Here is a 57,671-nt window from a genome sequence, read left to right as displayed (position 1 = left end):
AAGTTGCAAATCAGAGCTATAAAGAGCGTTAGGCGTTGGCTCCCACCCCTGGTCGTGACAAATTTCCGCTTCGGCGCGTGCGCAACAAAATTCTTCGTGAGTATGAAGAATTTCTTTTTTTTTTCGAGTGCTTTTAAGCTGAACCATCCCTCCGAAATTTTTAATGTCTGGTCGAATTGGATCGGAATCAGGATCAATTCTTGAGACCAGAAGATGAACATGAGGATGCGGACGATCTCCATGTTCGACCCAAATGCAAGGATGATTCTTAAAACCAACGTTTTTGAGTAAAATATTGATAGCGTCTATTTTTTTCTCTTTAGTCGGAGTTTCGCCTGCTCGCCATGCGAGCATGTAATGACCAACCGCGTCACCCCTTCCTTTGTAAGATTTATCCAAAAGCTCTAATTCTTTACGGCCTTCGTCGAAAGAATTTCCAAAGGTATTAAGAGAACCTGACGCCAAAACGCGAACGTTTGTTTCAGATACTCCATTGGTTTTATCGAATTCGACGTCATCACATTGAGAGTCATTGGTCTTTTCTGAAATAAGATAAGCAGCCGAAGCTTTCGCACTTCGACGTGATTTGTCTTTTGTCTTAATTTTTTTGATTTTCATGATTAGACTCGATCGCCTCGCGAAGTGAAATCAAAGTCTCAAGAATTTCAGGAGCTAAATCACGATCATCTCGCATCATCAACTTGACCATGGCTCCGATCTTATTAAGAACGTTCACGGCAGATATTTCAATAGTAGATTTTATCTGTTTTCGTGTCGCTATTTCGCGCAGATAAGCACATATTGAAAGACCGGCTTTTTCAGCATTTAGCGTTATGGTTTGAAGATCGTTTTCGGAAACTTTTGTTCGCAATTGATATGGGTACTTTTGCATGACGCCCTCCGTTCAAATAAAGTTGATCATTTTAACTCAACATTAGAAAGCATTCTCAAGACACTTCACGTTCTGAATATGCTCTCGTTCAACACTAGCCGAGAACTTCCAAGCATCCTCAAGCACTCCAGGACAGTCTCAAGCAATGTCAAGCAAGTCCGAGCATTCCCAAGACATTCCCACGTACTTCCGAGAAAAATCCAAGCAAGTCCTAGCAAGGTGTCGTTCAAATGTCGTTCGAAAAAAGCATTTATTGCACAAATAATCGCTGCTGCGATCCAGGGGGCTTGGGGGGAACCCCCAACAAGTCGTCTCAAGGGCCATGAGCGCAGCGAGTGGGACTGGGACTGACTTGCCATTGCGATGTTTCATGAATAATAAATAACACAGTTAACCAGTACGTCAACTGCAAACTGACATTGTTACTACATTTCACAAAGTATTTTTACTGACTTTTGCTTGACAAGTGATATTATATTGATACAGTATTTACATTGCTTGCAATAAAATACTACGCAAGCTTACACAAAACAGGAGAAATTGAAATGAAGTCAAATTATGAGGCAAAAGTTCTAGAGCAAGCAGAATTTGCTTTGGATGCATTAATCCCTGGACATCAATCCATAGACAGATATATTGTAAAAAAATTAATTTCAAAAATTTGCTATTTAAGGTCAAAAGGCATTGATTACAGGACTATACACACTGCACTTTTAAAAAACAGCAAGTTTCATGTAAGTTACGGGTCGTTCATTTCTTATGTAAAACAGGAAATACTAAAAAACGATGAATTCTCCGCTTTTATGCCTAAACAATATGTTTCGGAACGAATTTGTGAGCGATAAAGTCAGGGATGGCAGGCCAAAGAAGAGAAACAATACGTAACCGCCGCGTCAGGAATGTAGATGTGACAAACAATGCTAAAAAGGCTGGCGCTTACCAGCCTTTCTTATTTCATCAACTCAATTAACTCTTTTCTCAATATATTCATTTTTTTATGTATTTCCAAAATTCTTGAATGTTTTCTGTGAACTGCTAAAAAATCTTCTTCAGTAGGCATTTCTAGTAAAACTTCTCTCAAATCATTAAGATTGATAGTCATAAGTCGGCTTCCAGCAGCTTTTGCTAACAAAACCTCCCGAATCTCTCGTTTCCTTATATAATAATAGAACCAAGTGCCATCCACGTTTTTTGGTCTAAGGATGCACAAGCTTTGACCACAAACTACGAATTCTTTATTTTGACCAATATACAGCCCGACTTGGCCCAAAGTCGATTCCGTGCCCCGAAATGAAAAAAGAATGTCTCCATCTCGAACTAAATATTTCTGCTGTTTTTTCTTCGGATCGATTTCAACCCACACATTTTCACTGACATCATCGACAAGCCCCGAAATTGTCCCAAAATCGGCTTGGACCACTTCCTGACACAAAACCCACCCATCACTCCCCGCAGCACGCTGACGGGGCAGTTGGCAGCGGATAACTTCCGCAATCTCACCAAGTGTTGTTTTCATGACCCTCCTTAAAATTTCTCTCAAAAAATATCAATGTACCTGCGCCCTAGATGTTGATTTTAAGGCAGTTGTGCTCTAAAACTGAATTCAGGGCGCTAATGCCCTAAAAAATGGCACTTCCCCCAAACACATCGAGGTATTCCCATGGCCGCCATCGGATTTTGCGTTAAAGCTCCGGAACGTATCAAAATCGAGCCAGCCGAGGACGCAATTGTCCGATTTGACAGCGGAGTGTCGATTTCCGAGCCGGAAGCATGTTACAATACGTTGATTTTGGGATCGACAGGCACGGGAAAAACGACAAGCGTGATTTTGCCTGCAATCGGAAACTTAATCGAAAAAGGCCACGCCGGATTAATCATTGATATTAAGGGAAATCTTACCGAGCAAGTGAAGATTTTGGCAAAAACCCGTGGAAGATTGGAAGATATTGTTGAACTCGGATCAAGCGCTAACGCTTTTAAAATTGATTTATTAAACGGACTTGAGATTAATGAAGTCCGTGAGCTATTAAGCATTATTACAACGTTCCAGTTTGGTAATTTGACACAAAATTTGGACTGGCACATGAAAGGAGTTAGTGTCGCGACGGAATGCATCGTTTTGTTGAAATATTTACATGAAAAACACGATACAATTCAACCAAATCTAAGATATTTAGTTGATATTCTGAACAACTGGCCTTTAGCGGCTCGCTTGTTCAACTATTTTAAGAAACATGTTTTTGACAGCAAAAACAAAGAACAAAGTGATTTTGTAAATAGAATTCAGTCTGATAATTTCAATCCACTTGTTTATGACAATAAAAAAAGTGGAAGTCATACTTATAACGAACAAACGACTTGGCGACTCACTGCTGTCAGAAATGGCCTGACAGAATTTCTTCAAAACTACGATATTGTTAAAAATTTCGCTTCAAACAAGAACTGTTTAAATATTGCTGATTTTATTTATGGACAAAAGAAAATTGTGGTTTTGAAATTTGACGGAACTTCGGGACAGGTTGGAGCTTGGCTGTCAAGATATATTCTGAGCACGTACTACAAAGCTGTTTTTGAAAATGGCTTGAAATTGGGAGCGGATGAGTACACTTTTTTCATTGGAGACGAGTTTCAAGAGTTTTGCAATTTTAATCCCGGAAATCGACTTAACGACAACGCGTTTGCAGCAAAATCCAGGGAATATAAGAATATCACAGTCGTCGGAACACAATCTATTTCTTCGCTGTCGAGTCGAGGTGCTAACGGCTCGGCTGTCATGGAATTTTTAAACAACATCAATAATCGGCTCTTTTTTTACTGCGATGATCCAATTACGCAAGATGTCACTAGAAGATATAACGAGACTGTTTTTTTAAACGAACTCAACCCTGGAAATTGTTTCGTTGTCAAATTTGATTCTAAAACACGTAGACACTTACAATATGTTGAAACTATGCAACAGGCTCACGATGCGTTAAAAAAGGAGCTGGCCGGCATTCCTGTGAGTGCCGAGAAAGAAATTGAAGAAGTTGACGAAGCTGCCAATTTGGAATCAATTCTTGAAACTTTAGAAGAAAATGATAAGGAAAAAGGAAAACAGATGACAACCTTGGAACCTCCGAAAGTTCCTGGGCGAATTGTTAGCAGAATGCGTTTTAATCAAGAAGATGATGATGAAGAACTTGAAGCAATGCAAAAAATGAAAGTTCCTGAAAATATGAGGAGAACAGTTGAAAGATTTCCGCATTTTTTCAAAACAGCCCAAAAGGGCGGAAGAGTGTCAATCCAAATTCCAAATGGATGGATCAACGCTTTCGAAAACGCTTTGACCGCTTTTGAAAGAACTGGATTAGAAATCGATATTTGCAACCTTCACGTTGGAAACGAGGGCGGACTGTGCCTCGGAATGAGCAATTCTGCAAACGTAAGCATTCTTGATGGGTTTTTAGAAACCACTTCGCAGTTATGTCCGATCTGTGGAAATGAATTAGAAAACAAGGCAAAGGTGTGCAAAAAATGCATGGAAGAATTTGAAATTTTTTCGCCCGGAAAATGAAAAGGGGGCCAGGAGGGCCAGGGCGGTCCCGAGATCGAAAATTTTGGTAAGTGAGAGCGGCGGGTTTTTGGGGACGGGGCGGGACCACTGCAAGACCGCCATCTACTTCTTCTGCGGCGGTCTGGACCTCTACCCAGTCAGCTCGCAGGTGGGGTTACCCACGGGAAACCCGGAAGAGCCATAAAATCAATGCTATCCGTCATGATTTGGAATCCTCAGACGTGTGCCGCGTTCTTCGGCTTCGTTGCTGGTCATGAAGGCGTTGGCGGATTTGAGGTCAGACTCAGCGCGTTCAAAGCCTGTCCAGTCGACTGCGAGTGAAAACCGTTGGGCGAAATCCAGCGTGCGAATGATCGGTTCAGCGCTGTTGCGGTTGGAAATCGCTTTAAGGGCGCTGAGATAGTTTTCACGGTAGACTGTGGGAACGAGAATGCGCTGCTCGCCTGCCGCAACTAGTTCCGCGTTCATCATGATGCGCGAGACGCGCCCGTTGCCGTCAGCAAAAGGGTGTACCTCGGAAACGAGAAACATCATGAAAACTGCACGTTGGAATGGCGTGGCAAGGGAGCGGCAGGCTTTGAACCCCTGATCGAGCGTTCCCCTCACGAGGTCGGGTGCGACGAACATGGTCATGCCCGCGCGGTTTGCCTCGGTTTTGTACTGGCCCGGCGCTTTGTCAGGGCGGGCTTGCATGATAGCGGCATGGCGACGCTTGAGAAGTCGCTCGAACTCGTCAAAGGATGTCGGGACTTGAACCATCTCGGTCATATCGGTGACAATGCGATAGGTGCTAATGATGTCGTGGGCATCTTGAGGGCGTGCCTTTGGGATTTTGCTTTCAAAGATGATGGCGGCGGCCTCATCGACGGCAAATTCGGTGCCTTCAATGAAGTTTGAGAAATAGGCTTCAAAAAAAGGAAGCGTCGCGCCGTCGTCAGGCAACGCAAGGCGTGTTTGTGGCGGTGTGCGATGAAGTTCCGTGCGGAGCATCTCGAACAGTTCGACGCGCAAAGGGTCGAAGGGGACACCCTTTTGCCGGGCGCGGGCGGCGGGCGTTTGAAGATGATCGTCTTGTGTGCTGAGAAGTGCGCCGACCATCCTATCAAGGTCAGTGAATTCCTTTTGCCGGTCGATCGTGGCCGCAATATGTCGCGCATCGTCGCGGAGACGGTTTAACGCGCCTTCGCCTGATTGGCGTAATATTTTGTCGAGGTGCTGTTCGATTTCTTTACGCGAAAGCGTACGCGAGACGGAGCCTCGGCTACGGCTGGCTGCAAAGTTGTCCAACAATGAACGCTCGGGCGAGGACAGACGCAAAACCCCCATGAACGGCAAGTCATTCGATTGAGCAGACGCTCCCTTTCGTGGCCGCAAAGTAAACCCAGGCAAAGAAACATCACTTTGCCCTTTCTGGGAAACAACAAATACGGAGCCGTCTTTCGCCGGGCCGCCCTCTAGGGCGGTGCGGTCGGCGATGATGGCATCAGGAAAGAATCCGGCTACGATTTGCCAGAGGTTTCGCCGTACGATGGTTTCGGGATCGCTTGTCAGGTCTCGGCTATAGAGCCGCGAGGCGAGTTTCCTGAGTTTACCGGCGCGGACGGATTTAGACGCCAGGTTCGTAGTCTCGGAGGTAGAGACAAACGTGTCGGGGAGATCGTCGAAAGATTTTTTTGTCATTAAGCACCGCGTGAGGGGCCGAAAGGCGATTTTTATTCTCTTAAGAATAATCCGAGGCGATTTTTTTCGCTATAGAAAAAAACATCAGTGACCCTGGGGCTTGGTTCCCCCCTAAGGGCTCCGCCCTCGCGCTCTACAAGGCCCTTCCGCCCAAAAAGACAGTTTTTCTTTCGCCAAGCGGCGCAAGAAAAATGCTTTTTGGGCCACCGCGAAGGGGGTGTGAAGCAGGAGTTAGCCGCCGGCCTGCGGCCGGCACCAAGGGTCGGGCTGTTGGAGCCAGCCTTCCGAGGCACCAGCCTCGGAAAAAGGCTAACAGCCGAACAGCCAAATCCGCCTTCGGGGAAGGGGGAGGTCAGCCGACAGCCGAACAGCCAAGGAGCCATCCCCGGGGACCCCTGCCCCGGGGATTCCCCGAGCCAACAGCCAACAGCCGGAAGACCGGCCTGGAATTTCAAGTAAATCGGTGGGATAAGGCGGTTTATGAACCCGAGCCCTTCGGCGACGGGTTCGGATTCAACAAATTCAATGGGTTATGTGGTTTTGGCTGTTCGCCTCCCTCCCCCTTCCCCGAGGGCTGGCTGTTGGCTGTTTTTACGGATCGGGACAGATGCCGGGTTTCGTGACAGCCCGTGACACCCCCTGTCACGGTTTTTGTCACTCTTAACATCAAGTATTTATTGGTTTTTCACCCTGCGTGACACCGTGACACCCTCTCCTTAATAGGGGTATGAAAATATTTTATTTATCTATCTGTCATAATTGATAATTCTAAAAAGTTCGCCCTCCCCCCGCGCGCGCATTTCTCCTTCTCCTCTTAGAAACCCCTGTCACGCTGTCACGCAACAAAAAAACCATGTTATTTCATATGCTTATGTGTGACAAAACCCGTGACAGGGGGTGTCACGGGTTGTCACGGTCCCTTCCTCCCCCACCCCTGACACGCTGTCACAAACAGAAAAGCCCCGGGCATACCGGGGCTTATGAGTGACCAAAAGCGTGACAGGTGGAGACACGCCGGTCACGGTATGCCATGGTATCAGTCGTCGTCGTCGTTGTCTTCGAACACGCCGATGATGCGATTTGTCCGTTTTTCGCATTCATCTAACACCTTCGTTGTCACAACGTGGTATCGCCGGCTATTACTACGCCCTTTTTCAATTCCAAGCGTTGCAAACGCCTCTAAAAGTCGGCTTTGATCGATTTTCAGCTTGGCTTTTTTGAACCAGCCTTCGAACACCTTTTTTTCGATTTTCCCTTCAAGCTGGCCAATTTCATGGATATGTTCCAGCAAAATTTCAGCGATGCGAGCGGCGTTAGTGTCGCCTGTTGCCGTTTTCGAATTTCCCTTTTTGTCAGGGATATATCGATACATTTTTTGGGCTTGGGCAAAAAAGTAGTCGCTCAAGGCAATGGCGTTGGTCATATCGCCGAACGTGATTTCGCCATCGGTCACGTCTCCGTCGCTGGCATGGCGCAAACAGTGCAGCAGCAGCGCCAGTCGCAAAGTTATGCCGCGCATTTTCATTGCAAATCCATGAATAGTCAAACCATACGTTTTTTTCATGATGGTATTGCTGAACGTATTGAATTCTTTCCGAGCCGCGTCATCGAGATCGATCGCAAGACCTCGCAAGCGACCGTCTTGATCTTCTTCCATAGCAAAGCCCAACATGACCCGAGTAATCCGGGTCAAATATTTTTCGACCCATTCCGAGATTTCCGGCATAGGCATAGGCGCAGGCGGTTGCGGCTGGCAATTAACGAACAAGAACCGCTCAGGCAATCCCTGGTGTAAATCATCATAAGTAAACACTTCAGGCAAGAGGTGCGGCTGAATACAACCGCAGATCGAAAAGGTAGCATTTTCGATATAAAGTTCGTTCGAAACACCATCTTTAGCTTTTCTGTTAACACAAATCGTCGCTCCATCCCAAGTTGATAAAAGACGGCGTTTCCCTTCGCTTGTGCCTTTTGCCGAATACCGATCTAATCCTGGAATAAAATTGTGAAATTCGTCAACGAGCCAGCATAACCCGCGAGGATTATCATAAAGAAGGTCCATGGCCGCTTCCATGGTCGTATCTGTTAAAACGTACTGAATATTTGGCGGACGTTTCGGCATTTCGTCTTTTTTCCCTGCATTGGGCGAACAATTCGGCGCTTCGCCTTTCTTGTCCTTGTTTCCTTCTTTGGAACTGCGCTTGCGAAATACGATCATGTCTTCTTCGTATTTGCGCCGATCCTCGCGATATTGCATTTTGGCAATCGCTTCCATTTTGGCGAGTTCGCTGAACACGAATTTCATTGTATGACTTTTACCCGTGCCGGTTTCAGCAGCAACGAGAAAATATAAGTTTCCTGGCTCTTGCCACGTTCTCGAATAACGCGCCGTTCTGGCTCGACCGATGCAAGAAGCACATAAGGAAAGGAAAAATGCACCGATCATATCTTGCGACACGCCTTTACTGGCAGCAATAGTCGCAATCGCTTCGCGCGCCTTTTCCGGGAAGACTTCCAGCGGCATTGGCGGCAATTTGCCGGCAAAATCATCATCGACGCCAAGGGGCGCGTCATCTTCCAGTTTTTGCGGGGCAAGTCCTCGGGCGGTTGGCGGAATATCGTCGTCCTCGGGATGGACTGCGCGAAGATGCGGCACTTTCATAGCCATATCGTTTCCCTTTCTCTTGACTTTTGCTCGGTTTTGGGCAACGAATGGCTCAACACGTTTGAGTGCCATTCGTTTTTCTTAGCCCCGGTTGCAGCCGGGGCTTTCCTTTTTCTTCACCATCTCAATAATTATTGTGAAATCAGATGCCTAACGCCCCCTTCCCGGCCTGGGCGGCGGCCTTGGTCTTGTTTTTCGAGCCAAAGGGCCGCCCCGGCCCCGGCCCCTTGCGCGGGGCTGGCGGCGTAGCAGGAGCGGGCGGGGTGGGGGCTAAAGCTCTGTCATTGAGCAGATAAGCGAGGACATCGGCTGTACGAAATCGCCAGTTCCGGCCGTCTGTGACACTGATACGGCTAAACGGCAGTGTACCGGCTTTGGCACGCAATCTAACTGTCTGTGCATGTACGCCCAGCGACGATGCAACCTGATCGACGCCAAGCGTAAGAGGAAGATTTTTGACGTTTAAAGCACGCCGCAACTCTTTAACAAGAAGCGCAGTCGCGGCAGGAATTGAAGCGGTATCGTCGTGCATAGCACCCTCGATGGGTGCCTGTGCGGGGGCGGGAGAATGCAAAAAGCCCCGGTAAAGCACAGGCCAAAACCCTTAACCCCCTTTTCAAGGGGTCATGGTTGGACCTGATGCTTTCCGAGGCTTGTTAGCTTGCTGCTACATGCAGCGTCATTTTCTCGTCATTATGCCGAGCTAACAATCTACTCAGTGGGTGGAGCAGCAGCTTGCAGTTTATCCCGTTAAGCGCCGTCGCTTAGCGGGTTTAATAAGATGTTTCTAATCCGCTGCACTCAGACTGCCACTTTACGTACAGTGGTGCGCCAGCATGCCCCCCGGGTCGGCGGGGTCATGTCTCTACCCACCTCCCCATTACAACACTAACCTAAACGTATCAAGTGGAATCTATTCGTCACCCTCTTTTTCTGTCAAATCGCTGAAATTCCAATACATTTTTTCAACACAGGCTTTGGTCAGGGTTGGGTCAAGGTCCGCATAACGCTCTGTCATTGCTAGACTTTGATGCCCCATTAGCTTCATGATTGTGTATAGCGATACACTTTGCATCGCCAACCAACTTGCGAACGTGTGCCGCAAGGCGTGGAAGTCGATTTTTTGCGCCGGATTTTTATATCTGCGAGGCACTTCGTTAAAACCTAACTTTTGGATAACGGTTTTATAAATTTGTGGAACAGAAACCCATTTTTCACCGCGAGCATTTTTAAACACTAGTTCATCTGGCTTTGGTTCTTCATGTAGGCGTTTTTTTCTCTCTGCCAACATTTCACGAATGATTGAAATATTAAGATGAATCCCGTAAGCCCGCCCGCCCTTGGGGTTTCGAGCGTAAGCCTGTTCTTTATTAGCTACTTCGCCCCAAGTTAATGAAGCAATATCACCAAAACGCAAACCGGAAAACAATGCCACAACGGCCATACCATAAGCATCATTTGCGCTTTGGCCTTTGATTGCCATTTTGTGCTGTTTGTAAAACTCTCGCCAGTTCCGAAGCGTTTCAAGCATAAGCTTTGCTTCTTCAGTATCTAAAAAGCAGGTTTTTTTATTGTTAATTCGAAGCCTATCTTTCTTGACCCCTTTGCCCGGAAACATCGGCAATTCCATGTTTCTTTTTACAGAATGGTACATTTTAGCATCGTTCCAAAGGGCTTGCAGCGTGACGTAAATATTTCTCTGTGTTTTTTGTGAAAGCCCTTCTTCCCTCGCTCTATCTAACATTTTGTTAACATCAATATAGGTCAATTCTTGAAGCGGAATGTTTCCGACAACCGGACGAATCCAATTTTCAAAAATGCCCGAAATTGATTTGTTATTATGCGCGGAACCATCTTTTTGTCTTTCCGGCCAATAAACATTGATCCAATAATTTTCGATTGTGTTTGATCGTGTAAATTCATCAGCGGCGAGCAGCCGTTTGCGCTCCTGCTCCTCCTTTATTTTATCTGCCTTTGCCTCTTCCTGGGCCACCCCTTCCATCTCTGCCCAGGTCTGGGGGCCTGCACCGAGTTTCCGGTTTTCGCGCAACTGACTGACAACGACAATAGCCCGTTCCTGGCTCATAGCTCCCAGATAGTCTGTGATCCGCGTCCCGTTGACCATCTGCCGGAACATCCAGGTTTTGCCATCCTGGCCGTAGTCACGGTAAAAAAGGGCCGAGACGCCGGCCAGCGGTTCCCATTTTTGGCTCATTTTGATAACTCCCGGGCTGGTGGCAGTGGTGGCAATTTGGTGGCAATCTTTATCCTAACCTTGACTAACCGTCACGCACCAAAATTGACCTAGACTAACCAAGGCTAACAATATGCCTGTCAGAACAACCACTTGCCAAAACGACTTCTAGGAATTACCTACATTTACGGGGTTTAGAAGTCAACTCATCGGGCTCATAACCCGAAGATCGTGGGTTCAAATCCCACCCCCGCAACCAGAAAGTTCAAGGGCTTACGAAGGTAACTTCGTAAGCCCTTTTTCTTTTTCCGCGCTATTCCCAACAGATACGGTCGAAGCCGCTGGCAGTGCTGCCACCGGGCGCGGTGCGGCCCCAGCGCTGGCACGACTCGATCCCAAGGCCAGGCCACGCGCCGGTCTTGGACGCGCTCAAGCACTACGAGAAATCAGATCAGGCAATGGGCCAAGGGCCACGCTCTTTTGTGGCCCCTGGCCCATTGCTTCAATCTACCTGACCAGCACCCCCACGCCACAGCGCCCTCCCTTCTGCCTCCCCTGCGGCCACAGCCCTGCAGACGTTCATATATCCCTGCTTTCCACCTTGGGGCGTAGGCGCAGCAGCCTCGCCCGGGGGCTTCCAGGCGCATCGGCCTTCGGATATATGGAAAGGGCATAGTCTAAGGGGGTCGAGGACGATGTCCACGCACCAGCAGGCCCAGGCGGGTGCGTCTTTCTTCGTGGCGAGAGGCAATATTCACCTGAATCTGCAGCTCCACGCTGACGTTTAATTTGGCGGCCCATCATCCGGCCGACAGCGCACGGCATCGATTTTCCAGCGCCCATTCTCGTAAAGCATCTCAAACACGGCGGCTCTCTGTGCTTCTCCGGGCCATATGTAGGAAATGACCGCCTTGGCGTCGTCGGAGGAATCGGCCCGGTACAAGTACGGCGTCTCGGCCTGATCTTGAGCGCAGGTCAAAGGATTGTAATCCAGACCGCAAATCTCTCCCTTGAGATATTTCCCTTTGCAGTTTTCCTTGACGGCCTTTTTCTCCATCTCGGCCATGACACTCAAGAAATGCTTGGTAAAATATCCGACGTACCCTTTGTCAGCTCTTGGCTTGTACCACGGGGTATGCAGCACAAAGTCCAACAGATTGGCGTCCTTTTCGGACGCGCGAAGCACCCGCTCCAGGGTCTTCTCGGCGTCGCTTGCAGCCAGGTGGTAGGCTGAGAGGTTTGGCTTGGGGCCGTCCCGGACTTGTCCAGATGCCATGGCAGCAAACGCGCCAAGACCAAGCAGGAGGAGTTGGAACACAACTATCAAACGGACGGATTTCATATACGCTTCCTTATTCCACACTGGGGTCTTTGACACGCAAAGGCATGAACAGCATTGCCCACCACTGTACTGTCATATTCAAAGCACCCCTTACTGATTTGGGCAAGTAAAAATTATGGACCCGGCGTCGCAATGAATTCCGATGGTGACGGATGGCACCCCCCTCAGCCAAGGCGGCACTTCCCAGGCTCTCCTTGATCGGCTATTTGGAAATATCCGACTGCTGGAGGAGCCGCATGAAAAAAAACTATTTCATTCTGGTATTGTACGTCACAGCACTCATCCTTGGCCCGTCCCCCTGGTTTCAAAACGCGCTGGCCCAGAAAATTGCCGCCAGCACGCGTTACGACACCACCAAAGAAAGGATCGGCGGCCTTCGCCTTGGCCTCTTGGAAAGTGACACCGTCGCCAGCATCCCCTGTTCCCCAAAAAAGCTCAAAGAAATCTATGAAGGCGCGACCGGCGACTCTGTACAGACATGGCAGTTCGCTGCGTGCGGTATCGTTCTGAAGATGAGCTCCCCAAAAAAGGGTGCACCGAAATCGATCGCGGCGATTACACTTACCAAGCCCGCCACTTTCGCTACAGGTCGGGGGATTCGCATCGGAAGCACGGAACAAGAGGTACTAGCCGCCTACGGTCGCTACCGTGACACCGATGGCGATACACAAAAGGGAAAATGATTCGTGGCCGGCTCTGTTTATGACGGGATTATCTTTGATTTCCAGAATGGCACAGTAGTCAGGATATTTCTCGGTGCAGCAGCGGAATAATGAATATTTTTAACGTCCCTTGTTGGTACCGGCGCGTACATATTGATTCCGAGAAAGGACACTCAATGAGATATCTCTTTGCAGCCGGCCGTGGCGGCCATTCCAGTCGGGGGCTGGCCGCCACCTGGAATCGACACGCAGTCTTGAGCAGAGAATCCGAAAACATGGAACGGGCTCTCACGATTTGACCAACCCGCCTTCTGCGCCTATTGTTGCGATACTGTTTCTTCGAACCTCTTTCCTGGCTGGAGGTTTTCTTGAAACTGGCCGTGGCTGGAAAAGGAGGCGTGGGCAAAACGACCCTTGCCGCCTGGATTGGCGATTACCTCGCCCGATGTGGCCGGGAAACCTGGCTCGTGGACGCCGACACGGCCCTCTCCCTTGGTTCGGCTCTCGGCCTTGCGCCGCAGAACATCCCCCCGCCCCTTGTCCTGGACGAAACCCTCATCCGGGAACGCGTGGGCAGCGGGTTCATCAATTTGAGCCCCGAGGTGGCCGACCTGCCGGAGCGCCTGCGGGTGCGCCTTGGCAACCTGAGTCTGCTCGTCATGGGTTCGGTGGCAGGAGCCGGCGGCGGCTGCGCCTGCGAAGCCAATGCCTTGCTCAAGGCGCTTTTGGCCCATCTGCTGCTGGATCGAACCCAAGACCTCATCGTTGACCTCGAAGCCGGCGTGGAGCATCTGGGACGGGGCACCGTGGCCGACGTCGATGGGCTGATCGTCGTGGCCGAACCGAGTTGGCGAAGCCTGGCCGTGGCCGCCCAGATCGCCGGTCTGGCGGCCGAACTGGGTCTGGTCCGCCAGGCCTTGGTCCTCAACCGTGCCCCGCAGGGGACGACGCTGCCGGACATCCCCGGCCTTCCTCCCCTGGCCGCTTCTTTCCCGCTGTTTTCGAGCTTGTCCGAGCGCCAACTCACTTCTCCGTCCGTTTTACAGCTGTCCCAGCGCGACAGCATCGACCAGGGCTGTCGCGCCGTCCTGAACGCTCTGGCCGACCCGGCGGCCTGCGACGCAGGGGGCGGGCCGGAACTTCAACCGCCGAGGTAGCTATGCGCTATGTTGTCGTCGGTCTGCACGCGGCCGGTCGCAGCGCCTGCCAGTGGCTTCGCAAGGCCAGTCCCGCCGCCGAAATTATCGGCGTGGACCCATCTCCCCTGCCCGTCTACTCCCGCCCGCTGATCAGCTACGTCCTGGCCGGCGAGATGGCCCCGCCCGGCATGGGCGTGGCGGACGACGATTTCTGGAATCGTCTCGGCGTCTCGGTCCTTGCGGACAAGGCCGTCGGCCTTGAGGCCGGCCATGGCCGGCTGCTTCTGAAGTCGGGCCAGGAACTGGCCTACGACCGTCTGCTTTTGGCCTGCGGCGCGCGGCCGCGCCCGGTTGAAACGGCTGGCGACGCGGCCGGCGAAGTCTGCTTTTTCAGAGGCCGGCGCGATCTGGACAAGGTTCTGGCCCGGGTGCGTCCGGGCGGGACGGCTGCGGTCCTCGGCGGCGGTCTGGTGGGCTTCAAACTCACCATGGGATTGCTCAAACGCGGCATGCAGGTGACCCTGATCGTGACCTCGCCCCGCCCCCTGTCGCTCAACGTCGACGCGTATGTGGGCCAGTGGGTGGGGGAACGCCTGCAAAACACGCCGGGCGTCACACTCTTGACCAGCACCTCGGTGACCTCCATCGACACCGGGACGGACAAGCCGCTGCGCCTCGCCCTGGACTCGGGCGCGGCCCTGGACGTGGATCTGGTCGCGGCCGGCAAGGGGGTGCTCCCCAATACGGGCTGGCTCGCCGACAGCGGCCTGGAGTGCGATTACGGCGTACTCGCGGACGCCTTCCTCAGGTCGTCCGACGAGCGGGTGTATGTTGCCGGCGATCTGGCCCAGGCCCCGGACATCGTGCATGGGGATCGGCGCACCAATGCCGTCTGGCCGGTGGCGGTGGAGCAAGGGCGTGTGGCCGCACTCAACATGGCCGGCCTTCGGGCAGAATACGCCGGGAGTCTGGCCATGAACGCCATCCCGGTTTTCGGCTCGCGCATGATCTCGGTGGGGCTGGTCAACCCCTCCCTGACCCGGGGCTGCGATTTTGTGGATGTCGGCACGCCGCGCGGCTCCTATCTCAAGCTGGTCTTTCGCGAGGAGCGTCTGGTCGGTGCGGTGGGACTGGACGCCCCCCCCCGGCTGGGGGAACTGGCCTTTGCCGTCAAACGCGGGCTGCGTCGTCGCGACATCCCGGCCGGCTGGCTGGCCAACGTCCAAAACGCCGCGCCGCTGGCCGCTCCGGGCGGCGCTCTGGTCGGAAACGCCCGTTTCGGTTGAGTTGCGGCCGCCGCCCGGCGGCCTGTCCGATCCGCAAGGAGGAACCATGCTCAAAAAAACCGTCATCGTCCGGCCCGAACTGTGCGTGGGCTGCATGCAGTGCATGATCCGATGCGCGCAGGCCCATTCCCAGTCCAAATCCCTGGCCTGCGCCATCCGCGAGGAAATCCTGGCCAAGCCGCGCATCCATCTTGGCGTGGGGCCGGAAAACAAACCCTTCCCCAACAAGTGCCGCCACTGCGAACCCGCCCCCTGCCAGGAAGCCTGCATGCCCTGGGCGATTCGCGACGATATTGCCCAGGGCCTTAAAATTGTGGACCCGACGCGGTGCATCGGTTGCGGCATGTGCGCCATGGCCTGCCCGTACTACGTCATTCGTTTTTACCAGGACGCGGGCGCTCCGGAACGGCCAAGCGTGGCCGTCAAATGCGACGGCTGCCATGAGCGCGTGGCGGCAGGGGCGATCCCGGCCTGCGTTGCCGCCTGCAAGACAGGGGCGCTCACGTTTGACGAGGTGAACCTGTATCTCAAGCAAGGCACGAACCGACTGGCCAACGCCGTGTACGGCGTCAAGGCCTGATCCTTCCGGAGGAACCATGGGCAAGAGAGATTTGAGCGAATACTCCATTTGCAAGGACGCCCAGGCGATGATCGCCAAAGCCCGGGAGGACGGCGTCGAGACGGTCTGGGACCGCCTGCGGGAACAAGAGCCCCACTGCGGCTTTTGCGAACTCGGCCTGTCGTGCCGCAACTGCATCATGGGCCCCTGCCGCATCGATCCTTTCGGCAACGGCCCGCAACGCGGGGTCTGCGGTGCCGACGCCGACGTGGTGGTGGCGCGCAACTTCGGGCGCATGGTGGCTGCCGGCGCGGCGGCCCATTCGGATCACGGCCGCGACCTGATCGAGACGCTCCTTGCCGTGGGCGAGGGAACAACCGCCGACTATGGCATCCGCGACGAGGCCAAGCTGCGTCGCATCGCCGAGGAGGTCGGCCTGGCGGTTGCCGGCAAGGACGCCAAGGCGGTGGCCCTGGAACTGGCCGAACAGTTTTTTAACGACTTCGGCTGCCGGCGCGGTTCGATTTCCTTTATCGACCGGGTTCCGGCCAAGCGGCGCGCGCTCTGGGAAAAAGTGGGCATCACCCCGCGCGGCATCGACCGGGACGTGGTCGAGATGCTGCACCGCACCCACATGGGCGTGGACAACGACGCCGTGAATATCTGCCTGCACGCCGCCCGGCTTTCCCTGGCCGACGGCTGGGGCGGGTCCATGATTGCCACCGAAGTCTCGGACATCTTGTTCGGGACGCCGACGCCCAGGACCTCCAAAGTCAATCTCGGCGTCCTCAAGGCCGACCAGGTGAACATCCTGGTCCATGGCCACAGCCCCATCGTCTCCGAAATGATCCTGGCCGCCGTCCATGCTCCCGCCCTGCTGGCCAAGGCCAAGGCGGCCGGTGCCCAGGGCATCAATCTGGCCGGCCTGTGCTGCACCGGCAACGAGCTGCTCATGCGCCAGGGCATTCCCATGGCCGGCAACCACCTCATGACCGAGCTGGCCCTGGTCACCGGAGCCGTGGAAGTGGTGGTTGTCGACTACCAGTGCATCATGCCAAGCCTTGTCACCGTGGCCGGCTGCTACCACAGCCGCATCGTCACCACCTCGCCCAAGGCCAAGTTCACCGGAGCGACGCATATCGAGTTCGATGTGCACAACGCCCGGCAAAAAGCCGTGGAGGTGGTGGAACTGGCCATCGAACGCTTCAAGGTCCGTGATGCGGGCAGGGTGGAAATCCCGGTCGAACCCGTGGAGGTCATGACCGGCTTTTCCAACGAAGCCGTGCTCGCCGCCCTGGGCGGCACCGCCGCGCCGTTGATCGAGGCCATCAAGGCCGGCAAGATTCGCGGCGCCGTCGGCATTGTCGGCTGCAACAACCCGAAGGTGAAGCAGGACTATCAGAATTCCAATCTGATCCGGGAGTGCATCAAGCGCGATCTGCTCGTTCTGGTCACCGGCTGCGTGACCGTGTCCGCCGGCAAACAGGGCCTTTTAATGCCGGCTGCCGCCGATCTGGCTGGTCCGGGCCTGTCCGAAGTCTGCAAGGCCCTGGGCATCCCGCCGGTCCTGCATGTGGGCAGTTGCGTGGACAACTCCCGAATCCTGCAGTTGTGCGGCATGCTGGCCACGGCCCTTGGCGTGGACATCTCGGATCTGCCGGTGGCTGCGGCTGCGCCGGAATGGTATTCGGAGAAAGCCGCCACCATTGGCCTCTACGCGGTGGCCAGTGGCATCTTCACCGTGCTCGGCCTGGCCCCGCCGATTCTTGGCAGCAAGGTCGTCACCGATCTGGCCGTTTCGGGGCTTGAAGGCGTTGTGGGGGCGAGCTTTGCCGTGGAAGGCGACCCGGTCAAGGCCGCCGAACTCATCGACGCCCGCATCCGGGTCAAGCGAACGGCCCTGGGGCTGACGCCCTGAGTCTTAGGCCCCTGCCCTGCCCGTGGGCGCTCTCCGGCGTCGCGGGCACTGCGAGCCCTGGCCGACCTCGGTGGGAAAACGCAGCGCTTAGTGAAACGCAACAACAACCTGTCGAACAAAAAAACAAGGGGTTGCAGCCTGCTCGCTGCAACCCCGTCCAATGCCGAAACCATCGCCCTGGCCGAAGCAAGAGCCGCTGCGGCGCACCGCTTCCTCCTCGAAGGTCAATGTGTCTCAAACCGCAGACAACGGGGCCCGGCAAAAGGGAAACGGCCCATCCCCAAAGAGACAGGCCGCCAGAATGCAGAATCTGAAAGATTGCGCCGGGGATAAGCCGGTTCCAGGTCCGCCATGCGGGATTCATGGGCGGCCATGGGGTCTTTAACGACGTGGCCAAGTCCCCGCAGCGTCTCGCTGTCCAGGGCAATACCGCCTGCTTTTTGGAGAATATGCCGCAGGAGCAAGCCCTTTTCTTTCCCTGACAGGGTACACGCTCAGCCCAGGCAGGCCGCCGTGCGATCCAGCAGATCAAGGACTACAGCGGTTGCCGCCTGGGCAGCCGGGGCGTCGCCGGCCCGGGCGGCCTGCTCCAGGGCATAGGCGGCCTGGCGCAGGGGCTCGGCAAAAAGCGTTGCGGCCACGCCCTTGAGCGAATGCGACAAGCCGGCCAGACGCGCCAGATCGCCGGCGGCCAGGGCAGCCTCCATATCGGCCCGGCGGCCAGGGCTTTCGCTGATAAAAACCAAAAAGATTTCCGCCAACAAATCCTGGTCGTCATCAAAGCGTTCGCGCAGGCGGGCCAAGTTGATGCAGTCCGAGGCAGCTTCGCTCATGAACCGTCTCCAGGCGAATGGCCGGCGTCAGGGTTGACAGGGGCCGCGTCGGCAAATGCCGGGCCGGCCAGGGCCGGGGGCAGGTGCAGCGTGATGGCGCAGCCGCCGCCGGGCTGGCCCGAAGCTTCCACCGCGCCGCCGAAATCGTCCACCACTTTTTTGACCATGGCCAGCCCCAGGCCGTATTCGCAGTGCTCGGCCTTGTAAAACGGGCTGAACATGTTCTCCAGGTTTTCACTCGACATGCGGCGGCCGCTATCGGCCACCCGCACCCGCACCCGGTCGGCGTCGCGACCGCTGGTGACCGTGACCAGCCCGCCGTCGGGCATGGCTTCCACGGCGTTTCGCAGCAGATTGATCAGGCATTGCTTTAAAAGGGCCGGATCAAAGGCCACGGCCGCCACCCCTGAAACCAGGGCCACGGCAATGCCCACCCCCCGCCCCTCGGCCTCGGGGCGAACAGCCAGAACCGCGTCGCCAACGGCCCGATTGGCGTCGGCGTCGGCTTCGCTCGACACCTTGCCCACCGGCCGGGCAAATTCCAGGAACTGCTTGAGCATGGCCTCCATGCGGGTGAGTTCCTCGACCACAATGGTGGCCCGCTCCCGGGCCGCCTCAGGCAGTTCCGTCATGTTGGCCAGACGCCGGGCAAAGCCGCTGGCCGCAAACATGGGGTTGCGCAGTTCGTGGGCCAGATACGAGGACAGCCGGCCCATGGTCTCGATGCGCTCGGCTTGGCGGGCGTTTATTTCGCCCAAAGTGCGGTCGGTGATATCGCGGCGAAAGACCGCCACATGGGCGATATGTCCGGCAAGGCCCGCCACGGGATAGGTGTAGGTGCGGTAATAGCGCAGGCGCCCGTCGGCCGAAACAGCGGTATGCAGGCGTTCGGCCTTTTTGCCCGTAGCCAGGGACACCCGGAAGGGACAGGCCACATCATTCGGGTCGCACAGCGGCGGATCGTCCGGCCCGGAGCGCAGCACCTCGCAGTGCCGACCGACCAGCTCGTCCTTGGATTTACCAAGACGGTTTAAGATGTTGCGGTTAAGATCCTCCACCAGGCCAGCGGCCGAGAGCAGGACGATGTCCTCCTGGACCTCGTCCAGGATGGTTTCGAGCAACAGCTTTTGGTGGTCCAGACGCCTGCGGCAGTGCGCCCCGGCCGACACGGCGTTACTGAGGGCACACAGGAAAAATGTGGCCGTGCTGTCCAGCAGCGACGCACCCTGCGGCAGTTCGGCGGCCATGGCCCGGGCCGTCCCCCCGCCGCGCAGATCCACCACCAGATTGATGTCCGGGTGGGCGGCAAACAGCGCGCTGGTGTCTGGATAGGCGGACACGCCGGCCAAAAGGGCCCCGGCCCGCCGCGGGTCGTCAAAGGCCAGATCGACTACGCCGGCCAGACGCATGGGCGGCAAAAACTCGCGAAATTCCTCGCCAGCCACTATCTTTAGGATGGTGTCGAAACCCGGCCCTGTTCCCACCACGCCGACGACGTACTCCCGGTCCCCGGCGTCAAGCTCGCAGTAGGTTTGCGGCGTCTCCCCCCTGTGCTGCGTCATGCCTGCGAGTCCTCCCGGTCAGCCCTCTTCGTGGTCCATGAGAATGGCATAAACCTCCTTCTGGGTCCATCCCGAAAGCCGCGCCGCCACCCGCCGGGCCGTCTCCTTGGGCCGGGAGCCGGCCGCCGCTTCCTCGGCCGCAATCGAGCGGGCCTCGGCCTCGCTCGACTTGCCCGCCTTGCCCGGCCCGACGACCACCGTCACTTCGCCCAAAAGCTCCAGGTCGCGGCCGGCGAAATCCGCCAACCGACCCGGCAAAAACTCCTCATAGGTCTTGGTCAGCTCCCGGCAAAGGACACACTCCCGGTCGCCGAGCACCTCAAGGGCCGCTTGCAAAATGGTCCCGATCCGGTTTTTGCGCTCAAAAAAAACGAGACTGGCCCCGGTAGCCCCGAACCGGGCGAAGGTGGCCCGGGCCTCGGAGGCCGAGCGCGGCAAAAAACCCAGAAAGGAAAACGGGTACGGGGCCACCCCGGCCGCCGACAGGGCCGCCAGGATGGCGGACGGGCCGGGCACAGGGGAGACGGCATAGCCGGCCTCCCGGGCGGCCCGCACCAGCCGGTAGCCGGGATCGGCCAAAAGCGGCGTGCCGGCATCGGACACCAATGCCACATCCGACCCTTCGCCAAGGATCGCCAGCACTTGCGGCAGGCGGGCTTCCTCGTTGTGCTCGTGAAAGCTTACAAGCCGCTTGGCCGAAATGCCAAGCGTTCGCAGCAAAAGCCCGGTGCGCCGGGTGTCCTCGGCCAAAACCACGCCGGCCGCAGCCAGCACCCCGGCCGCCCGGGGGGACATGTCGCCGCTGTTGCCAAGGGGCGTGGCCACAATAAAAAGCGTTGCCTGCGGGGAACTCTCCACCAAAGCCTCCTTTCCCTGCCCCATGGGTACAGCCGCCGGTCGGTCCCGGCAAGGCCCGACCATTGACATGACCGCACTTTGGCCTACTTTAATTCCGTTTCACGAACGTCCACGGCCTTGGCAAGCCCCCTGCAAAACGGGAGTTTCTGACCTTCGCCGTATGAATTTTCCGGCTGCGGCCGATGCCGTAGCCGAGACGGACACCCAACACCAACGCGAAACCCAAGGACACATCATGTCGCAACAGGTTGTCATCATCGGGGGCGTCGCCCTGGGACCCAAGGCCGCCTGCCGTTTCAAACGGCTGGAGCCGGAAAGCAACGTCATCATGCTGGACCGCAGCCCGCGCATCTCCTACGGCGGCTGCGGCATTCCCTACTACGTTTCCGGCGAGGTCAGCGAAATCACGGGCCTGCAATCCACGGCCTTCCACATGGTGCGCAATCCCGAATTCTTCCGCGATGTCAAAGACGTGGACGCCCGCAACGAGACCGAGGTGACAGCCATTGACCGCGCGGCCAAGACCGTTACGGCCAAGCATCTGCCCACCGGCCGGGAAGAAACCATCCCCTACGACAAGCTGGTCCTGGCCATGGGCAGCCGGCCGCGGCGCCTGCCCATCGCGGGCCTTGACCTGCCGGGCGTGCACACAGTGGACAGCCTGGAGGCGGCCGAATCCATCAAGGCGGCGGTGGCGGCCGGAAGTGTTGGCTCGGTGGCCATTATCGGCTCGGGCTTTATCGGCCTGGAGATGGCTGTGGCCTTTGCCGACATGTGGGGGCTGGAGGTGACGGTCATCGAACTGTTCGACCAGATCCTTCCCGGCGTCACCGGCCCGACCCTGTCCACCATGGCGCGCAAGCACATGGAGGAAAAGGGCGTGGCCTTCCGTTTATCCGAACAGGTGGCCCGCATCGAGGGCAACGGCAAGGTGGAACGGGTGGTCACGGACAAGGGTGTTGTCGAGGCCGACATGGTCATCGTCTCTGTCGGCGTCGTGCCCAATGCCGAGCTGGCCAAGGCGGCCGGCCTGGCCGTGTCCGAGCGGGGCGGCGTGCTGGTTAACGAACACATGCGCACCTCGGACCCCGACATCTATGCCGGCGGCGACTGCGTGGAAGTCAAAAATCTGGTCACCGGCCAGCCCATGTATCTGCCGCTGGGGTCCATGGCCAACCGGCAGGGCCGGGTCATCGGCGACAATCTGGCCGGCGGCGACGCGCGCTTTACGGGCGTGGTCGGCTCCTGGTGCGTCAAGCTCTTCGATCTGGGTGTGGCCGGCACGGGTCTGACCCTGGCCGGGGCAACGCGGGCCGGCTTTGACGCCGTGGCCACGCACATTACAGCCATTGACCGGGCGCATTTTTATCCCGAGCATGGTCTTATGTCCCTGGAGCTGGTGGCCGAGCGCGGCACCCGGCGCGTCCTTGGCCTGCAAGGGGTGAGCGTTATGGGCGACGCCCTTATCGGCAAGATCAACACCGTGGCCGCCATGCTGCCACAAAAGCCCACCGTGTCCGACATCTCCAACGTGGAAGTGGCCTACTCGCCGCCCTTTGCCGCAGCCATGGACATCTTAAACACCGTGGGCAATGCCGCCGACAACATCCTCACCGGCCAGAACAAGGGCATTTCGGTGACGGAATTCGCCAAACTTTGGGATGACGCCGACAGCAACGTGCAGGTCATCGACTGCCGGGAAAACCTGCAAGGCGCTCCGCTGGAGGCAAAGCATCCCGGCCGTTGGCACAACATCCCCCAGGGCCAGTTGCGCCACCGTTTGCAGGAAGTGCCCAAGGACAAACCGGTGTTCCTTATGTGCAACACCGGGGCACGCTCCTACGAAGCCCTGGTCACCCTGACCGACGCCGGCTTTACCCAGGTGGTCAGCGTCGAAGGCGGCATGGCTGCGGTCAACGCAGCCGGTGTCGACGTCTAGACGGCCTCCTCGCTGACTCGCTGTTTCTTGCGGGGATCGGCTGTTTGGCCGGTCCCCTTTTTTGTTGCGCCTGGCCGGGCGCAAAACGGGGAGGCGGGCTTTCGCTTTTTGCTCCCGAACCCGCGGCCCGAAGCTGCCGGACGCTGGCCCGACGCCGGCCCTGTCTGGCGAACCTTGCGCATTTGGCGTAGGAGTTTTCCCAGAATCGCCAACCCCAACCACGAGGCCGCCCATGCGCCACATTATCTGCTGCCTGTTTGCCGCCGCCCTCATTGCAGCCGCCCAGCCGGCCGTTGCCGAGGAAATCGACTGCGTCACCACCGAATGGAAGCTTGTCGGAGCCAACCACAAGGTCTGCGTCAGCGCCTTTGACGATCCCGACCTGCCCTGCGTCACCTGCTACATGAGCCAGGCTCGCACCGGCGGCGTGTCCGGGGCCGTGGGACTGGCCGAAGATCCTTCGGAATTTTCCCTCGATTGCCGCAAAACCTGCCCCGTCACCCTGCCGGAGAAGTTTCCCAAGAAAAAGAAGGTGTTCTCCGAAGGCACGTCCATCATTTTCAAGGACACCGAGGTCAACCGGCTCTACGATCCCAAGCGCAAGGCCATTGTCTATCTGGCCATAAGCCGCCGGATCGTCTCAGGTTCGCCCAAAAACTCCATTTCAACCGTCGTGACGCCCTAACCGCTTCGCTGCCATGCCGCCTTTTGAGACCATCCCCGTTGGCGTGGTGCTGGTTGGCGATGACGGAGAAGTGGCCGAGGCCGATGCCGAAGCCAGACGCCTGCTCGACCTCGACCTTTCCGGCGTCGTCTCACCGCGCTGGAGCCAGCTTGGCCTTTCGACGTCGGTCCACGAGCCGCCGGCCGGACGCGGGGCGCTGCTTTCGCGTCTGGGAGCCGGGGGCGATCTGCGCTGGTTCGTCCTGTCGCGCCGCCCGCTGCGGCTGGGCGGCGAGCCGCTCTACGTCTTTTCCGTAGCCGATGTTACCGCTCTGGTCGCCGATCTGGACAAGTATCGGGGATTTTTCACCAACGCCGTGGAGGGCATCTTCCAGTCCACCCCCGGCGGCCGTTTCCTCGATGTCAACCCGGCCCTGGCCGCCATCCTCGGCTACGACAACCCGGCCGACATGATCGCCGCCCTGTCGGATCTGCGGTCCGAACTCTACGTGGACCCGGCCGATCGCGACCGCTTCCTGGAGCGCCTGGGCAGGGATGGCTTTGTCACTGGCCTTGAAACCCGCTTTTACCGCAAGGACCGCTCGGTCAAATGGATTTCCCAGGCGGCCCGGATCGTGCACGACACCGCCGGCGCCGCCCTGTATATTGAAGGCCTCAACATCGACATCACGGCCCGAAAGCGGGCCGAGGAAGCCTACAACGACATTTTGGAGCGCTACCGTTCCATCGTCACCGGCAGCATCGACGGCGTCATCCTGTGCGCGGCCGCCGGGGCCATTGTCACGGCCAACCCGGAATCCGAGCGCATTTTTGGGCGCAGCGAAGCAGCCCTGGCCGACGCGGGCCTGGCTGATATCATAAACGACGCCGACGGCCGCCTGACTGCCGCCCTGGCCGCCCTGGCCGGAGCCGGCCGCTTCCGGGGCGAGTTGACCGGCCTTCGCCCCGGCGGGCAAACCGTGCCGCTGGAAGTCTCGGCCAGCGGCTTTCCCCACAAGGGCGGCCCCGACCACAGCGTCTGGATGGTGCGCGACGTGACCGACCGCAAACAGGCCGAAGGCGTGCTGCGGGAAAGCGAGGAAAAATTTCGCCGCACCTTTGACCAGTCGCCCATCGGGGCCAGCATCCTGTCCCTGGAGTACCGCTTCCTTCAGGTCAACGACGCCCTGTGCCGCATCACCGGCTACGCCGCCTCCGAATTACTCGGCAAGTCCATGCTCGAAATCACCCATCCCGAGGATGTGGCCGAAACCCTTGACTGGGCCGAACGGCTGCTGGCCGGGGAACTCGACCGCTACGAGATCGACAAGCGCTACCTGCGCCCGGGCGGCGAGACGGTCTGGGTCCATCTGTCGGTGCGCCTCATTCGCGATGTGGCCGGCCGGCCGCACTATTTCATGCCCATCGTCCAGGATGTCACCGAACGGGTGCGGGCCGAAGCCGCCACGCGCGCCCTTCTCACCGAAAAGGAAAGCCTGCGGCTCAACCTCGAAGCCATCTTCCGGGCCATTCCCGATGCCATCGTGGTTGTCGATACCAAAATGCGGGTCATAAAGACCAACCGGCCCCTGACCGACGTCTGTTTCGTCGGCGACATCCTGACCGGTCCGGGCGGGCAGCAGGTGGTGTCCGGTGCCTGCCGCCGGGGCTGCTTTGCGGCCCTGCGCTCGACACTGGCCACCCAGAAACCGGTCATCGAATACCGGGTGGAATGCCAGGGGCAAAACCCCGGCCGGGTGGTGGTCATCAATTCCATGCCCCTGTCCGGCGAGGCCGCAACCTTTGTCGGGGCGGTGCTCATTATCCGCGACATCACCCGGTTGGCCGATCTGGAAAAACGCCTGACCGATCTGCACAGCCACCGGGGGATTATCGGCAAATCCAAGCCCATGCGCGACATCTACCCCATGCTCGACCAGCTCGGCGAGGTGGACACCACCGTCCTTATTACCGGCGAATCCGGCACCGGCAAGGAGCTGGTGGCCGAGGCCGTCCACTTCGGCGGCCCACGGGCCAAAAAGCCCTTTATCCGGGTCAACTGTTCGGCCCTGTCCGATGAGTTGCTCGGCAGCGAACTGTTCGGGCATGTGCGCGGGGCCTTTACCGGAGCCATCCGCGACAAGGTGGGCCGGTTTGAGGCGGCCCAGGGTGGCACCATCCTTTTGGACGAAATCGGCGATGTCTCGCCGCGCCTCCAGCTCGGGCTTTTGCGCGTGCTGGAAACCAAGGAATTCGAGCGGGTGGGCGAGGCCAAAACGCGCAAGGCCGATGTGCGCGTCCTGGCTGCCACCAACGTGGATCTGCCCGAGCGCATCCGGGCGGGGCTGTTTCGGGCCGACCTCTACTACCGGCTCAAGGTGGTGGAGGTGCGCCTGCCGCCGCTGCGGGAACGGGTCGAAGACATTCCGCTGTTATCCGATCATTTCATGCGCCACTTTGCCGCCAACTTCGGCAAGACCATCACGCGTCTGTCCGAAGAGGTCATGGGCATCCTCATGGACTATCCCTGGCCGGGCAACGTGCGCGAACTCAAATACGCCATGGAACACGCCTGCGTGCTGTGCCCGGAGAGCGAAATCCTGGCCGCGCATCTGCCGCGCGAACTGCTGGCACCGCAGCCCCGGCCGACGGTCCCGCCGCCGCACCACCCCTGGCGCGGCGGCCTGACGCGCGACGCCATCGACGGCGCCCTGCGCCAGACCCAGGGCAACCGGGCCCAGGCCGCGCGGCTGCTCGGCGTGGACCGGCGCACCTTGTACCGCAACATGGCTCGCCTGGGCGTGGGTTGAGACCCTGCAAGCGGGGCACAGGCAGGTGGGGCAAACGCCCCACCTGCGCCCCATGTGTGGCACAAGTGCCACATATCAATGCCCCACCCGCAGCGGCCAGTGTCGCGCGGATTCTTTGCAACTCACTAAAATAAAACACCTTTAATTAAGATTTTACAGACCATCAAGCTGGCATGCTCTTTGCCATTAATTGCGCAAGAGGTCTGGCGCGATCACGCCAAATCCGGTACATCGGCGCAGGGCGAAACGGAACACGCGGGTTCCGTTTTTTTGGCGCACACCCCCACGGCCTTCCCGGCCAAACGCGGACGCACTGATTTTCGGTTGCGATTCCGCCAAGGAGCGTCTGCATGAGCGGCCACAAAGCGTTTTACAAGTCTCTCTATTTCTGGGTCATCACCGGCATTGTCGTCGGTATCGTCCTCGGCCTGGTGCCGGCCACCAAGGGCTTTGCCGAATCCATGCAGCCATTCGGCACGGCCTTTATCCGCATGGTCAAAATGATCATCGCACCCATCATCTTCTGCACCGTCGTCACCGGCATCGCCAAAATGGGCGATATGGGCAAGGTCGGCCGGGTGGGCATCAAATGCATGCTCTATTTCTGGACCATGACCCTGTTTGCCCTGGCCATCGGTCTGGTCGTGGTCAACCTCTATCAGCCCGGTGCCGGCATGGACGAATATGCCGCCAAGATGCAGGCCAACCAGAAGGAAATCGCCAAGGTCGAAGAATTCGCCGGCAAAGCGAAAAAGATGTCCACCGTGGACTTCCTCATGAACATCGTGCCCACCTCGGTGGTCGATGCCTTTGCCAAGGGTGAAATCCTCCAGGTGCTCTTTTTCTCCATCCTCTTCGGCGTCGGTCTGGCCAACCTCGGTGACAAGGCCAAAAACATCATCAAAATCATTGACGAGTTTGGACGAGGGCTCTTTAAGGTCGTCCACTACATCATGTATTTCGCGCCACTTGGCGCGTTCGGAGCCATGGCCTACGTGGTCTCCTCCCAGGGTCATGAAGCCCTGCTCAAGCTGCTCTACCTCATGCTCGGCGTCTACACGACCTGCATCATCTTCATCTTCGTCGTCCTGGCCGCCGTCTGCAAGTTCTCCGGCTTCTCCCTGTGGCGCTATCTCGTCTACATCAAAGAAGAAATCCTGCTCGTGCTGGGCACCTCCTCCTCCGAGGCGGCCCTGCCCCGCATGATGGCCAAGCTGGAAAACGCCGGGGCCGACAAGTCCGTGGTCGGCCTGTGTCTGCCCATGGGCTATTCGTTTAACCTCGACGGCACCTGCATCTACCTGACCATGGCCGCCGTGTTCCTGGCCCAGGCCACCAACACACCCCTGGACTTAAACCACCAGCTCTATCTGCTCTTCGTGCTGCTGCTCACGTCCAAGGGCGCGGCAGCCGTCACCGGCGGCGGCTTTATCACCCTGGCCGCCACCCTCCAGACGGTCGGCACCATCCCGGTGGCCTCGCTGACCCTGCTCCTTGGCGTTGACCGCTTCATGTCCGAAGCCCGGGCCATCACCAACCTGATCGGCAACGGCATCGCCACCATCGTCGTGGCCAAGTGGGAAGGGGCCATGGACATGAACAAGCTCCAGGCCGTTCTCTCCGGTGCCGACGACGAATACGCCGACGACCCCGAAGACATGCTCATCCTTGAAGAATCGGCCGAATCCGCCACTGTGGCCGCTTCCAGCAAATCGTAAACACCTGACGGAGGATAATCCATGTCCGTTCCAACCACGGCAACCCACGAGGGACTGCCCGTCGGCAAACTCTCGGCTTATCTCGACTGGGCGCAGATGCTCACCGGTGCGGCGCTGATCCTGTTCATGTGGAGCCACCTGATCCTCGTCTCCAGCATCCTGCTCGGACCCGGCGTCATGAACGGTCTGGCCTGGTTTTTCGAGGCCACCTACATGGCGCAAGTCGGCGGCCCGCTGATCTTTCTGTGCTTCCTCGTCCACTTCGTCCTGGCCGCCAGAAAGATTCCGTTTAATACCGCCCAGCAGCGCGTCATGCTGGCCAACGCCAAACGCCTGCGCCATCCTGACACCTGGCTGTGGATCGTCCAGGCCGTTACCGCCATGGGCATCCTCATCATGGGTGCCATCCACCTCTGGGTGGTCCTGACCAATCTGCCCATTACGGCCGAAAAGTCGGCCGCCCGCATCCAGACCGGCTTCTGGTTCGTTTTTTACCTCTTCCTGCTCCCCATGGTGGAACTCCACGTCGGCATCGGTTTTTACCGCATCCTGGTCAAATGGGGCTTCGTTGACCGGCCGGGCCGCTGGACCCTTAAAAAGAAAGAAAATCTGCTGACCGCCGTTTTCATCGGCATCGGCCTGCTGTCGCTGTTGCGTTACTACTTCCTGCCGCTCAAATAAGGGTGCTTCCATGAAAATAATCCAGACCGATCTCTTGTGCATCGGCGCAGGGCTGGCCGGCGAACGCGTGGCCATCGAGGCTGCCGACAACGGGTTCTCCGTCATCTGCCTGTCCATTGTCCCGGCCAGACGTTCCCACTCCTCGGCCGCCCAGGGCGGCATGCAGGCGGCCCTTGGCAACTCGGCCATGGGCGAGGGCGATTCCCCCGATGTCCACTTCGCCGACACCGTCAAAGGCTCCGACTGGGGCTGCGATCAGGAAGTGGCCCGGCTGTTCGTCGATGCCGCGCCCATCGCCATGCGCCAAATGGCCTTTTGGGGCGTGCCCTGGAACCGCGTCGTGCCCGGCGAGCAGACCTATTACAAGGGAGGCAAGCCCTTTACCGCCTTTGAAAAGCCCGAAAACGAAGGCCTTATCCACTCGCGCAACTTTGGTGGCACAGCCAAGTGGCGCACCTGCTACACCTCCGACGGCACCGGCCACTGTGTCCTTTATACGCTGGATAACCGCGCCGCCCAGATGGGTGTCAACGTGGTGGACAAGGTCGAGGCCATTGCGCTCATTCACGACGGCGACGTCTGCATGGGAGCCATTGCCCGGTGCCTTAAAACCGGCGAGTTGACCGCGTATCTGGCCCGGGCCACCCTGGTCGCCACCGGCGGCTTTGGCCGCATCTACCGCGAGTCCACCAACGCGGTCATCTGCGACGGCGGCGGCCTTATCACCGCCCTGGACACCGGCGTGGTGTCTCTTGGCAACATGGAAGCCGTGCAGTTTCACCCGACCGGCATCGTCCCCACCGACATCCTGGTCACCGAGGGCTGTCGCGGCGACGGCGGCACGCTCCTTGACAAAAACGAATACCGCTTCATGCCGGACTACGAGCCGGACAAGGCCGAACTGGCCTCGCGCGACGTCGTTTCCCGCCGCATGACCGAACATATGCGCAAGGGCCTGGGCGTCTCCTCCCCCTACGGCGACCATCTGTGGCTGGACATCCGCCATCTGGGCGAGCACCACATCCGCACCAAGCTGCGCGAAGTTGACGAGATCTGCCAGTCGTTTCTCGGCGTCGATCCCGTCCACCAGCTCATCCCCGTGCGCCCGACCCAGCACTATTCCATGGGCGGCGTGCGCACCAACAAGGATGGCGCGGCCTACGGCTTAAAGGGCCTGTTTTCCGCCGGCGAATCCGCCTGCTGGGACATGCACGGCTTTAACCGCTTAGGCGGCAACTCCCTGGCCGAGACCGTCGTTGCCGGCATGATCATCGGCGGCAAGATCGTCGAATTCTTAAAGGGCACCGAGACAACCTTCTCCACAGGTGCCGTGCGCGACGCCATGAACAAACAGACCTCGCGCATCGCCGATCTCGTGGCCTGCAAGCATGGCAGCGAAAACCCCTATGTCGTGCGCAACGCCATGTTCGACTCCATCATGAAGGGAGCCGGCATCTTCCGTAACGGCAAGGACCTCGAGAAGTGCGTGGCCGAACTCCAGGAAATCCTGGGCCGCGCCCGCAAAGTGGGCCTGCGCTCAAACGGCAAGGGAGCCAACCCCGAGCTGACCATGGCGCTTAAGATCGAAGGCATGGTCAAACTGGCCCTGTGCGTGGCTTACGGGGCGCTCAAGCGCACCGAGTCGCGCGGCGCGCACACCCGCGAGGACTTCCCCGAGCGCAACGACCGCGACTGGCTGACCCGCACCCTGGCCACCTGGACCGAAGGGGCCGATCTGCCGACGCTCAACTACGAGCCGGCCACCCACACCTTCGAGATGCCCCCCGGAGACCGCGGCTACGGCGGCGGTAAGATTATTTCAATGGATGCACCGAAGTAGCACTCGCATCGTTGAAAAGAGCCTCCGGCGGCCGGGGGGGATCATCCCCCCCGGACCCCCTGGAAGGGGGGGATTGGGGCAAAGCGGTGCGACCCTGTTGGCGCGCGCGAGCGAAAAGGAGAAGAAAATGGGCAGAACGCTGACTTTCAATATATTCCGGTACAATCCGTCCGATCCGGCCTCAGCGCCGCATATGGACAAATTCACGCTGGATGAGACCGAGCGCATGACGCTTTTTATTGCGCTCAACCGCATCCGGGAAGAACTCGACCCCACGCTGATGTTTGATTTCTGCTGCCGCGCCGGCATCTGCGGTGCCTGCGCCATGGTCATTAACGGCCGCCCGGGTCTGGCCTGCCACACCAAGACCAAGGAAATGCCCGACGAGATTACGCTGATGCCGCTGCCGGTCTTTAAGCTCGTGGGCGACCTGTCCGTTGATACCGGCGTCTGGTTTCGCACCATGTATCAAAAGATCGAATCCTGGGTGCATACGGATAAAAAGTTCGACCCCACGGCCCAGGAAGAACGCATGGACAACGGTCTGGCCGAGCAGATCTACGAGCTCGACCGCTGCATTGAGTGCGGCTGCTGCGTGGGTGCCTGCGGCACGGCCCTTATGCGCGAGGACTTCCTCGGCGCTGTGGCTTTAAATCGTCTGGCCCGGTTCATCCTCGACCCCCGCGACCAACGCACCGAGAAGGACTACTTCGACGTCGTCGGCACCGATGAAGGCATCTTCGGCTGCATGGGCCTTTTAGCCTGCGAAGACGTCTGCCCCAAGCAGATTCCGCTCCAGGAGCAGCTTGGCAAGCTGCGCCGCAAGATGGCCCTGGCTGCTGTGAAAAACATCCTGCCCAAGTTCCTCAAAAAGGACTTCTAGCATGAAGACCGTTTCCGCCAAGGATATCCGCGACGCCGTGGCCGCCATGTGCATCGCGGCCAACCGGGAGCTTCCGGCCGATGTGCGCGCCTCGTTCGAGGCTGCCCACGCCGCCGAGGATGCCCCGGCCGCCAAGGAAATCTTTCGCCAACTTCTCGAAAACGCCGATCTGGCCCGGGACACCGGCCTGCCGCTGTGCCAGGACTGTGGCTTGGGCGTTTTCTTCGTCGAGGTTGGCGAAGACGTGCGCGTGGAGGGTTCGACCCTGCGCGAAGCCATTAACGACGGCATGATCGCCGGCTACAAGGACGGCTATCTGCGCAAGTCCTCCTGCGATCCCTTTACCCGCAAAAATACCGGAGACAACTCCCCGGCCATCATCCACTTCGATATCGTGCCCGGAGACAAGCTCAAAATCCTCATGATGGCCAAGGGCGGCGGCTCGGAAAACATGTCGCGCGTCACCATGCTCTCCCCGGCCCAGGGCTGGAAGGGCATAAAGGACTTTGTTGTGGGTCGGGTGGCCGAGGCCGGTCCCAACCCCTGCCCGCCCACCATCGTCGGCATCGGCATCGGCGGCAACTTCGAACTGGCTGCTGTTAATTCCAAAAAGGCGCTCATGCGCGAACTGGATGACCGCCACAGCGATCCCGAGATCGCCAAGCTCGAAGACGAGTTGATGGCGGCCATCAATGCCCTGGGCATCGGCCCCATGGGCCTTGGCGGCAAGACCACCAGCCTGGCGGTCAAAATCATCGTCGCGCCGTGCCACTTGGCCAGCCTGCCCCTGGCGGTCAACATCCAGTGCCACAGCGCCCGCCACAAGGAGGTCACCTTCTAATGGCCGAGTACCATCTGACAACGCCCTTGACCGATGCCGACGTCACCCCGCTCAAATCCGGGGACGTGGTCTACATCACCGGCAACATCTACACCGCCCGCGACGCCGCTCACAAACGGCTCGTGGAGACCCTTGACGCCCAAAAGCCGCTCCCCTTTGACCTCAAAGGCGCGCTGATCTACTATGTCGGACCCTCTCCCGCGCCTCCGGGACGCCCCATCGGTTCGGCCGGTCCCACCACCAGCTACCGCATGGATACCTATGCCCCGCGCCTGCATTCGCTGGGCCTTAAGGGAACCATCGGCAAGGGCAAGCGCAGCGACGAAGTCAAAGCGGCCCTGGCCGAACACAAGGCGGTCTACCTGGGTGCCACTGGCGGCGCCGGGGCCCTTTTGTCCCAGCGCATCACCGACGCCAAGGTCATCGCTTACGAAGAGCTTGGCCCTGAGGCTATCCGGGAGTTGACGGTCAAGGACTTCCCGCTCCTGGTGATCAATGATTGCCACGGCGGGGAGCTGTACGTGAAACCGAACCTCGGCTAAGCCGCGCCAGACCGGCGCGCGTCGTGGAGCACTGATGCCAAGTCGAATCCTGCGCAAGCGAAAGCTCATCCCGGGCGCGACCAGCGAACTGGTCATCTCGGCCCCGCATATTGCGGCCAAGGCCAAGCCCGGCAACTTCGTGATCCTGCGGGTCTGGGAGGACGGGGAACGCATTCCCCTGACTATTGCCGACGCCGATCCCGACGCCGGCACCATCACCCTGGTCTATCTGGTCATGGGCAAGACCACCGCCCATCTGGAGACCCTGGATGCGGGGGACGACATTCTGGATCTGTGCGGGCCGCTGGGGAAAGCGACCGAAATCCACAAGCTCGACGGCCCGGTCATCTGCGTCGGCGGCGGCACCGGCATCGCGGCCATGCACCACATCGCCAAGGGCCATCACATGGCCGGCAATCAGGTGGTGACCATCATCGGCGCGCGCTGCGAGGATCTGCTCCTGTTTCACGACGAATTGTGCTCGTTTTGCCCCGAGGTGCTGGTTGCCACCAACGACGGCAGCTGCGGCCGGCAGGGTCTGGTCACGGACCTGCTCGTCGAACGCCTCGAAAATGATAAAACCGTGGCCGAAGTGGTGGCCATCGGCCCGGTGCCCATGATGCGGGCCGTGGCCGAGGCCACCAAACCGTTTGGCGTCAAAACCACGGTCAGCCTCAATTCGATCATGGTCGATGGCATTGGCATGTGTGGCGCGTGTCGCGTCAGTGTGGGCGGCCAAACCCGGTTTGCCTGTGTGGACGGTCCGGAATTCGACGGCCATGCCGTGGATTTCACCGAACTCGCGGCCCGGCTGACGGCTTTTAAGGACCAGGAACGCCTTTCCTACGAGGAGTTTAAAAAAAGCCATGTCTGCAACTGCTCCAAGTAAAAAGGCCAAAGTCCCCCGCACCGCCATGCCCGAACAGCCGCCCAAGGTGCGCGCCCGCAATTTCCAGGAAGTGGCCCTTGGCTACACCCCGGAAATGGCCCGCATCGAAGCTGCGCGCTGTCTGCAATGTAAAAAACCGGCCTGCCGCAAAGGCTGCCCGGTCGAAGTCGATATCCCCGGGTTCATCAAGCAACTCGTGGCCGGGGAGCACGACGAAGCCTATGCCGTGCTGCGCCGCACCAACTCCCTGCCGGCCGTGTGCGGCCGGGTCTGTCCCCAGGAAAACCAGTGCGAAGGTGCCTGCATCCTCGGCAAAAAAGGCGAACCCGTGGCCATCGGCCGGCTGGAGCGCTTTGCCGCCGACACGTATCTGGCCAAGTCCGCCTGCGAAACACTCACCGGCGGTCCGGCTTGCGCCATGGCCCGCGATGACCTCAAAGTCGCCTGCATCGGCTCGGGACCGTCGAGTCTCACCTGCGCCGGCTATCTGGCCGCCCGGGGCATCCCGGTGACGGTCTTTGAAGCCCTGCACGAAGTCGGCGGCGTCCTGGTCTACGGCATCCCGGAATTCCGCCTGCCCAAAGGGGTGGTGCGCCAGGAAGTCGAGGCCATGAAGGCCCTGGGGGTGGAGTTTCGCCCCAACTGGGTCGGCGGCAAGACCGTAACCGTGCCGGAACTGCTGGAGACGGGCTACAACGCCGTCTTTATCGGTGTTGGAGCCGGACTGCCCCGCTTTCTGGGCGTGCCCGGCGAAAACCTCATCGGCGTGTTCTCGGCCAACGAGTACTTAACCCGCGTGAACCTGGGCCGGGCGTACAAGTTCCCGGCCACCGACACCCCGACCTTCCCGGCCAAACATGTCGTGGTCTTCGGCGGCGGCAACGTGGCCATGGACGCCGCCCGCACCGCCATGCGCCTGGGGGCCGAGAAAGTCTCCCTGGCCTATCGCCGCACCGAATACGAAATGCCGTGCCGCCGCGAGGAACTCCACCACGCCAAGGAAGAGGGGCTGGACATCCTGTGCCTCAACGCCCCGGTGGAATTTATCGGGGACGAGAATGGCCGGCTGGCCCGCATCGTGCTGCAACGCATGGAGCTTGGCGAACCCGACGCCTCGGGCCGCTGCTCGCCGGTGGCCTGCCAGGGCGACACCTGCACCATCGAGGCCGACATGGCCATCGTGGCCGTGGGCACCGGAGCCAATCCGCTTATCAGCCAGACCACACCGGGTCTGGAAACCTATCGCCGGGGCTATATCGTGGCTGATCCGGCCACCGGCGAGACCTCGATTCCCAATGTGTTTGCCGGCGGCGACATCGTTACCGGTGCCGCCACCGTCATCTCGGCCATGGGAGCCGGACGCCGGGCAGCCAAGGCCATTGCCGACCGCCTGCTCGGACCACTCCCGGCCGAGGTTTCACCGGACGAAACAGCGGACGATTCCGCTGACGCATAATAACGCGTCTAACCAATCATAAGAGGTAACCACATGGCGCTGTTCACCAAGGAAGAAGCCCTCAATTACCACTCCACCTGGCGCACGGGCAAACTCGAAGTCGTGCCCGTAAAGCCCTGCCGCAACCAAAAAGACCTGTCCCTGGCCTATTCCCCGGGCGTGGCCCACGCCTGTTTAGCCATCGCCGCCGATCCCGAACTGGGCTGGAAATACACCAACCGCCGCAATCTGGTGGCCGTTGTCTCCAACGGCACCGCTGTCCTGGGCCTTGGCAACATCGGCGCCCTGGCCGGCAAGCCGGTCATGGAAGGCAAGGGCGTGCTCTTTAAAATCTTTGCCGATATCGATGTCTACGACATCAACCTCAATACCAAAGACCCCGAGAAAATCATCGAGACGGTCAAGCTGCTCGAGCCCACCTTCGGGGCCATCAACCTCGAAGACATCAAAGCCCCCGAGTGCTTTGAAATCGAACAGCGTCTGATCGAAATGATGGACATTCCGGTGTTCCACGACGACCAGCACGGCACGGCCATCATCTCCGGTGCCGGCATCATCAACGCCGTGGAGATCGCCGGCAAAAAGATCGAAGATCTCAAAGTCGTGGTGTCCGGCGCTGGTGCGGCCGCCATTGCCTGCTCCAAGTTCTATGTGACACTCGGCGTCGATCAGGCCAACATCGCGATGTTTGACTCCAAGGGCCACATCCACACCGGCCGCACCGATCTGCACCCCACCAAGGCGCAGTTCGCCCAGAAAAAAGCCTACGCCAACATGGCCGAAGCCTTCAAGGGTGCCGACGTGTTCCTGGGCCTGTCCGCCAAGGGGCTGGTCACCAAGGACATGGTCAAGAGCATGGGCAAAAATCCCATCATCTTCGCCATGGCCAATCCCGATCCCGAGATTCCCTACAACGATGCCAAGGAAGCCCGCCCCGACGCCATCATGGGCACCGGCCGCTCGGATTTCCCCAACCAGGTCAACAACGTCTCCGGCTTCCCGTTTATCTTCCGCGGGGCGCTGGATGCCGGCTCCAAGCGCATCAACGAGCAGATGAAGATGGCCGCCGCCCGGTCCCTGGCCGCCCTGGCCAAGGAGCCCGTGCCCGTCGAGGTCATGGACATGTACGGCGAAAAGGACGTCAAGTTCGGCATCGACTACGTCATCCCCAAGGCGCTGGACTTCCGCATGCTGGAATGGGAAGCCCCGGCCGTGGCCAAGGCGGCCATGGACACCGGCGTGGCCACCATTCCGCTCGACCTTGAGCAGTACAAAAAAGACCTGCGCCTGCGTATCGACGCTTCCCACAAGCGCATCAAGGAATACGTCGCTTCCTACAACTACGACTTCTAGTATCTGCCCAGCCTGTATAACGCCAAACGCCCGGGACGATTCTTCGTCCCGGGCGTTTGGCGTTATACAGGCTGCAAGAAGGCAGAGACAGAAGGCAGAAAGACAAGAGGCCTCCGGCGGCCAAAGGGGTGACCCCTTTGGAATCCCACCTGTGGGCAAGGGGAAAAGGGGTACGGCGTCGCTCTGGCGGCACGATAGTTCAAAAACAATTTAATACACTGCAGCAGAAGGCAGAAGAGGCCTCCGGCGGCCAAAGGGGTGGCCCCTTTGGAATCCCACCTGGAGGCAAGGGGGAAAAGGAGTACAGCGTTGCTCTGGCGGCACGATAGTTTCAATATAAAATAATCATATGAGACATAATACGCATGAGAACGAAACAGCATTGAATAATTTATATATTTATTTCAAGGAAAATAGCGTTAGATACCTTGGGAATATCGTCTGCACAACTTCAAAAAAAGCAATCACCCTCTTGTCAAAACGACAAAACACCTCCATATTCGTAGTCCGTACCGTAACAATCAAACCCAAGAGGTAGCGCCATGACAAAACGGAACATCCTCCTTCTGGCTCTCGCCATCCTGGTATTGTGTGCGTCCCCTGTGCTGGCGGCCAAGAAGAAAGCCGTGCTCGACCCCATCAACGCCGACTATGCCAAGGGTGTGCAGGCCGTCAACGAACGGCATTGGAACGACGGCATCGCCCTTTTGACCAAGGTCATCGACAACCCGGCCACGCCCAAGGAAATCGTCCCCCTGGCCCTGACCAATCGCGGCTCGGCCTATGCCAACAAAAAGATGACCACCGAGGCCCTGGCCGATATCAGCAAGGCCATTGAACTCAACCCCGACTACACGTCGGCCTACTATGATCGCGCCCGCATCCTGGCCATGCAAAACAAGCATGCCGAGGCCATCGCCGATCTGACCAAGGCCATTGAACACAGCAAGGCCGGCAAGCCCCAGGCTGTCTATTACAAGAACCGGGCCTTAAGCTACGGGGCCATGACCAACCTCGACGCGGCCAAGGCTGATTTTATAAAGGCCAAGGAACTCGATCCATCGATTAAGGTTCCGGTGCATTACAAGCCGCTGCTCAAGCCGTAACCACCGCGATGCTGCACTGAAAAAGGCCCCGTAAGGGGCCTTTTTCATGGTCATGCGGTGTCATGTCGCCACACTGCACGTGGATCGGGATATTTCGCAGGCCGAGCCCGCCAAGCCGGGCGGCCCGCAACCGCGGCGACAGGACGGCCTTGGCCGCCGGCCCGCCGCTGCTTACTTCGTCTCCCCGGGCCGTCCCGGGCGCTGGCCGGCCGTCACCCGGGCCAGGGCCTGGGCCAGTTCGGCGGCATCCACGGGTTTGCTCACGTAGTCGTTCATGCCGGCGGCCATAAAGCGTTCCCGATCCCCGGCCATGGCGTAGGCGGTCATGGCAATGATGGGGATGGATTTTTTGTGGCCCAGGGAATCGTTGCTGCGGATGGCCCGGGTGGCGGCCACGCCGTCCATCACCGGCATCTGCACGTCCATGAGGATGCAGTCATACTCGGCCTCGGCCAACCGGGCCATGGCCTCGGCCCCATCCTCGGCCAGAGTGACCGTATGGCCGGCCTTTTCCAGCATCCGGGCAAAGCTCATAAGACTCACAGCGTCATCCTCGGCCAAAAGCAGGCGCAGCCCCGGCCCGGCGGCAAGGGGGCGGGGTATTGCCGCGACCTCGGCCACGTCGTCGCCTGTGCGCGCCAGGGGCAGGGAGACGACGATGGAGGTGCCGCTTCCCACGAAGCTCTCCACAGCGATCTCGCCGCCCATAAGACGCACCAGCCGCCGCACGATGGACAGCCCAAGGCCGGCACCGCCGAAGCGGCGCACATAGACACCTTCCACCTGGCCAAACGGCTCGAAAATACCGTCGAGCTGGTCGTCGGCAATGCCGATACCGGTGTCGGACACGGTGAAAAGCACTCGGAAGGCGGCGTCAAAGCGCGAGGAGGCCGGGCTGATGTCCAGGCGGACCGAACCGGCGTCGGTGAATTTGACCGCGTTGCCAACGAGGTTAAAGACTATCTGGCGCAGCCGGACTTCGTCAGCCAGGACGCGCTCGGGCAAACCGGCCCCCAGACTGACATGCAGCGTTATGCCCTTGTCCCGGGCCGGCAGGGTGAAAAGGTCCATGACGGCCTCGCGCAGATCGGCCGGAGAGCACGGAGCCTGACGGATGGCCAATCGGCCGGACTCCACCAGGGACAGATCGAGGATATCGGAAAGAAGCCGCGTGAGGCGCTTGGAGGATTTGACGGCGTTTTCCACATACTCCGCCTGTTCCTCGTCCAGGGTCGTGGTGGCGAGCAACTGGAGCATGCCCAGAACGCCGTTTAACGGGGTGCGGATTTCGTGGCTCATGTTGGCCAGAAATTCCGATTTGGACAGGCTGGCCGCCTCGGCTGCCTTTTTGGCGGCCACCAGCCGCCGGTCGGCCCGCATCCGTTCGATGACCTGGGAACAGGCCTCGGCCACGAGGTGCAACGAGGCCGCATGGCTGGCCTCAAAACCACCCTCCCGGCCGGACAGGCCGATAACGCCCAGGCATTCCCGACCGTGGTACAGGGGCAGATCCCAAAACGTCTCCACCAAAGTCCGGTCCAGGGCCTCGGCCGGTCCCGGCGGGGACTCGGCCAGGACGGACCGGCAGGCGGCGACGGCTGCGGCGTGGAGTTCTTCTGTGGACGCAAAGGCCCGGCCATGGGGCGCGCGATCCGGTCGCTGCCGGCTGACATCTGTGCCCCAGGCACTGGCGGCCACGGCCAGACAGTGCTGGGCGGGCCGCCCGCGCTCGTCGTCGCGCTGTTCAGCCACAAAGCCGCACCGGCTGTTGCTCAGGCGCAGCAGTTCATCCAAGGCCGCCCCAAAGATTGCTTCTGCGGTCTGGCCGGCCACATAGGCCCCGCGGATACGGGCGGCGGCGTCATGCAGGGCATCCTGCTGACATTTCTCCTGCGTGGCCCGCAGACGCTCGGTGATGTCGCGGGCAAACACCAGGCTCGCCGGGTTGCCCTGGAACTCAAACGGCACGGCCACGGCCTCCACCGACACGGCCACGCCGTCCATACGCAGATAGGACATTTCAATGCCTGGTTGCGGCAAACGCTCCTCATTAACGATGCGGATGCGTTGCCGCACGACTTCCCGAAAATCGGGATGGATGCGGGAAACAATCTCCTGGCCGAGCAGTTCCTCGGCCGCCATCGCACCGAAAAGCCGCAACGCCGCCGGGTTGACCAGAACGAACCGGCCGCCGCTCTGCACGATAATGGCGTCCGGGGCGCTGTCCACCAACTGGCGCAGCCGCTCTTCGCTGCGCACCAGGGCCTTGGTTGCCTCGACGCTGTCGGTGATGTCCTGGAAAATGACCGCGAAGCGGTCCGGTCCGGTCGGCACGGCCGAAACGCGCAGATGTTTTTGCAACGTCTCGAAATAGGTCTCGAAAGTATCAGGCGTGCCCGTAGCCACCACGCGTTCGTAAGCCGTAAGATCGGGGGGGCTGGCCAGACCGTACAGGGCGACCACCCGGGCTCCGATGGCCCGCTCCTGGGAAATGCCAAGGATGGTCGCATAGCCCGGATTGGCGTCGATGATGCTATAATCAACGATGCGCCCGGTAGCATCGCGCACCATCTCCAGCAGACACACCCCTTCGCCCATGGCGTCAAACAGGTCGTGGTAGCGGGCTTCGCTGGCAATAAGGGCCATTTCGGCCTGTTTGCGCGTGGTGATGTCCAGGCCGTACACGTTGGCGTAGCCGCGCTGGGGCACGGCAATGGCCGACAGGGCAAAGATCCGCTCCCCGACCGTGACTTCGATTTCGACCAGCCGCTCTTCGGCCAGGGCCTTAACGACCAGCGGCTGCAATGCATCGGGAAACGGCTGCTCCGGTGTGCTGCCCAGGGCGGCCAGCAGTGCCTGACCGGGGGCATTGGTGTACGCCACCGCCATGTCCGGCGTGATGCGCATGACCGGATGGGGGTTTTCGCCGGGGAACCGGGCCATGTCGCGCAGCGCCTGTTCGGACTGCTTTTGCGCGGTGACGTCCAGGGCGTAAGCCACGCGCGACGCCGGCTTGCCGTCAGCCCCCCGCAGCACCGTCACCTCGACAAGCACCGGGAATCGGCTGCCGTCCTTGCGGACATGGATGGTTTCCAGGATGCCGTGACCGGCGAGGTCAAAACCGGCGATGGTGACGGCAACCTGCTCCCATTCCTCTGGCGGGACGAGAAAATGCAGCGGCTGGCCGACGAGTTCCTCCGGCCGGTAGCCGCGCTGCCGGGCAAAGGCCGGGTTGACCTGGAGAAAGGTGTTGTCTGCCGCCTTGACGTGGGCCAGGCCGAAATCGGAACTTTCAAAGACCCGGCTCCAGCGCCGGGCCTGCTCCTCCAGCCGGTTGCGGTCGGTGACGTCGTTGGCCACTTCGAGGATGGACACCGGCCGGCTGGCGGCGTCGCGGTTGAGCACCCAGGACACGGCCAGATCGACGGCGCGGCCGTCCTTGGCGACCTTGCGCAGTTCCCCGGACCAGCGCCCCTGGCGCAGGAGGTCGTCCATGATGGCCTCAAGCGGCTGGGGAAAGACGGTCGCCAGCAGATCGTAGGAGACACACCCTTCGGCCTCTTCCCGGGTCCAACCGAAGAGACGCTCGGAGCCGGTGTTCCAATAGGTGATGCGTCCGTCAAGATCGCGCACCATGACCGTGGCCAGATCGAGCAGCCGGGCCTTTTCGCGCAGTTCCTCGGTGCGCCGGGCCACCAGCTGTTCCAGCTCTTCCTTGCCCCGGCGCAGTACGGCCTCGGCCTCTTTCTGGGCCGTGATCTCGCCAAATGTCAGCACCACGCCATCCACCCCGCCCTGGGGTGCGCGGAACGGATAGGCCCGCATGAGAAACCAGCGGCCAGCGGCTGTGTGCGTCTCGCGCTCTACAATGCCGTTTTCGGCCAACACCAGCCGGCAGTCGTTGACCAACGGCGAGGCATCGAAGGTGGTTTTGACCTGGTCCACGGGGCGCCCGACGTCGCTGGCAATGAGATGGAACAGTTCCGTGGCCGCCGGCGTGAAGCGCACCACCTGCAGATCGGCGTTTAACACCACCGTGGCAATGTTGGTGGCGGCCAACAGATTTTCCACAAAACTTTGGGCCTGGGCCAACTCCTCGATCTTACACTGCAATTCCGTATTCAGGGAGGTCAGCTCTTCATTGAGCGATTGAAGCTCTTCGCGAGAAGCTTCCATCTCCTCATTGGAGGACTGCAACTCTTCGTTGGAACTGATCAGTTCCTCGTTGGAGGCGCGCAGTTCCTCGGTGACCGTCTCGTAGCGTTCGACAGCCCGCTGGAGGGTATCATTGAGGCGCTCAATCTCGCCCTCATAGCGCCGGGTGGTTTCGGACACGTCAGGCAGCGTGACACGGACCGGCAGTTCCACCTCCCCGGACACCCGCTCAAAAATAAGCAGCACAAAGGCGGGATTGCCCCAGGCGTCAGGCATCCGGCAGGCCCGAAGCTGAACGAGCACCTGGCCGGTTTCGTCCATGGGCACCGGGCCGCAGACCTGCTCGGCGCCTGTGGCGGCAACCGCCTCAAGCACCTGGCGCAGGCACGGGCGCAACGCCTTGCGGGCCAGCTTGTTGATGGAAAGGCTCGGCGCGCCGGCCCCGATTTCCAGGTAGGGATTGATGTCGCCGACCAGACGCAAGACCTGGCCATCCAGATCGATCAGGGCGGATGGCGGGGCGTAGCGGGCCAAAAGCGCTGCCTCGGCCACGCCTTCGGGTTCAGGCAGCGCAGTCCTCGGCCGCCCGGGAGGCGGCACCCCGCCTGCGGCATACGCCAAGGACTGGCGGCGCGCCGGCAGATCAAAGCTGCCGGCCGCCAAGGCCTTGCGCTGGTACAGCCGCCAGCGTTTGTCCACCGTGGCAAAAAACGGCTCGGCCGCACCGATGGTTTCGGCCGGTCCCAAAAGCAGAAAACCGCCGGGACGCAGGGCATGGGCAAAAAGCGAAAGCACCTTGGACTGGACATCCGTATTGAGATAAATCAGGAAATTGCGGCATACGATCAGGTCCATGCCGAGAAAGGGCGGGTCGCGCAGCAGATTATGCAGGGCAAACACGATATCGTCGCGCAATTGCGGCGACATGGCGCAGTCCATAACCGAGCACTGGCAAAAGGCCGCCGCCCGGGCCTCGCCGATGGCCTGGACCACCTGCCTGGGATAGACGCCCCGGCGGGCGGTTTCCAGGGCCTTGGCGTCCAGGTCCGTGGCAAAGATCTTGACCGGCCGACGCTCTCCCCGCCCACGCTGATGCTCGGCCAGGAGCATGGCCACGGAATAAGCTTCCTCGCCCGTGGCGCAGCAAGCCACCCAGGTCCGCAGCACTTCGCGCGGGCCAAGGCTGTCAAACAAGGCGGGAATCGCCCGCTCGCCCAACCGGGCAAAGGCCTCGGGATCGCGGAAAAAAGACGTCACGCCGATGAGCAGATCGCCGAAAAGCCGGCTGCGCCCCACGGCGTCCTCGGCCAGTTTATCCGCGAACTCGGTCAGGTTGGACGTCCCGGCGAGCAGCATGTGCTTGTGCAGCCGACGCAGCACCGTGCTCTTTTTATAGCCCCGCACATCGTGGCCGGTGTGTTCGGCAAGCAGAGCGTAAATGCGCTCCAGGGCGGCGGTGCCCTCGGCTCCCACAACTGTTTCGGTTTCCCCCGCTTCCTCAGTTTCCCCGGCTCCTTGGGCTTCGGTGTCGTCGGGAAAGCCGCCAACCGCCCCCAGAGCCAGGCGCGGCACGGTTTTGACCAAAAAAGGGCCGATGGCCGCCGCCGGCAGCACCATGTCAGCCAGGCCCATGGCCGCAGCACCGGCCGGCTGGCCGTCTTCAAGCACGGTCTCCGGCTGCTGGACCACAACCAACCCGCCAACCGCGTGGATATCGCGGATGCCGGCCACGCCGTCGCTGCCGGCCCCGGACAGGACAACGGCCACTGCATTCGCCCCCTGATCCCGGGCCAGGGCACGGAAAAAACGGTCGATGACGTGGCGCCCTGGCGCGGCACACGGCGACACCAGTGCAAAAACGCCGTCACGGATGACCACATCGTAGCCCGCCGGCAACACGTAGATCCAGCCCGGCCGGGGGCGCAGGCCGTCGGTCAGGACCATCACCGGCAACGCGCCCGCCGCCGCCAACACCTCGGACAGCCGGCTGTCGTCGGCAACCGCAAGCGGGGTGACCACCACCAGGGCGGCGGCAAAATCCCGGGGCAGGCCGCCAAGGAACTGGGCCAGCGCCAGCCCTCCCCCAGCCGAGACCCCGACGCCGATAACCGGAAATCCTACCCGGCCAGCGGCTTCGGCCTGGCCGGGAATAGGATCGTCTCTATTCATGCAGCCCCCAACCCCAAAGAGAAAACGTATGTCTACCGGGAAAATCGAGCCTCCAAATCGGACAGTGAATCAATGTTGTATCACCGCCCCTGTCCCGGGGCAACACCCGCAACACATTCACAACAAAGGCCGGCTGAAGCCGGGTGCGCGGCGTTTGTGGCATAGGGCATCGTATTTTTGGTGAATACGATGCGCCTTTTATGCACTGCCACGGTTGCAGGCAGGCACAAACGAGGCAGAGCGAGAGGAAGGAGCCAGTGTGGGCTGCCGCTGTGCGGCGCAGGGGAAAATGGTCCAGGGCCGTACCACGGACGGGGTGATCCGGTCCGTGGCCTGTGCAGGCTGGGGCCATGGCCCAGGCGGTTTTGCCTGGGCCATGGCCCCACTCGTAACAAAGATGGCGTTCCCGCAGCGTCGGGGGCTCGCGGGGCGGCCCGGCCCGAAACCAGGCCAGCCCCCCGCTTTGCTCCGGTTGGGACGCGGCCGGCCGCGTCTACAGGGCGAGCGGACCGTTGTCGCGCAAATGGGGCAGGATGACCGGTGTGCGGCCCTGCCGGCGTCGGCCCAGCCAATACCCGGCCAAGGCCGGGACCACCACGGCCAGGGCGGCGGCCAACTGCACCCAGACCGGCCAGGGCGTGGTGCCGGTCTGGCCGGCCGCACCAGCGTCCTTGGCCGGGACCGGCGTCTGGGCTGCGGCATCGTTGGCCTGGGCAGGCTTTTGTCCAGACGGCACCGTCGCGGCGGCGGCGGCAGGGACGTCCGGCCGCGTTTCGACCGCAGCCGGGCGCATCGACGGTTGCGCCACGGCTGTCCGGGAAGCCAGGACCACCGGCGGCAGGGGCCGGCCTGCGGCGGGCAGCGCCTGGGCGGCAGGCCGGAGGGCCGGCGAGGTCGGCACCTGGGCCAGGGGCTGGACCTGGGCCGGGCTTTGAGGCTGGGCCGGGGCCGACGCCTGGACCAGGGGCTGGGCCTGGACCGAGGCAGGCGACAGGGTCGGGGTCTGGACCGGGGCCCCGGCCGAAATCTGGGGCAGGGCCTCGGCCGGGGTCCGGGGCTGGCCCGGGGTCTGCGCCAGCGCCTGGGCCGGCGTCGCCACGGGCGCTCCAGTAGGCGGATGCTGGCTCTGTCCCGTGGAGCCGGCCGCACCCGATGGGCGGCTGGCCACCCGGGCCGCCACCCGGCCACGCCCGATCTGACCCAGCACCAGGGCCGCCTGGGGATAGGTGCCCTGTACCACGGCCAGGACCGGACGCAGGGCCGCTTCGTCGGCGGCCTCGGCCAAACGCAGGCACCAGATGCCGTCGAGATCCAGCAGCCGCAATTGGCCGGACAGTTCACGCGGCAGGCTGGCGAGGCCTTCCCGCATGGCGGCCATGGCCCGTCCCTGATCCGGGAGGCAGGCAATCTCCACGGAATGGACCAGCCCCGGCGTTTCTTCCGCCAGGACCGGCGCAGCGGGCACACAACAAAGGGCCGCCACCAGGAGCGGCAGGCAGGCAAGCGCCTTACGGCAGGCAGGCATTGGCATCACGAAGTCCCCCTTCGGCGTTGCGGGCGAGGATGGTTGAACCGGCCGGGCAGACAGGCGCCGGGCACAGGCGCGGCAGTGGAAGCGTGGAATAAAAAATCGTTCCCGGCAAAAAACCGTCCAGCAGCACGGCGGACTGAAAAGCCCGGGGCGGCAGGGCGGCCAGCGCGGCATGGGCGGTGGCGGCGTCAGCATAGGTCTCGTCCACGACCACGTCGCAGGCCAGACCGTAGGCCGGATGATAATGCAGGCACAGGCGCAGCGACAACCCGTCGTCATCGCCGTCGCGCACGGCCGCCAGGGCGGTGTTGAGATCAGGCTCCCGGGCCACCCGCACCAGCCGGCTGCCAGGCAGCGGCGTCTGCTCGGTCGCCAGGGCGGGAAAGGTCAGCGGCTCAACCGGTCGCACCCGTCTGGGATCGGGCTGGCCGGGATTGGCTAAAACCACCCGGGACAGCACTTGGCCGTCCACATGGCCGTAGATGCGCCGCGCCGCCTCGGCGATGGACCAGTCCGGCGGTACCGCGGCCCGGCCGAGCAACTCCGGTGGCACGGTGCGCGCATCGGCCAGGGTCAGGGCCTCGGCAGCGGGTCCGGCCAGGGGGAGGCCGACGTTTTGGGCTGTTGCGGCAACCGGGGAAAAGGCTCCCAAGGTCGCCAGGGCCAGGGCCAGCCCGAGGCCGCACCGCTCCCGGGCCGTCTGTCCGGCCGGTTGTGCGTCCGGGTGCGCCGGTTTTGTTTGCGCCGCCCTGCTGCTTGCTGCCCGCATAATCCCTTCACCTGCCTTGCCCACACGCACGGTTGCCGATCTGGTCTGGGCAAAGCGGGAACAGCAAGAATGGCACCACTTCTGCGGAGAAGGTTCAAAAAAAATATTGCGCCATTATTCCGGCAGGATGTACTTCACGCACGGACGCCGGCCGGCCCCTCCCCACCGGCACAGGACAACTTAAATGTTTCATTTTATCAAACAACAATACTGCCCCGTGGCGGGCAGTATTGCCTGTCGGCGATCAAACCGGGCTGCGGAAATGAGCCGTGCGCCGCTAGGGAATCGTATAGGCCCAGATGACGTTGCCGTCCAAAAGGGCTTCCACCTTTTCGCCAGGGAGGAAGTTGTCTGTCCATCCCTCTTGAAAGCTGATTTCTTTGGTCTGGTAGGCATCGATGCTGACACGAAGCGTTTTCGGCGTGCCATCGAGATGATAGCATTTAAGATCAAAGGAGACCGTGGCCGAGGAGGGATTATTCAGCTGTAAAACAAAATTTTTCAGATAGCTCTTGCGCACAGACCGTTCGATGCCGCCAACCAACTTGGCGGATTTTTCGTATTCACCTGCAATTTTTGCCGCAATTTCCGCTTGCTGGGCCGCTTTTCTGGCTTCTTCTTCCTTGGCGGCGGCTTCCTGTTTGACGCGCTCCTCTTCCTCTATTTTCTTTCGAGCTGCTTCTTGAATTTGAATCTCGGCTTGTTGTTTGGCCAATTCAATGCGCATGAGTTCTTCTTTTTGCTGAATTTCAGTGCGCCGCAAGTATTCATGGATGCCGACAAAACAAGCAGAAGCCACAAGTATGAGTGTAACAACGGTAACGACAATTCGCTTGTACATTGACTGTTCCTTCCAACAAAGGCGTTGCCCACACGGCAAGACGCGTGCGGCCACTGGCGACTTCTGGCAGAATTATCGAAAAACATCAACGATAGACCATCGTTGAAACGAAACCAGCCCGGCTCGGGGCTTTCCCCGCTGGGGGCAAGGCCGCGCGCCAATCGGCCGACCCGGCAGCGTTTTTCAGGCGCTGCGCCATACCGCCCCGCTCCTCCCTACATATAGCCCAGCGCCCGCAGTTGCTCCATGGCGTCTTCCTTGTCCTGGTCGCGGCCGGCACGCTCACCGCTGCGATCCGCCAGATCCTGCTCCCAGGCCGGTTGATCGCTGTGGCGCACCGTGCCCGAGAGCGTCCCCAGACTGCGATAGCCCAGGCGGTAGAGGTCGCAAAAGGGCAGATCGTTGGACCGGGTAATCGCCCAGACATCGGCCTCGCGCATGTGCAGGATGGGATGCACGCGCAGATGCGGCGGTGCATCACGAGGGCTTTCATACAGTTCGTCAGCCCGGGCCGGATGCTCGTCCCAGCGGATGGCCGTGGCCAGGGCGGCCACACCGGCTTCGCGCAAAAAGGCGTTCATGGGAAACACCTTCATCAACTGGTTGCCCAAGGGCGATTCGGGATCAAACGGAAAGCCCGGGCCGGTAAAACCGGCGCGCGCCGCCTCGGCTTTGACCGCATCGGACAGCCCCCCCAGATCGACATAATCGCCGATAAGCGGCTTGCGATCCAAGATCTCGCGGTTGGCGGCCACGGTCAGCCGCAAGCCCCATTCGGCCGTCAGGCGTTTCTGGAAGGCCAGGATTTCAGGGAACGGGTCGCCCTCGTCGATGGTCAGCACGCGCGGCATGGTCCGACCGGTTGCGCGGCACAGTTCGCGGGTCAGCCACAACACCAACGTGCTGTCCTTGGCGCCGGTCCAGGCGATCCAGAAGGCGTCGCCAAAACGGTCCATGGCCCCGGCCAGGATACGCTGGGACAGGGCGATTTTTTCAGTCAGAGGCAGCGAAAGAATGGCTTCGTCCATACTGATGACTCCTGGAAAGAAATAAGCGCGCACGGTGCAACCGTGCAAGCGCGTAAGCGCGCAAAAGAGCAAGAGTGCCTCCGGCGGCCGGGAGGGGGTCGCCCCCTCCCGGACCCTCCCTGCCTGGGGGGCGGGGGAACGGCGGGGGGTTGGGGGACGAGCGCGAAATATGCCAAGAAGGTTATTTCATAAAACCAATCAATCCACCGACAGCATCACCCCGCCCCACCTTAACAACTTCTCCCATTCGGGGGGTCCGGGGGGATCATCCCCCCGGCCGCCGGAGGCCTCTTCCGCCTTCTCTTCTCTTCGCTCGCTCCCTCGGCCGTGGCACCGTAGGTGCAAACCATACGGTCCGGGCGGCTGCGGCGCAAGGGGCGACTGCCACGAACAATTTTTTGTTAAAAGAGCGTAAGTTCTGCACACAGTGTCTTGTCAAATGGATAGGATTGCCTCATATTCAAAGACCGTAACAATCCGATTTGGGCCGTTCCTGATTCTCTGTCTGACAATACGCAAATAGGCATGCCTTTATCGTCAAGCGACACCACTGGAGGTGCCATGAAACTGTCTGTGAAACTTGCCGGCGCATTCGCCGTGTTGCTTATTCTTTTGTGCGGCATCGGCGGGGTAGCTATCTATGAGATGGGTAAAATCAATGCCGACACCCATCAACTGGCCACCAATTGGCTGCCGGCCATCAAAGCAGTTGGCCAGATCAACAATCTGGCCTCCCTCTATCGTCGCAATGAACTGGTTCACTTGCTCACTACCGATACCGCCGAAATGCGGCGCTTGGAACAGGTCATGGACGGTGTCGAAAAAGACCTCAACAAAGCCATCGAAACCTGCAAGCCGCTGATAAACGAGCCTGAAGAACGGGAAAATTTCCCGAAGTTTATGGAATCCTGGAAGAAGTATCTCTCGCTGCATGCGCAGGTGCTCAAGCTGTCCCAGGCCAACGACAACGCGGAGGCAGCCAAGATCGCCAGCGGCGAACAGGCCCGGCATATCCGCGATGCCCAGCAATTCCTGGATATTCTTGTGGCCGTTAACGACAAGGGCGCACAAGCTTCGGCCGCTGACGCCGCCGAAGCCTATCAGGCCGGACGCACGGTCGTGTTCGTCTGCATCGCCCTGGGTCTGCTGCTCGGCATCGGCATGGCGGTCACGCTGGTGAAAAACGTGCTGGGCCAGCTCGGGCAAGACCCGGCCTACCTCGGTTCCGTGGCTTCGGAAGTGGCGGCCGGCAATCTCGACGTCAAGCTGGCCCCGGTGGCCGGCAGCGGCGGGGTCTACGGCGTCTTTGTGACCATGATCCACAATTTAAAGGCCAAAATCGCCGAGGCCGACCAAAAGACCGCCGAGGCCGCCAGCGAAGCCGCCGCCGCCCGCGCGGCCACGGCCACGGCCGAGGAAGCCGTCAGGGAAGCAGCCAAGGCCCGCACCGAAGGCATGTTGCAGGCGGCCGGCCGATTGGAAGGCGTGGCCGGCGTGGTGGGCTCGGCCTCCGACGAACTGGCCGGGCAGGTCGATCAGGCCCGCCAGGGTGCCCAGATTCAATCCGAACGCGTGGGCGAGACGGCCACCGCCATGGAAGAGATGAACGCCACCGTGCTGGAAGTGGCCCGCAGCGCCGGAACAGCCGCCGACACCACGGCCACGGCCAAATCCAAGGCCGAGGAAGGTGCCCAGGCCGTAGCCCGGGTGGCCGAATTCCTGGTGCGGGTCAGGGACAACGCCCACCAGTCGCGGGCGGACATGGAAGCGCTGGGCGGTCAGGCCGACAGCATCGGGCGCATCTTAAACGTCATTTCCGACATTGCCGATCAGACCAATCTGCTGGCACTCAATGCCGCCATCGAAGCGGCCCGGGCCGGTGAGGCCGGACGCGGGTTTGCCGTGGTTGCCGATGAAGTGCGCAAGCTCGCCGAAAAGACCATGACCGCCACCAAGGAAGTGGGTGAGGCCATCGGCGGCATCCAGACCGGCACGCGCAAGAATTATGACAACGTGGCCCAGGCCGTGGTCGCAGCGGAAGAAGCCGGCGGACTGATGACCAGCGCCAGGGACATCCTTGGCGAAATCGTCCAATTGGTAGACTCGGCCGCCGACCAGGTGCGTTCCATCGCCACGGCCTCCGAGCAGCAATCCTCCACCAGCGAGGAAATCAACCGCAGCATCGAAGATATCAACCGCATATCCGCTGATTCGGCCCAGGCCATGGAGATGGCCGGCCGGGCCGTTGTCGAATTGGTGGAACAGGCCCAGGAACTGGGGGCGCTCATTGCCGAGATGCAGGGCGAAGGCGGCGGCCCGGCCCGACCGGCCGTGGCCCGCTCCACGGCCGCCACCACCCGCAGCGCCCCCCGGTCGCTGCCGATGCCGGCGCGAAGCCCGGCCAAGGCCTTGCCAGCCGGACGCAGGGGCCGCTAAAGGAGTATGTGCCGTGGACATTCCCCGGATATTCACCATTTCCGAAAGTGCGCATCGCATCCATAATCCATTCACACCAGAAAAGCTCGCCACGCTCGGCGCGGCCTTGCGTTTGGAACCAGGGACCCGCGTGCTCGACCTCGGCAGCGGTTCGGGCGAGATGCTGTGTACCTGGGCACGCGATTACGGAATCAGCGGCGCTGGTATCGACATGAGCCAACTATTCACCGAACAAGCGAAACGCCGGGCTGACGCACTCGGCGTCGCCGATCGGGTCGCGTTCATCCACGCAGATGCTGCCGGCTACGTCGCCGACGAAAAGGTCGGTGTGGCAGCCTGTGTCGGTGCCACCTGGATCGGTGGGGGAATCGTCGGAACCATAGAACTTCTGGCCAAGAGTCTTTGCACGGGAGGCATCATCCTCATCGGCGAGCCCTATTGGCTGCAAGTGCCGCCGACAGAAGAGATCGCCAAGGGATGCCACGCCGGTTCCATCGCAGACTTTCTCTTGCTTCCAGAACTTCTCGCGTCTTTGGACAACCTCGACTACGACGTTGTGGAAATGGTTCTGGCAAACCAAGACGGCTGGGACAGGTACGAGGCCGCCAAGTGGCTCACGATGCGCCGCTGGCTCGAAACGAATCCCGACGATGCCTTCGCGAAAGAGGTTCGAGCCGAACTGACCTCGGCACCCCGACGCTACGCCACCTACACCCGTGCATACCTGGGCTGGGGTGTGTTCGCGCTCATGTCGCGGTAGCGGTAGACCATTGCCGCACAGCGTTCAAATACTGGCTGACTATTCCGTCCTTAACCGACCGGATTACCCGCCTGCGTCAAATGACCCTTTAAACTTCTCCCTGTGAGGGGTCCGGGGGGATCATCCCCCCGGCCGCCGGAGGCATCTCTCCCCATGCAAGCACTGCGCGACGCCCTGGTCTGGGTCTATTGGCATCCGTTTAAAAGAGTCGTGCAGGCCCTGCCGCCGGCGGCAGGCCGCGCCCTGGCCCGGGGGCTGGGGCATGCCCTTGGCCGCGTGCGAAACGCCCGGCGTGACGGTATGGCGGCAGCGGCCCGCGTTGTGCCCGGCGTGCCGGACGACCCGGCAACGCGCCTGGCCCTGGCCCAGCAGGCGCTGGTGGAATTTTGCCAGAACGACCTGGAAGTGCTGCTCTTTCCGACCCTGACCCCGGCACGCACCGCCGCCATGGCCGGCGTAAGCGGCCAGGAGCATCTGGACGCCGCCTTGGCCGCCGGGCGCGGAGCCATGCTGGTCTTTGGCCACTACGGGGCCAATCAGATGATTATGGCGGCGATTGGCCACGCCGGCTACACCATGTGCCAGCTCTCGGCCCCGGCCACGGTCTTAAACGAAAAGCTGCCCGAAGCGCGCCCCGCAGCCGTGCGCCGCACCCGGGAACTGCGCTGGGCCCACGAACAAACCCTGCCGGTCAAACATATCGATGTGTTCGGCAGCTTAAAGGGAGCGTTTTCCTGTCTGCGCGCCGGCCACGTCCTGGGCGTGGCCCTGGACGGCGGTGGCGGCGAAAAGCGGGCGCTCGTGCCGTTTCTGGGCCGGCATGCCTATTTTTCCCTCGGCCCCATGCTGCTGGCCGGCAAAACCGGCTGCGCCGTGGTGCCGTGCTTTATGGAACGGGCCCAAAACGGGCGGCTGACACTGCGCCTCGAACCGGCCCTGCCCCTGGTCCGACCCGGCGAGGACGGGCTTTCGGCCGACGACGCGGCCACACGCAATACCGCCGCCGCCGCCGCCCGGCTGTCGGCAGCCATCATCGCCAATCCCAGCCCCTACCTCTATTTCCTGGCCTTTCGCCTGCACATGGCCGCCGCCGGCCATGACGCTTTTTTTAGTGAAGCGGCAGAAGAGAGAGAAGAGGCATAAGAGTGCCTCCGGCGGCCGGGGGGGATAATCCCCCCCGGACCCCCTTGAGGGGAGAGGTATTTCAATGGGTTACCGGTGGTGCAGATGGCGAGATTCGGTTGTTGGGGTGACTGGTTTTATGAAAAAACTTCTTGGAATACACCGCACCTGTCCCATCCCCCAACCACCCGACACCCCAGGTGGGATTCCAAAGGGCTCAGCCCTTTGGCCGCCGGAGGCACTCTTTTTTCAATAAATCTGAACTCTTTACTGGGTGGGGAGTTGGTTGACAAACAGGCTGAGCGAGCCGTCTTCGTCGCGGTAGACGTTGCCGGTGAGCGTCACGGACTGGCCCTTGAACTTTTTGTGGAAGGCTTCTTCCTGTTCCAGGGTGACTTCTTCCGGCGTGAGCACCATATAGCTGACCCCCTGGTCGGTGGTCAGCAGCAAACCGTCGGCATAATCGTTTTCGATGATGCCGGTCACGGCGACGCCGGCCTTGATCGGTTTGGCGTCATCGTCGTTGTTGCTGGGCGCGGCAGCCCGGGCCGGGCCGGTGAGCAGCAGGGCGCACAGCAGGGTCAGGGCAACAAGGCCCAGGCGGGCGAGGTTGAAGGATCGTTTGTCCATGCCGTCTCCGTGCGGCCAAATCTTGTAAACAGGCCCGGGCGGGCGCACAACGCCCGGACGTTTTGGCTTTATACCGGATCGAGCCGGTGGGCAATCTCCATGAAGTGACCAGAATGCCTTGCCAAAATCCTTTTTCCCGCTGTATGCCGTCCCATACTCCCCAGGAGGTCCGATGGCTGACGCTGCCTGTATGACTTTGGCGGACATGCTGCGCCGCAACGCCGCAGAACGTGGAGACGGCGTGGCCATCGCGGCCGGCGAAGCCGTTGTGACCCATGCGGCTTTGGCCGAAGCGGTGTTGCGGCTGGCTGGCGGCCTTTTCGAGCTGGGACTGGTCCCTGGAGCGCGGCTGGCTGTTTTTTCGCGCAAGACACCGGCGGCAGTGACGGCCTTTCTGGCCACGGCCGCAGCCGGCGGTGTTTTTTTTCCGGTCGATCCCAACCAGCCGGCGGCTGTGACCCGCGACATCCTGGCCCGGCTGGCCCCGGTCGTCATGGTTGTGGCCGCCGAATTCCTGCCCGTCATCAACACGCTGTATCCGGCCGCACCACCCTTTGCCCTGCTCGTGTGCGACGGACCGGCCCCGCCGGGGCTGCCCCATATAAACGATCTGTGCACCGGCCCCCTGCCGGCCCGGCTGCCCACGGTCGGCCGGGACGACGCGGTCTATTTAAATTTCACCTCCGGCACCACCGGCGCGCCCAAGGGGGCGGTGACGACCCTTGGCAATCTGCTGGCCAACACCCGGGCGGCTGTGGACGCGTTTGGCCTTGTCCCGGATGACGTGCATTTGTGCATGATGCCGATTTTCGTGCATCCCCACGAGATCCTGCTGCGCCCGCTGTATCTGGGCGGAACCATGGTGCTGTGCGACCGGGTTTCGGCCCGGGCTGTGGCAGCGGCCTGCATCGAACACAAGGTCACGGCGCTTATGGCTGTGGCCGCCATCTATGAAACGCTGTTGCGTCTGCCGGCCGGCTCGGCCAATCCGCTGGCCACGGTGCGGGTGGCGGAATCCGGGGGCATGCATGTGCCCTCGGCCCTGGCAACAGGCTTGCTGCGGCGTTACGGGACGGCCATCCTGCCGGTCTGGGGCAGCACCGAAACCACGGGCGTGGCCCTGGCCAACCGTCCTGGCGATCCCTATACCCCGTGCTGCCTGGGGCGACCGGCAGCCGGCTATGACGTCCAGGTCTTGCGCGAGGACGGGCAGCCGTGTGCCGACGGTGAACCCGGCGAACTGGTCGTTTCCGGCCCCGGCGTGTGCCCGGGGTATTTTGGCGAAGCCTCCCAGGCGCAATACCGCCTGCACGGCGGCCGGTTTCGCACCGGCGACGAAATCTATCGCGACGGGTCGGGCCGGTTTTATTTTGCCGGCCGCCAATCCATGCTCCTTAAAGTCGGGGGCATGAAGGTCTTTCCGGTGGAAATCGAAGAAGCCTTGCGCCAGCACCCGGACGTGGCCGAGGCGGTGGTTATTCCGTTTGCCGACGATCTGCGCGGCGAAGCGGCCAAGGCGGTCGTTGCCCCGCGCAATGGGGCGGTGCTGACCACGGCCGGGCTGCGCCGGTTCCTGCAAACCCGTCTGCATCGGCTTAAAATGCCGCGCGTCATTGAAATCCGCGACGCGCTGCCCCGAACCCCTGGAGGAAAAATCGCATGGCGCGCCCTTGTGTCGGACTCGCCCACGCCCTGATCGGCGAGGCCCCGGACGCCTATACCGACGCGGGCCTTGCCGCTGTCGTTGCCTTGGTTTCCCGGGCCGTGGCCGGTTGCTGCGATCTGGCGACGCTTGTGCGTGGCAAAACGGTGCTTTTAAAGCCCAATCTGGTGCGCCCCAATCCGCACAATCCCCGCTCGGTGGTCACTGACGAGCGGGTGATCCTGGCCATGGTGCGGCTGGTGCGCCAGGCTGGGGCGACGGTGGTGCGCGTGGGCGACAATCCGGGCTACGGCCTGCCCTTGGGCGAAGCCCTGCGCGGCCTGGACCGCTTTACCTCCCGGCTGGCCGCCGAGGGGGGGGAGCTGGTCTACTTTGACGCCGCCGACCCGGTGCTGGTTCCCAATCCAACGGCCTTGCTCTTCGACCCGGTGCCCCTGCCGCGCGTGCTGCTGGAGTCCGACGTCTATATCAACATCCCCAAATTAAAGACCCATGTGCATACGCTGGTGACCCTTGGCATCAAAAACCAGTACGGCCTTATTTTGGATGACAACCGCATGCCCTGGCACCGCAACGATATCAATATCAAGATTATCGATATCCTGCGGGTGGTACGGCCCCATCTGACCGTGGTGGACGGGTTGTGGGCGGTGCAGGGCCAGGCCCCGCTGTCCGGGTCGAGCCTGCCGGACATGAACGTCATCGTGGCCGGGACCGACGTGTGCGCCGTGGACACGGTCTGCACCGATCTGATGGGCATTGCCCCGCAGGAGGTGGCCATGCTGCGGCTGGCCGGCCAGGAGGGGCTGGGCGAAACGGATCCGGCCGCCATCGACGTGGTGGGCGACGATCCGGCCCGCTGCCGGCGGCAGTTCGTGCGCCCGATCTTAAGCTCCATGGGGGCGTATCCGGCCGTGCGGGTGGTGGAAGGCGGGGCCTGCCAGGGGTGTCTGTCGGCCTTGCGCCATGCGCTTGACAAGCTTGGCAGCGAGGGGCTTTTGGACGGGCGTGACCCGGTGTCGCTTTACGTCGGCGTACCCATGCCGGAAATGGCCAACATCCGTAATGTGCGCGGCGAACTTTGGTGCTTTGGGGCGTGTAGCGCACCGTTGGTCTTTAATACCAAAAAGCCCGGCTCCATCGCCCAACATGTGCCCGGCTGTCCGCCGCACATTCTGGACTTTTACAAGGCGTACAAAACGCGCTACGGCCTGTAGGCCAACACGTTGCCCCACCAAAAGGACATACCGGCCATGCGCGTAGCCCTCATTTCGCCCTATCCCGACATTACCGCCTACGGCGTGCGCGCCATTGCCGCCTTTTTAAAGGCCAACGGCGTGGCCGTGCGCTTGATTTTTCTGCCCGATCCACTCGGCGACGCTCTGACCGATTGTCCCGAGCGCTATCCTGCCGCCGTCATGGAGCAGACAGCGGCCTTGTGCGCCGATTGCGACCTCGTCGGCGTGTCGCTTATGACCAACTACGTGGACAATGCGGTGCAGATCACCCGGGCGGTCAAGGCGAAAACGGGCGTGCCGGTGCTGTGGGGCGGGGTGCATCCCACCATCCGGCCCGAGGAGTGCCTGGAGCTGGCCGATCTGGTCTGCGTGGGCGATGGCGAGGAAGCCATCCTGGACGTGGTGCGGGCCATCGAGGCCGACGGCGACCTGACCACCATTGCCAACATCCAGGCGCGGCGCACAGACGGGACCATGGCCCGCAACGCGGTGCGGCCGCTGACCCAAAATCTCGACGCCCTGCCGGCCCCGGACTGGTCCCATGAGGACCACCATATTTGGGACAGCCAAAACCCGCTGGCCGGTGTCGTGCCGCTGACCCCGGCCGCCACAGAAGCTATCCTGGCCCGGGGCACGGTGTCGCTGCTGCTCGGCAAGATCGGCTACCAGACCATGACCGGCCGGGGCTGCCCCCACCGCTGCGCCTACTGCGTCAACGACGCCATAAAGGCGCTCTACGGGGCCAAGGGCTATCTGCGCTGGCGTGGCACGGACCATGTGCTGGCCGAAATCGAGACGGTGCGGCGCATCCTGCCCGACATCGGCTATGTCTGGATCTCCGACGACGCCTTTTTCGCCAGGCCCCTGGCCGATATTGTGGAGTTTTGCCGGCAGTGGAAGACGCGCATCGGGTTGCCGTTTAGCTGTCTCGGCTCGCCGGCCACCATCAGCCGGGAGAAAATGGACGCCCTGCTCGACGCCGGCCTGTTTTACCTGCAAATGGGCGTACAGACCGGCTCGCCGCGCATCCAGAAGCTTTTTAATCGTCAGGCCATGGGCAACGAGGTCATGCTGGCCGCCATGCGCATCATAAACGCCTCCAAGGACCGCATGTTTCCCCCCAGTTACGATTTCATCCTGGACACGCCGTATGAAACCACGGCCGACCGGCTGGAATCGGTGCGCTTTATTGCCCAGATTCCCAAACCGTTTCGGCTCCAGCCGTTTTCCCTGGTCCTGTATCCCGGCACCAAGCTCCATGCCATGGCCGCTGCCGACGGCTTCCTGACCGATGAGCGCCGCCAAGTGTATACCAAGTCCTACACCATGCGCCGGCCTGATTATATCAATCTGCTGATCCTTCTGGCCAAGGGCGGGCGCATGCCGTCCCGGCTGCTGGCTCTACTCGCCAGCGACGCCGTGGCCGGGGTGCTGGTCCGGCCGCTATTTAACCCGCTGTGGCAGG

At 60.5% G+C, this 57,671-nt stretch carries 43 protein-coding genes and 1 tRNA gene (2 of these 44 cut by a window edge); 27 read left to right on the top strand and 17 right to left on the bottom strand.

Annotation, left to right across the window (positions count from 1 at the left end; all coding sequences use genetic code 11):
• Positions 1–618: the start of a relaxase/mobilization nuclease domain-containing protein gene (locus GTA51_RS01500; protein WP_160958072.1), read on the bottom strand. The gene continues 1,284 nt to the left of window position 1, outside the view; only the first 618 of its 1,902 coding nucleotides appear in the window; it begins with the start codon at positions 616–618; its stop codon lies beyond the left edge, outside the window.
• Complete coding sequence (locus tag GTA51_RS01495; RefSeq protein ID WP_160958071.1) at positions 599–892, bottom strand: plasmid mobilization protein; 294 nt, start codon at positions 890–892, stop codon at positions 599–601. The genes GTA51_RS01500 and GTA51_RS01495 overlap by 20 nt, the downstream gene beginning before the upstream one ends.
• Positions 893–1,437: 545 nt before the next feature.
• On the opposite strand from GTA51_RS01495, the gene GTA51_RS01490 reads away from it, so the two are divergent.
• Positions 1,438–1,737, top strand: coding sequence for a hypothetical protein (locus GTA51_RS01490; protein ID WP_160958069.1), 300 nt, complete (start codon positions 1,438–1,440; stop codon positions 1,735–1,737).
• Positions 1,738–1,841: 104 nt separating this feature from the next.
• On the opposite strand, the gene GTA51_RS01485 is transcribed toward GTA51_RS01490, so the two are convergent.
• Positions 1,842–2,408, bottom strand: a complete 567-nt coding sequence (locus tag GTA51_RS01485; protein WP_160958067.1) for a restriction endonuclease subunit S — start codon at positions 2,406–2,408, stop codon at positions 1,842–1,844.
• A 144-nt stretch (positions 2,409–2,552) separates the two neighbouring features.
• On the opposite strand from GTA51_RS01485, the gene GTA51_RS01480 reads away from it, so the two are divergent.
• Complete coding sequence (locus tag GTA51_RS01480; RefSeq protein ID WP_160958066.1) at positions 2,553–4,445, top strand: type IV secretory system conjugative DNA transfer family protein; 1,893 nt, start codon at positions 2,553–2,555, stop codon at positions 4,443–4,445.
• A 192-nt stretch (positions 4,446–4,637) separates the two neighbouring features.
• Here the strand turns inward: GTA51_RS01480 and GTA51_RS01475 are convergent, their stop codons facing one another.
• The 4 genes from GTA51_RS01475 to GTA51_RS01460 all read right to left on the bottom strand — a co-directional run bounded on the left by GTA51_RS01475 (position 4,638) and on the right by GTA51_RS01460 (position 11,005).
• Complete coding sequence (locus GTA51_RS01475) at positions 4,638–6,125, bottom strand: Fic family protein (protein ID WP_160958064.1); 1,488 nt, start codon at positions 6,123–6,125, stop codon at positions 4,638–4,640.
• A gap of 1,036 nt (positions 6,126–7,161) precedes the next feature.
• On the bottom strand, positions 7,162–8,862 hold the full coding sequence (locus tag GTA51_RS01470) for a DUF3987 domain-containing protein (RefSeq protein ID WP_160958062.1): 1,701 nt from the start codon (positions 8,860–8,862) through the stop codon (positions 7,162–7,164).
• Positions 8,863–8,932: 70 nt separating this feature from the next.
• Positions 8,933–9,322 carry a helix-turn-helix domain-containing protein gene (locus tag GTA51_RS01465; RefSeq protein WP_160958061.1) on the bottom strand — a complete coding sequence of 130 codons (390 nt, stop codon included), beginning with the start codon at positions 9,320–9,322 and terminating at the stop codon, positions 8,933–8,935.
• Positions 9,323–9,703: 381 nt separating this feature from the next.
• Positions 9,704–11,005 (bottom strand): tyrosine-type recombinase/integrase, encoded by a 1,302-nt coding sequence (locus tag GTA51_RS01460; protein WP_160958059.1) that lies wholly within the window; start codon positions 11,003–11,005, stop codon positions 9,704–9,706.
• Between the two features lie 165 nt (positions 11,006–11,170).
• Here GTA51_RS01460 and GTA51_RS01455 point away from each other — a divergent pair.
• Positions 11,171–11,243, top strand: a tRNA-Met gene (locus tag GTA51_RS01455).
• A 525-nt stretch (positions 11,244–11,768) separates the two neighbouring features.
• On the opposite strand, the gene GTA51_RS01450 is transcribed toward GTA51_RS01455, so the two are convergent.
• Positions 11,769–12,326: a YqhG/Tai3 family protein gene (locus GTA51_RS01450; RefSeq protein WP_160958057.1), complete on the bottom strand. Its 558-nt coding sequence runs from the start codon at positions 12,324–12,326 to the stop codon at positions 11,769–11,771.
• A 236-nt stretch (positions 12,327–12,562) separates the two neighbouring features.
• On the opposite strand from GTA51_RS01450, the gene GTA51_RS01445 reads away from it, so the two are divergent.
• The 5 genes from GTA51_RS01445 (at position 12,563) to cooS (ending at position 17,890) form a co-directional block, all read left to right on the top strand.
• Positions 12,563–13,009: a hypothetical protein gene (locus GTA51_RS01445; RefSeq protein ID WP_160958056.1), complete on the top strand. Its 447-nt coding sequence runs from the start codon at positions 12,563–12,565 to the stop codon at positions 13,007–13,009.
• Between the two features lie 347 nt (positions 13,010–13,356).
• The gene (locus GTA51_RS01440) at positions 13,357–14,145 is read left to right on the top strand and encodes an ATP-binding protein (RefSeq protein ID WP_160958054.1); all 789 of its coding nucleotides are present in this window, start codon (positions 13,357–13,359) and stop codon (positions 14,143–14,145) included.
• Between the two features lie 2 nt (positions 14,146–14,147).
• On the top strand, positions 14,148–15,413 hold the full coding sequence (locus tag GTA51_RS01435; RefSeq protein WP_160958052.1) for an NAD(P)/FAD-dependent oxidoreductase: 1,266 nt from the start codon (positions 14,148–14,150) through the stop codon (positions 15,411–15,413).
• A 46-nt stretch (positions 15,414–15,459) separates the two neighbouring features.
• Positions 15,460–15,993: a 4Fe-4S dicluster domain-containing protein gene (locus GTA51_RS01430; protein ID WP_160958050.1), complete on the top strand. Its 534-nt coding sequence runs from the start codon at positions 15,460–15,462 to the stop codon at positions 15,991–15,993.
• A gap of 16 nt (positions 15,994–16,009) precedes the next feature.
• Complete coding sequence (gene cooS, locus GTA51_RS01425; RefSeq protein WP_160958048.1) at positions 16,010–17,890, top strand: anaerobic carbon-monoxide dehydrogenase catalytic subunit; 1,881 nt, start codon at positions 16,010–16,012, stop codon at positions 17,888–17,890.
• Positions 17,891–18,384: 494 nt separating this feature from the next.
• Here cooS and GTA51_RS01420 read toward each other — a convergent pair whose 3' ends face one another.
• From GTA51_RS01420 to rsmI, 3 genes are read right to left on the bottom strand one after another with little or no spacing between them, the layout of a single operon-like run.
• Positions 18,385–18,723 carry an Hpt domain-containing protein gene (locus GTA51_RS01420; protein WP_160958046.1) on the bottom strand — a complete coding sequence of 113 codons (339 nt, stop codon included), beginning with the start codon at positions 18,721–18,723 and terminating at the stop codon, positions 18,385–18,387.
• Positions 18,720–20,285 (bottom strand): sensor histidine kinase, encoded by a 1,566-nt coding sequence (locus GTA51_RS01415; RefSeq protein WP_160958045.1) that lies wholly within the window; start codon positions 20,283–20,285, stop codon positions 18,720–18,722. Before GTA51_RS01415 ends, GTA51_RS01420 begins: the two co-directional genes overlap by 4 nt.
• An 18-nt stretch (positions 20,286–20,303) precedes the next feature.
• Positions 20,304–21,167: a 16S rRNA (cytidine(1402)-2'-O)-methyltransferase gene (rsmI, locus tag GTA51_RS01410; protein WP_160958043.1), complete on the bottom strand. Its 864-nt coding sequence runs from the start codon at positions 21,165–21,167 to the stop codon at positions 20,304–20,306.
• 211 nt (positions 21,168–21,378) lie between these two features.
• Here rsmI and GTA51_RS01405 point away from each other — a divergent pair, with 211 nt between their 5' ends.
• From GTA51_RS01405 to GTA51_RS01345, 13 genes are all read left to right on the top strand, one after another.
• On the top strand, positions 21,379–23,082 hold the full coding sequence (locus GTA51_RS01405; protein WP_160958042.1) for an FAD-dependent oxidoreductase: 1,704 nt from the start codon (positions 21,379–21,381) through the stop codon (positions 23,080–23,082).
• 232 nt (positions 23,083–23,314) lie between these two features.
• The gene (locus GTA51_RS01400) at positions 23,315–23,767 is read left to right on the top strand and encodes a CreA family protein (RefSeq protein WP_160958040.1); all 453 of its coding nucleotides are present in this window, start codon (positions 23,315–23,317) and stop codon (positions 23,765–23,767) included.
• 13 nt (positions 23,768–23,780) lie between these two features.
• Positions 23,781–26,555 carry a PAS domain S-box protein gene (locus GTA51_RS01395; protein WP_160958038.1) on the top strand — a complete coding sequence of 925 codons (2,775 nt, stop codon included), beginning with the start codon at positions 23,781–23,783 and terminating at the stop codon, positions 26,553–26,555.
• A 350-nt stretch (positions 26,556–26,905) separates the two neighbouring features.
• Complete coding sequence (dctA, locus tag GTA51_RS01390) at positions 26,906–28,273, top strand: C4-dicarboxylate transporter DctA (RefSeq protein ID WP_160958036.1); 1,368 nt, start codon at positions 26,906–26,908, stop codon at positions 28,271–28,273.
• Between the two features lie 21 nt (positions 28,274–28,294).
• Positions 28,295–28,954, top strand: coding sequence for a succinate dehydrogenase/fumarate reductase transmembrane subunit (locus GTA51_RS01385; RefSeq protein ID WP_160958035.1), 660 nt, complete (start codon positions 28,295–28,297; stop codon positions 28,952–28,954).
• Between the two features lie 10 nt (positions 28,955–28,964).
• On the top strand, positions 28,965–30,794 hold the full coding sequence (locus tag GTA51_RS01380; RefSeq protein ID WP_160958033.1) for a fumarate reductase flavoprotein subunit: 1,830 nt from the start codon (positions 28,965–28,967) through the stop codon (positions 30,792–30,794).
• A 127-nt stretch (positions 30,795–30,921) separates the two neighbouring features.
• On the top strand, positions 30,922–31,677 hold the full coding sequence (locus GTA51_RS01375) for a fumarate reductase iron-sulfur subunit (RefSeq protein ID WP_160958031.1): 756 nt from the start codon (positions 30,922–30,924) through the stop codon (positions 31,675–31,677).
• A 1-nt stretch (position 31,678) separates the two neighbouring features.
• On the top strand, positions 31,679–32,518 hold the full coding sequence (locus GTA51_RS01370; RefSeq protein WP_160958030.1) for a fumarate hydratase: 840 nt from the start codon (positions 31,679–31,681) through the stop codon (positions 32,516–32,518).
• Entirely contained in the window at positions 32,518–33,060 is a 543-nt protein-coding gene (locus GTA51_RS01365; RefSeq protein ID WP_160958028.1) for a Fe-S-containing hydro-lyase, read from the top strand. The genes GTA51_RS01370 and GTA51_RS01365 overlap by 1 nt, the downstream gene beginning before the upstream one ends.
• A gap of 34 nt (positions 33,061–33,094) precedes the next feature.
• Positions 33,095–33,949, top strand: a complete 855-nt coding sequence (locus tag GTA51_RS01360; RefSeq protein ID WP_160958026.1) for a sulfide/dihydroorotate dehydrogenase-like FAD/NAD-binding protein — start codon at positions 33,095–33,097, stop codon at positions 33,947–33,949.
• Positions 33,927–35,405, top strand: a complete 1,479-nt coding sequence (gltA, locus tag GTA51_RS01355) for an NADPH-dependent glutamate synthase (protein ID WP_160958024.1) — start codon at positions 33,927–33,929, stop codon at positions 35,403–35,405. Before GTA51_RS01360 ends, gltA begins: the two co-directional genes overlap by 23 nt.
• Positions 35,406–35,438: 33 nt before the next feature.
• Positions 35,439–36,758, top strand: coding sequence for a malic enzyme-like NAD(P)-binding protein (locus tag GTA51_RS01350; protein WP_160958022.1), 1,320 nt, complete (start codon positions 35,439–35,441; stop codon positions 36,756–36,758).
• A 542-nt stretch (positions 36,759–37,300) separates the two neighbouring features.
• Complete coding sequence (locus GTA51_RS01345; RefSeq protein WP_160958020.1) at positions 37,301–37,864, top strand: tetratricopeptide repeat protein; 564 nt, start codon at positions 37,301–37,303, stop codon at positions 37,862–37,864.
• Between the two features lie 171 nt (positions 37,865–38,035).
• Here GTA51_RS01345 and GTA51_RS01340 read toward each other — a convergent pair whose 3' ends face one another.
• From GTA51_RS01340 to GTA51_RS01320, 5 genes are all read right to left on the bottom strand, one after another.
• Positions 38,036–44,188: a PAS domain S-box protein gene (locus tag GTA51_RS01340; RefSeq protein WP_160958018.1), complete on the bottom strand. Its 6,153-nt coding sequence runs from the start codon at positions 44,186–44,188 to the stop codon at positions 38,036–38,038.
• A gap of 493 nt (positions 44,189–44,681) precedes the next feature.
• Entirely contained in the window at positions 44,682–45,722 is a 1,041-nt protein-coding gene (locus GTA51_RS01335) for a hypothetical protein (protein WP_160958016.1), read from the bottom strand.
• On the bottom strand, positions 45,697–46,488 hold the full coding sequence (locus GTA51_RS01330) for a hypothetical protein (protein WP_160958014.1): 792 nt from the start codon (positions 46,486–46,488) through the stop codon (positions 45,697–45,699). The genes GTA51_RS01335 and GTA51_RS01330 overlap by 26 nt, the downstream gene beginning before the upstream one ends.
• 277 nt (positions 46,489–46,765) lie before the next feature.
• Positions 46,766–47,329, bottom strand: coding sequence for a hypothetical protein (locus tag GTA51_RS01325; RefSeq protein WP_160958012.1), 564 nt, complete (start codon positions 47,327–47,329; stop codon positions 46,766–46,768).
• Between the two features lie 215 nt (positions 47,330–47,544).
• Positions 47,545–48,357, bottom strand: coding sequence for a phosphoadenosine phosphosulfate reductase family protein (locus tag GTA51_RS01320; protein WP_160958010.1), 813 nt, complete (start codon positions 48,355–48,357; stop codon positions 47,545–47,547).
• Positions 48,358–48,918: 561 nt separating this feature from the next.
• Here GTA51_RS01320 and GTA51_RS01315 point away from each other — a divergent pair.
• The 3 genes from GTA51_RS01315 (at position 48,919) to GTA51_RS01305 (ending at position 52,696) form a co-directional block, all read left to right on the top strand.
• Positions 48,919–50,793, top strand: coding sequence for a methyl-accepting chemotaxis protein (locus tag GTA51_RS01315; RefSeq protein ID WP_160958009.1), 1,875 nt, complete (start codon positions 48,919–48,921; stop codon positions 50,791–50,793).
• Positions 50,794–50,806: 13 nt separating this feature from the next.
• The gene (locus GTA51_RS01310; RefSeq protein WP_160958007.1) at positions 50,807–51,553 is read left to right on the top strand and encodes a methyltransferase domain-containing protein; all 747 of its coding nucleotides are present in this window, start codon (positions 50,807–50,809) and stop codon (positions 51,551–51,553) included.
• 153 nt (positions 51,554–51,706) lie between these two features.
• Entirely contained in the window at positions 51,707–52,696 is a 990-nt protein-coding gene (locus GTA51_RS01305; RefSeq protein ID WP_160958006.1) for a lysophospholipid acyltransferase family protein, read from the top strand.
• A gap of 246 nt (positions 52,697–52,942) precedes the next feature.
• Here the strand turns inward: GTA51_RS01305 and GTA51_RS01300 are convergent, their stop codons facing one another.
• Positions 52,943–53,305: a hypothetical protein gene (locus tag GTA51_RS01300; protein ID WP_160958004.1), complete on the bottom strand. Its 363-nt coding sequence runs from the start codon at positions 53,303–53,305 to the stop codon at positions 52,943–52,945.
• Positions 53,306–53,477: 172 nt separating this feature from the next.
• Here GTA51_RS01300 and GTA51_RS01295 point away from each other — a divergent pair, with 172 nt between their 5' ends.
• The 3 genes in view from GTA51_RS01295 to GTA51_RS01285 are tightly spaced (at most 36 nt apart) and all read left to right on the top strand, a layout consistent with a single transcriptional unit that may run on beyond the window.
• Positions 53,478–55,001 carry a class I adenylate-forming enzyme family protein gene (locus GTA51_RS01295; RefSeq protein ID WP_160958003.1) on the top strand — a complete coding sequence of 508 codons (1,524 nt, stop codon included), beginning with the start codon at positions 53,478–53,480 and terminating at the stop codon, positions 54,999–55,001.
• Complete coding sequence (locus tag GTA51_RS01290) at positions 54,965–56,185, top strand: DUF362 domain-containing protein (protein ID WP_160958001.1); 1,221 nt, start codon at positions 54,965–54,967, stop codon at positions 56,183–56,185. The genes GTA51_RS01295 and GTA51_RS01290 overlap by 37 nt, the downstream gene beginning before the upstream one ends.
• A gap of 36 nt (positions 56,186–56,221) precedes the next feature.
• A protein-coding gene (locus GTA51_RS01285) for a B12-binding domain-containing radical SAM protein (protein ID WP_160958000.1) crosses the window boundary here: on the top strand, positions 56,222–57,671 show its 5' portion. 62 nt of this gene lie beyond the right edge of the window; 1,450 of the gene's 1,512 nt are visible here — the first part of the coding sequence; it begins with the start codon at positions 56,222–56,224; the stop codon falls past the right edge of the window.

This window comes from Solidesulfovibrio aerotolerans (genome assembly GCF_009856865.1).
In the GTDB taxonomy this organism is placed as follows: Bacteria; Desulfobacterota; Desulfovibrionia; order Desulfovibrionales; family Desulfovibrionaceae; genus Solidesulfovibrio; species Solidesulfovibrio aerotolerans.
The sequence above is the reverse complement of the archived record's forward strand: the minus strand, read 5'-3'. Positions and strand labels throughout refer to the sequence as shown.

What these genes read in the sequence shown, in the direction of transcription:
- GTA51_RS01435 (WP_160958052.1), top strand. Translation starts at nt 14,148, where the DNA reads ATGCGCTATGTTGTCGTCGGTCTGCACGCGGCCGGTCGCAGCGCCTGC.
- GTA51_RS01395 (WP_160958038.1), top strand. Translation starts at nt 23,781, where the DNA reads ATGCCGCCTTTTGAGACCATCCCCGTTGGCGTGGTGCTGGTTGGCGAT.
- gltA (WP_160958024.1), top strand. Translation starts at nt 33,927, where the DNA reads ATGTCTGCAACTGCTCCAAGTAAAAAGGCCAAAGTCCCCCGCACCGCC.
- GTA51_RS01420 (WP_160958046.1), bottom strand. Translation starts at nt 18,723, where the DNA reads ATGAGCGAAGCTGCCTCGGACTGCATCAACTTGGCCCGCCTGCGCGAA.
- rsmI (WP_160958043.1), bottom strand. Translation starts at nt 21,167, where the DNA reads ATGGGGCAGGGAAAGGAGGCTTTGGTGGAGAGTTCCCCGCAGGCAACG.
- GTA51_RS01360 (WP_160958026.1), top strand. Translation starts at nt 33,095, where the DNA reads ATGCCAAGTCGAATCCTGCGCAAGCGAAAGCTCATCCCGGGCGCGACC.
- GTA51_RS01490 (WP_160958069.1), top strand. Translation starts at nt 1,438, where the DNA reads ATGAAGTCAAATTATGAGGCAAAAGTTCTAGAGCAAGCAGAATTTGCT.
- GTA51_RS01295 (WP_160958003.1), top strand. Translation starts at nt 53,478, where the DNA reads ATGGCTGACGCTGCCTGTATGACTTTGGCGGACATGCTGCGCCGCAAC.
- GTA51_RS01430 (WP_160958050.1), top strand. Translation starts at nt 15,460, where the DNA reads ATGCTCAAAAAAACCGTCATCGTCCGGCCCGAACTGTGCGTGGGCTGC.
- GTA51_RS01400 (WP_160958040.1), top strand. Translation starts at nt 23,315, where the DNA reads ATGCGCCACATTATCTGCTGCCTGTTTGCCGCCGCCCTCATTGCAGCC.
- GTA51_RS01315 (WP_160958009.1), top strand. Translation starts at nt 48,919, where the DNA reads ATGAAACTGTCTGTGAAACTTGCCGGCGCATTCGCCGTGTTGCTTATT.
- GTA51_RS01380 (WP_160958033.1), top strand. Translation starts at nt 28,965, where the DNA reads ATGAAAATAATCCAGACCGATCTCTTGTGCATCGGCGCAGGGCTGGCC.
- GTA51_RS01445 (WP_160958056.1), top strand. Translation starts at nt 12,563, where the DNA reads ATGAAAAAAAACTATTTCATTCTGGTATTGTACGTCACAGCACTCATC.
- GTA51_RS01325 (WP_160958012.1), bottom strand. Translation starts at nt 47,329, where the DNA reads ATGTACAAGCGAATTGTCGTTACCGTTGTTACACTCATACTTGTGGCT.
- GTA51_RS01385 (WP_160958035.1), top strand. Translation starts at nt 28,295, where the DNA reads ATGTCCGTTCCAACCACGGCAACCCACGAGGGACTGCCCGTCGGCAAA.
- GTA51_RS01305 (WP_160958006.1), top strand. Translation starts at nt 51,707, where the DNA reads ATGCAAGCACTGCGCGACGCCCTGGTCTGGGTCTATTGGCATCCGTTT.
- GTA51_RS01330 (WP_160958014.1), bottom strand. Translation starts at nt 46,488, where the DNA reads ATGCGGGCAGCAAGCAGCAGGGCGGCGCAAACAAAACCGGCGCACCCG.
- GTA51_RS01465 (WP_160958061.1), bottom strand. Translation starts at nt 9,322, where the DNA reads ATGCACGACGATACCGCTTCAATTCCTGCCGCGACTGCGCTTCTTGTT.
- GTA51_RS01345 (WP_160958020.1), top strand. Translation starts at nt 37,301, where the DNA reads ATGACAAAACGGAACATCCTCCTTCTGGCTCTCGCCATCCTGGTATTG.
- GTA51_RS01460 (WP_160958059.1), bottom strand. Translation starts at nt 11,005, where the DNA reads ATGAGCCAAAAATGGGAACCGCTGGCCGGCGTCTCGGCCCTTTTTTAC.
- GTA51_RS01405 (WP_160958042.1), top strand. Translation starts at nt 21,379, where the DNA reads ATGTCGCAACAGGTTGTCATCATCGGGGGCGTCGCCCTGGGACCCAAG.
- GTA51_RS01370 (WP_160958030.1), top strand. Translation starts at nt 31,679, where the DNA reads ATGAAGACCGTTTCCGCCAAGGATATCCGCGACGCCGTGGCCGCCATG.
- GTA51_RS01475 (WP_160958064.1), bottom strand. Translation starts at nt 6,125, where the DNA reads ATGACAAAAAAATCTTTCGACGATCTCCCCGACACGTTTGTCTCTACC.
- GTA51_RS01495 (WP_160958071.1), bottom strand. Translation starts at nt 892, where the DNA reads ATGCAAAAGTACCCATATCAATTGCGAACAAAAGTTTCCGAAAACGAT.
- GTA51_RS01480 (WP_160958066.1), top strand. Translation starts at nt 2,553, where the DNA reads ATGGCCGCCATCGGATTTTGCGTTAAAGCTCCGGAACGTATCAAAATC.
- GTA51_RS01470 (WP_160958062.1), bottom strand. Translation starts at nt 8,862, where the DNA reads ATGGCACTCAAACGTGTTGAGCCATTCGTTGCCCAAAACCGAGCAAAA.
- GTA51_RS01365 (WP_160958028.1), top strand. Translation starts at nt 32,518, where the DNA reads ATGGCCGAGTACCATCTGACAACGCCCTTGACCGATGCCGACGTCACC.
- GTA51_RS01375 (WP_160958031.1), top strand. Translation starts at nt 30,922, where the DNA reads ATGGGCAGAACGCTGACTTTCAATATATTCCGGTACAATCCGTCCGAT.
- GTA51_RS01450 (WP_160958057.1), bottom strand. Translation starts at nt 12,326, where the DNA reads ATGAAATCCGTCCGTTTGATAGTTGTGTTCCAACTCCTCCTGCTTGGT.
- GTA51_RS01350 (WP_160958022.1), top strand. Translation starts at nt 35,439, where the DNA reads ATGGCGCTGTTCACCAAGGAAGAAGCCCTCAATTACCACTCCACCTGG.
- cooS (WP_160958048.1), top strand. Translation starts at nt 16,010, where the DNA reads ATGGGCAAGAGAGATTTGAGCGAATACTCCATTTGCAAGGACGCCCAG.
- dctA (WP_160958036.1), top strand. Translation starts at nt 26,906, where the DNA reads ATGAGCGGCCACAAAGCGTTTTACAAGTCTCTCTATTTCTGGGTCATC.
- GTA51_RS01340 (WP_160958018.1), bottom strand. Translation starts at nt 44,188, where the DNA reads ATGAATAGAGACGATCCTATTCCCGGCCAGGCCGAAGCCGCTGGCCGG.
- GTA51_RS01415 (WP_160958045.1), bottom strand. Translation starts at nt 20,285, where the DNA reads ATGACGCAGCACAGGGGGGAGACGCCGCAAACCTACTGCGAGCTTGAC.
- GTA51_RS01290 (WP_160958001.1), top strand. Translation starts at nt 54,965, where the DNA reads ATGGCGCGCCCTTGTGTCGGACTCGCCCACGCCCTGATCGGCGAGGCC.
- GTA51_RS01485 (WP_160958067.1), bottom strand. Translation starts at nt 2,408, where the DNA reads ATGAAAACAACACTTGGTGAGATTGCGGAAGTTATCCGCTGCCAACTG.
- GTA51_RS01300 (WP_160958004.1), bottom strand. Translation starts at nt 53,305, where the DNA reads ATGGACAAACGATCCTTCAACCTCGCCCGCCTGGGCCTTGTTGCCCTG.
- GTA51_RS01320 (WP_160958010.1), bottom strand. Translation starts at nt 48,357, where the DNA reads ATGGACGAAGCCATTCTTTCGCTGCCTCTGACTGAAAAAATCGCCCTG.